Source organism: Streptomyces sp. NPDC057428, assembly GCF_042803195.1.
Taxonomy (GTDB): domain Bacteria; phylum Actinomycetota; class Actinomycetes; order Streptomycetales; family Streptomycetaceae; genus Streptomyces.
The window spans coordinates 112,686-169,217 of sequence record NZ_JBHVCT010000002.1; the positions used below are offsets into that span (position 1 = coordinate 112,686).

A 56,532-nucleotide genomic window follows, 5' to 3' on the forward strand; every position below is an offset into this window, starting at 1 on the left:
GGTCCAGGACGAGGTGCTGGACGCCCTGAAGCGCAGGCTGTCCACGCTGCGGCTCGGCGATCCGCTGGACAAGAACACCGACATCGGCGCGATCAACTCCGCCGAGCAGCTCGCCCGGATCACCGCCCTGGTGGAGACCGGCGAGGCGGAGGGCGCGGAGCGCTGGTCGGCCCCCTGCGACCTCCCGTCGTCGGGTTACTGGTTCGCCCCGACCCTCTTCACCAACGTCACCCAGGCGCACACGGTGGCCCGTGACGAGATCTTCGGCCCGGTGCTGTCCGTCCTCTCGTTCCGGACCCCGGACGAGGCGGTCGCCAAGGCGAACAACAGTCAGTACGGCCTCTCGGCAGGCATCTGGACGGAGAAGGGCTCCCGCATCCTCGCGGTGGCGAACAAGCTCCGCGCGGGCGTCGTCTGGGCCAACACGTTCAACAAGTTCGACCCGACCTCGCCGTTCGGCGGATACAAGGAGTCGGGCTTCGGCCGCGAAGGCGGCCGCCACGGTCTGGAGGCCTACCTCGATGTCTGACGGGCGACTGAGCGTCTTCAAGACCTACAAGCTGTACGTCGGGGGCAAGTTCCCCCGCTCCGAGAGCGGCCGGGTGTACGAGGTGACCGCGAAGAAATCAGCCACTGCCGCAGCGGGCAAGGGCAAGTGGCTGGCCAACGCCCCGCTGTCGTCCCGCAAGGACGCCCGTGACGCGGTCGTCGCCGCGCGCAAGGCGTTCGGCGGCTGGTCGGGCGCGACGGCGTACAACCGCGGCCAGGTCCTCTACCGCGTCGCGGAGATGCTGGAGGGGCGCCGGGACCAGTTCGTGCGCGAGGTCGCGGACGCGGAGGGGCTGTCGAAGTCCAAGGCCGCGGCCGTCGTCGACGCGGCGGTCGACCGCTGGGTCTGGTATGCGGGCTGGACCGACAAGATCGGCCAGATCGTGGGCGGGGCGAACCCGGTGGCGGGCCCGTTCTTCAACCTCTCCACCCCGGAGCCGACGGGCGTGGTGGCGGTCCTGGCGCCGCAGGAGTCGTCCTTCCTCGGCCTGGTCTCGGTGATCGCCCCGGTGATCGCGACCGGCAACACCGCGGTCGTCGTCGCCTCGGCGGACGCACCCCTTCCCGCGCTCTCGCTGGGCGAGGTACTGGCCACCTCCGACCTGCCGGGCGGCGTGGTGAACATCCTGTCGGGGAGGACGGCCGAGCTCGCGGCCCCGCTGGCCTCCCACCAGGACGTCAACGCCATCGACCTCACCGGCGCCGACGCCGAACTGGCGACGGAACTGGAGATCGCGGCCGCGGACAACCTGAAGCGCGTCGTGCGCAACCGTCCACAGGCTGTGGACGGGGCGGACTGGTCGGCCGACCCGGGCACGCACCGCCTGACGGCCTTCCTGGAGACCAAGACGGTCTGGCACCCGACGGGCGCCCTGGGGGCCTCCGGCTCCTCGTACTGAGCCGCCGGACGCGCGTGCGGGGCCGCCCCGAGCGGCCCCGTACGCGCGTCCGCGGTCGATTCAGCCGGTGATCAGACCGGTCACCTCGCCGATCACGGGCAGGTCGCCCAGAGCGGCCCCGCTGGTCAGCGGGTCTGTGACGAGGGCTGTGGTCACCGGCTTGAAGTCGGCGATCTGGGTACCCACCGCGTTGTCCAGCGGATCCACCCCCGTCCCGGCGAGCGGATCCAGCTGCAGGTCCGTGACGGGCTTGACGGCCCCCGCGAGTCCGTAGCCGAGGGCGCTGGTCAGTGCGGGCGACGCCGCCTCGCCGACCGCCCCCAGGGTGCTGTCCGCGGAGTCCGCACCGGTGGCGGGTGTGGCGGGCAGGACGGCGGCCTGGGCCGCCGTGCCTCCCGCACCGAGTGCCGCACCCAGTGCGGTGAGGGTCAGACCGGCGCGCAGCAGTGCGCGGCGGGGGGGCTTGGACAGTGCGTGACGTGCCATGTTTTCCCACCTGATCGGGACGTGTTGAGTAATCATCCGTGCGCGCAGAGTAGTTGAGGTGTGATGCTCGATACCAACAGGACCTCCGGGGGATCCCCTACGCGGGTCAATGCCTCACACTTCTGTTCTGTGAGTTCCCAACCGATCCCCACTCGCGTCGTGCTGCTCGCCGGTCCTTCCGGCTCCGGCAAGTCGTCCCTCGCTGCCCGCAGCGGTCTGCCCGTGCTGCGCCTGGACGACTTCTACAAGGAGGGAAACGACCCGACACTGCCCCGGGTCACCGGTAGTACCGACATCGACTGGGACTCGGCGCTGTCCTGGGACGCGGACGGTGCGGTCGCGGCCGTCGCCGAGCTGTGCCGCACGGGGCGTACGGACGTCCCGCTGTACGACATCGCCACGAGCGCGCGGGTCGGCCGCGAGACGCTCGACATCGAACGCACGCCCCTGTTCGTCGCCGAGGGCATCTTCGCGGCGGACATAGTGGAGCGCTGCCAGGAGCTCGGCATACTGGCCGACGCCCTGTGCCTGCGCGGGCGGCCGTCCACGACGTTCCGCCGGCGTCTGCTGCGGGATCTGCGGGAAGGGCGGAAGTCCGTGCCGTTCCTGCTGCGGCGCGGGTGGCGGCTGATGCGGGCCGAGCGGCACATCGTGGCCCGCCAGGCCGCGCTGGGCGCGTATCCCTGCGCCAAGCAGGAGGCGCTGGGCCGCCTGGCCGCCGCCGCGGCGGGCCGCTGTCTCGCTCCCCGGAGCCGGGTACCGAACTGAGGCCGTGACCGCCCGGACCCGGGCCGTCGTGGCCGTCGCGCGACGAAACAGCGGGGGCGGACAGGACCCCCCGGCCTGTCCGCCCCCGCTGCGTGTCACCCCCGTACCGCCGCTTCCCCCGAAGCGGCGGCGTTCTCCCCCGTTCCCCCGTAGACCTCAGGCCACCAGCTCGCCGAAGGACTCCTCCTCGTCACGGCCGAAGCTGAGGACGTCGTCCTCGCGCAGCCGGCGGAGCGACCGCCAGATGCTCGACTTCACCGTGCCGACACTGATGCCGAGTATGGACGCGATCTCCGGGTCCGTGCGGCCCTCGTAGTAGCGCAGGACCAGCATCGTGCGCTGGAGTTCGGGCAGCCGCGCCAGCGCCTGCCAGAGCACCGCACGCAGTTCCGTGCCCCGCATCGCGTCCGTGTCGCCGACCGTCTCCGGCAGCTCCTCGGTCGGGTACTCGTTCAGCTTTCGCCTGCGCCATGCGCTGATGTGCAGGTTGGTCATGGTCCGGCGGAGGTATCCGCCGACCGCCGCCTTGTCGCTGATCCTGTCCCACGCCCGGTACGTCGAGAAGAGGGCGCTCTGCAGCAGGTCCTCGGCCTCGAACCGGTCGCCGGTCAGGTGGTAGGCGGTCGCGTACAGGGAGGCACGGCGCTCCTGGACGTAGGCGGTGAACGCCACCTCGGCGCTCTCGGCCTGCGCCGGGACCTTCCGCTCCCCCGAGCCCTCCCCGTACGCTTTTCCCCCGTTTTCCCCCGTGGACGCGTCAACCATCGTCAGGTACGACGAGTGCTGACGACCGGCACCCCGGAAACACCCACGCGCTCCGGTGCCGGACTTCTCCGGGCTCCTCCCGACGTCGTGGAGGCGTGTGACAACTGCGCTTGAGGTGGTGCTGTGCAGTGCGTTCATCTGGCGCCCCCCATCGGTGGAGTCCGTTCGTTCCGTGTGCCATTGAGCTTGCCGGGGCAGTTTCATGGCGCTGTCCCCCGACTGTCACAGGGCTGTCACAGGGCGGGCCGGGCACCCGCGCCGGGGATCGAGCCGGGGATCAAGTAGGGGGGATTGTCGAAAGGTGGCAGCACCATGGGCCAGAATGGCCCCCGTGCCTTTCCTGTTGCTGATCGAGGACGACGACGCCATCCGCACGGCCCTCGAACTCTCGCTGTCTCGCCAGGGCCACCGTGTGGCCACCGCGGCGACGGGAGAGGACGGCCTGGAGCTGCTCCGGGAGCAGCGGCCGGACCTGGTCGTGCTGGACGTGATGCTGCCCGGGATCGACGGTTTCGAGGTCTGCCGGCGCATCCGGCGCACCGACCAGCTGCCGATCATTCTGCTGACCGCGCGCAGCGACGACATCGACGTCGTGGTGGGACTGGAGTCCGGCGCGGACGACTACGTGGTGAAACCCGTGCAGGGCCGGGTGCTCGACGCCCGTATCCGTGCGGTTCTGCGGCGCGGCGAGAGGGAGTCGACCGACTCGGCGACGTTCGGGAGTGTCGTCATCGACCGTTCGGCGATGACCGTCACCAAGAACGGGGAGGACCTGCAGCTCACGCCGACCGAGCTGCGTCTCCTGCTCGAACTGAGCCGCAGGCCCGGACAGGCCCTTTCGCGGCAGCAGTTGCTGCGTCTGGTGTGGGAACACGACTACCTCGGTGACTCGCGGCTGGTGGACGCCTGCGTGCAGCGGCTGCGGGCGAAGGTGGAGGACGTGCCCTCCTCGCCGACGCTGATCCGTACCGTGCGCGGCGTCGGCTACCGGCTGGACTCGCCTCAGTGAGCGATCCCGCGAAGCGTTCCGTACTCGCGGGTCTTCGCTGGACCAGCCTGAGGCTGCGGCTGCTGATCGTGTTCGCGCTGGTGGCCCTGACGGCCGCGGTGTCCGCCTCGGGCATCGCGTACTGGCTCAACCGTGAGGCCGTGCTGACGCGCACCCAGGACTCGGCGCTGGGCGACTTCCGCCGCCAGATGCAGAACAAGGCCGCCTCGCTGCCACTGGAGCCTTCGTCGACGGACCTTCGGGACGCCGCCGAGCAGATGGCGAGCAGCGGCCCCGGCTACCAAGTACTGCTGGTCGGCACGCGTGACGGCAAGCCCGTCACCGGGTCGTCCGACATCGACTCGTTCACCAAGGTCGACGTGCCCGCGTCGCTGCAGAAGCAGGTGAACAAGAAGCAGCCGCTGACGTCGAGCAACACCTTTGAGTACCACCTGTTCTGGCAGCGCACGACGATGGGCGGCACGCCCTACCTGGTGGCCGGCACGAAGATCATCGGTGGTGGTCCGGCCGGCTACATGCTGAAGTCGCTCGACCAGGAGCGCGAGGACCTGAGTTCGCTCGCCTGGTCGCTGGGCATCGCCACGGCGCTGGCCCTCGTCGGATCGGCACTCCTCGCCCAGGCGGCCGCGACGACGGTGCTGCGACCGGTGCAGCGGCTCGGCGACGCGGCCCGCAAGCTCGGCGAGGGGAAGCTCGACACCCGTCTCGCGGTCTCCGGAACGGACGAACTCGCTGATCTCTCCCACACGTTCAACAAGGCTGCGAGTTCCCTGGAGAAGAAGGTCGCCGACATGAGCGCGCGGGAGGAGTCGAGCCGCAGGTTCGTCGCCGACATGTCGCACGAGCTGCGAACTCCCCTGACCGCGATCACGGCGGTCGCCGAGGTGCTGGAGGACGAGGCGGACAGTCTCGACCCGATGATCGCCCCGGCCGTGCACCTGGTGGTGAGCGAGACCCGGCGGCTGAACGACCTGGTCGAGAACCTCATGGAGGTCACCCGCTTCGACGCGGGTACGGCCCGCCTCGTCCTGGACACCGTCGACGTCGCGGACCAGGTGACCGCCTGCATCGACGCCCGCGCCTGGCTGGACGCGGTCGACCTGGACGCGGAGCGCGGCATCATGGTGCGGCTCGATCCGCGGCGGCTCGACGTGATCCTGGCGAACCTGATCGGCAACGCCCTCAAGCACGGCGGTTCGCCGGTGCGGGTGTCGGTACGGACCGACGACGACGATCTCGTCATCGAGGTGCGCGACCACGGCCCGGGCATCCCCGAGGAGGTCCTGCCCCACGTGTTCGACCGCTTCTACAAGGCGAGTGCCTCCAGGCCGCGCTCCGAGGGCAGCGGTCTCGGCCTGTCCATCGCGCTGGAGAACGCGCACATCCACGGCGGTGACATCACGGCCTCGAACCTCCCGGACGGTGAGGGCGCGATGTTCGTGCTGCGGCTCCCGCGTGACGCCGAGGGGCTGACCGGCATGCCGGGCGACGACGACCGGGACGAGAAGGGCGACGCGAAGTGACGCGCAGCGAGCGGGCGTACGGTGCACCGCGAAGGGGCCGTCCGAGGGGCGGCCGGCGCCGGGCCGCAGCAGCACTGGCCGTCGTCGCGGCGTGCGCGGCACTGGCCTCGGGCTGCGGGATCCGGAGCACCTCGGTGCCGGTCGACGCGGGCGCGGCGCCGTCGCGGATGCCGTGCCGTACCGCTGCGTCCGATGCCACCCTGCCCCCTCCGCCGGGGAGCGTCTCGGTGAGGATCCACCTCATCTGCGCCTCTCAGCTCGCGACGGTGGAGCGCACGGCCGAACTCGACGAGTCACGGTCCGACCGGCTCATGGTCGCCCAGGCGCTGCTGGACGAGCTGGAGCGCGAGCCTTCGGCCGACGAGCGGCGGGCCGGCTTCTCCAGCGACGTACCGGTGGGGCTGCGGGCCGCCGATGCCCGCCAGGGTGACCCGAAGGGCACTCTGCGCCTCAGCGAGCAGCCGGAGGACCTCCCCGCGGAGGCACTCGCCCAGGTGGTCTGCACGTTCACGGAGAGCGACGGCATCGGCTCGAACGGCTCGGTGCTGCTCGGAGGGCCGGGGAACTACGCCCCGCGGGGCTATCTGTGCACGTCGGAGACGAAGGCCCGCCCCGCGGAGGTGCCCACGCTGGGTGCGGTAGAGCTTCCTTGAGGCCTCTCCGCCCGTGGTGCCCGGCCGGTCGTGGTACCCGTCACAGAGCCTTCCCCGACGGGGGCGGAACCGATCCTGCCGATCGTGGCGTCTCGGTGTACGTGCGTCACAGTTCGGACGGCCGGGCCGTCATCCGCTTCCGCGCGGCGGGGGTAGTCCTCCTCCTCGCGCACCTCCTGTTCGTCGGCTGGCTGACACTGCGCCCGCTGGACGTGCCCTGGGTGACGGCGGCGAACCTGCAGCCGTTCGACGGGATCAAGGCGGATCTGGCCATGGGCCCGGCGGAGGCCGCACGCCGCATCGGCAAGGGACTGCTGCTGCTGGCGCCGCTGGGCGTGCTGCTGCCGATGGCGGGCGGCCGGCTGCTGGTGTCCCCCTGGGCCTCGCTGGCCCGTACCGTCGCCGCCGGTGCCCTGATCTCGATGGCGATCGAGCTGGGGCAGACGGGAGTGCCCGGTCAGGTCGTCGACGTCGACTCACTGCTGCTGAACACCGTCGGGGTCGCGCTGGCCCATCTGCTGGTCGTCCCGCTGTGCCGGGCCCGGCTGCGCCGGGGCAACCGGGCGGGCGCCGGCGACCTCTCCCGGATGGGGAACGGCACCCGGACGTTCCGGAGCGAGGCTCCTCAGGGATCGACCCCGACGATTACCGGGGTCGGGGTCGCCCCGTAGAGCGACGCCCTGCACCCCTTCGCGGAGTCACTATGGAGGTACCGGGAGCGCGACGGTGCAGCTCCCCGAACGGTTGACGAAGGAGCCCACCATGGCCGCACTTGTCCGCCCCGTTGAAGGACGCATGATCGGTGGAGTGTGCGCAGCGCTGGCACGGCGCTTCGGCACCTCCGCGGGGACGATGCGTGTCATCTTCCTGGTCTCGTGCCTGCTCCCCGGGCCTCAGTTCCTGCTCTACCTGGCCCTGTGGGTACTGCTCCCGTCGGAGAAGTCCCCGGCCGCGACAGCGTGGTGACCTGCGGGACCACGGGGAAAGGACATGTGGGGCGCACACCCTGACCCGGGTGTGCGCCCCACATGCGTGTACGGCTGGTTCAGCGGCCGATCGGCAGGACGCCGGTCAGGCCGCCGGCGGGCAGACCGCCGAGCAGGTTCGTGCCGGGGGCAGACAGGTTCTTGCCGCTGCCGCGCTGCTGCTGCTGGTCGAGAAGTCCGCCGGCCGCCTTCTGCACGGCGGGCAGGGCGTCGGTCACGGAGTCGAGCGCGATGCCGGCGGGCAGCGCACCGGCCGCGGCGTCGAGGGGCACGGCGACGGCGGAGGCGCTGCCCGCACCGGCGGCCGCGAAAGCGGCACCGAGAGCGGCGACACCGAGGGTCCTGACAGCAGACTTCTTCATGTGGAATTCATCCTTGGGAAGGGGATGTGAGCGGCTCTGCAAGGTAGTCAGCCCGGTACCCCTACCGCAAACATGCCGGAACACGGAAAACGGCCGGGACCCGATTCTCCCGGCCGTTCCCCTTTTGCCTCGGTCAGCCGGCGAAGGACGAAGAACCGCTGGTGACAGCCGTCTGCTGGAAGAGCCATTCGGACTTCAGCTCCGCGTAACCAGGCTTCACGACGTCGTTGATCATCGCCAGACGTTCATCGAAAGGAATGAACGCTGATTTCATCGCATTGACTGTGAACCACTGCATGTCGTCGAGCGTGTATCCGAATGTCTCGATCAGTCGCTCGAATTCCTGACTCATGCTCGTACCGCTCATCAGCCGGTTGTCCGTATTCACGGTGGCACGGAAATGCAGCTTCCGCAGCAGTCCGATCGGGTGCTCGGCGTACGAGGCGGCCGCGCCCGTCTGCAGGTTCGAGGTCGGGCAGAGCTCCAGCGGGATGCGCTTGTCTCGCACGTAGGAGGCGAGGCGCCCCAGGGTCACGCTGCCGTCGTCGGCGATCTCGATGTCGTCGATGATCCGCACACCGTGGCCGAGCCGGTCCGCGCCGCACCACTGCAGGGCCTGCCAGATGGACGGCAGCCCGAAGGCCTCGCCCGCGTGGATGGTGAAGTGGTTGTTCTCGCGCTTGAGGTACTCGAACGCGTCCAGGTGCCGGGTGGGCGGGAAGCCCGCCTCGGCGCCGGCGATGTCGAAGCCGACGACACCCAGGTCGCGGTAGCGGTTGGCGAGTTCGGCGATCTCCAGTGCGCGCGCGGCGTGCCGCATGGCGGTGAGCAGCGCGCCCACGCGGATGCGGTGGCCGCTCTCGCGGGCCCTGCGCTCGCCCTCGCGGAAGCCGTCGTTGACCGCCTCGACGACCTCTTCCAGGGTCAGGCCCGCCGTGAGGTGCTGCTCGGGGGCGTACCGCACCTCGGCGTAGACGACTCCGTCCTCCGCGAGGTCCTCCGCACACTCCGCGGCCACCCGGAACAGTGCGTCACGGGTCTGCATGACGGCACAGGTGTGTGCGAAGGTCTCCAGGTAGCGCTCCAGCGAACCTGAGTCGGCCGCCTCGCGGAACCAGACACCCAGCTTGTCGGGCTCGGTCTCGGGGAGTGCGTCGTAACTCTGGGCCAGCGCCAGTTCGATGATCGTGCCGGGGCGGAGGCCGCCGTCGAGATGGTCGTGGAGCAGCACCTTGGGCGCGCGGCGGATCTGTTCGGGGCCGGGGACATTCCGGGTCTGGCTCGTCATTCGGGCACTCTAACGCCTACGCGCGTAGATTTCCGAGTGCCGATGCGTAACAGTGACCGCGGGGCCGGGTCGGATACACCCGCCCTTCTGACACTGTTCTGTCATGGCACAGCGCGCGCTTCCCCTGCCCTCCGCCAGGCTGGGACGGGCCGTTCACACGGCCGGAGCAACACCCGAGGTCAGCGGAGTGGTCCTGCTGCTCCCCGACGGCGAGACCGAATCCCGGCGTCGCCCTTCCCCGCTGTCGTACGCGGCCCAGCTGCCGCTGGCCCGGACCCTGGCCGGGGCGGGGCGGGAGGACGGACTCACGGTGCACGTCGTGCGCTACCGCAGCCGCGGCTGGAACGCCGGGGCCGATCCGGTGGCCGACGCACAGTGGGCGGCGGACGAGGTCGTACGCCGCTACGGCGACGTCCCCGTCTGCCTCGCCGGGCACGGGACGGGCGGCCGGGCCGCCCTGCGGGCCGCGGGGCACACCGCGGTCAACTCCGTGCTGGCGATGGCACCCTGGCTCCCGGACGGCCCCGGGAACGGGCCCGAGCCGGTCAGGCACCTGGCGGGACGCCGGGTGCTGATCGTGCACGGCACGAACGACGCCCGGTCGGATCCCGAGCTCTCCTACCGGCTGGCCGAGCGGGCCAAGAAGGCCAACCGGGACACCTGTCGGTTCGAGGTCCACTCGGACGGACACGCCCTGCGCCAGCACCGGTCGGAGGTGATGGCCCTGGCCGCGGACTTCGTACGGGGTTCGCTGTTCGCCCGGTCGTACGCCCGCCCGGTCGCCGACGCCTTCGCCGCTCCCCCGCCGCTGGGCCTGCGGATGCCGCTCGCGGCGGGGTTCGGGCGGTCGTCACGGCAGTGAGGGCGCCGCCGCGCCGGATCAGTCCGGCAGCAGGCTCCCCCGGCGCGACAGCAGGAACTGTTTGAAGGCGGCCACCGGCGGCGTGTCGGGGTGTCCGTCCAGCCAGGCGACCCCGATCTCCCGGGCCGCGCGCGGCGAGGTCACCGTCAGCTCGGCCACTCCGGGCCTGGCGACGGCGGGTGGTGGGAGCAGGGCGACGCCGAGCCCGGCCGCGACCAGTCCGCGCAGGGTCTCGGCCTCCTCACCCTCGAAGGCGATCCGCGGGGTGAAACCGGCCTCGGCGCAGAGGTCGTCGGTGATCCGCCGCAGCCCGTAACCGGGTTCGAGGGTGACGAACGCTTCGTCGGCCGCCTCGGCGAGGCGGACCCGGCGGCGGCTCGCGAGCCGGTGGTCGTCGGGGACCACGAGGCGCAGCCGCTGCTCGTCCAGGCGCCAGGTGACGAGGTCCGGCTCGTCCGGGACCGGTGAGGTCAGGCAGAGGTCCAGTCCGCCCGTGCGGAGCCGTTCGATCATCGCCTCGCCGTAGTTCTGCACCAGCTGGAAGCGGACCCGGGGGTGGTCGGCGCGGAAGGCCCGGAGCAGGGCGGGAACGGTCTCGGAACCCATCGTGTGCAGGAAACCGAAGGCGACCTTGCCCGCCGTGGGGTCGGCGTCGGCACGCACCGAGTCGGCCGCCTTCTCCACCTCCGCCAGGGCGCGTTCGGCGGATCCGAGGAAGGTGCGGCCGGCGGGGGTGAGGGAGACGGTGCGGCCGCTCCGGGCGAACAGGGCGACGCCCAGGTCCTCCTCGAGCCGCACGATGGCGCGCGACAGCGTCGACTGGGGGACGCCGAGCTCCTGCGCGGCGCGCGTGACGTGCTCGTGCCGGGCCACCGCCTCGAAGTACGCCAGGCGGGGCGCGAGCACGGCGCGGATGTCTTCTTCGTAACTGCCCGGTGACAGCCGAGGCTGTGAGCTGTATTGATGCGCCATGGGAACGATTATGAGGGTTTCATGCATTGGACGCATGAAACCTCGCGCTCTACGTTCGACGCATGCCTCCTGCCAGTACCGGGGCGTCCGCCATCGTGCTGGATGCCGCCGTTCCGTCTTCCGCCGCCTCCTCACCGACCTCGCCGGACCGCCTCGCACCCGGTGGTCCCGGCTACCGGCGCATGAGCTTCGCCCTCTTCGTGGCGGGGATAGCGACTTTCGCCCTCCTCTACTCCACCCAGGCCCTGCTGCCCGCCGTGTCGGCGTCCTTCCACGCCACGGCCGAGCAGGCGAGCTGGACGGTCTCCGCGGCCACTGGCGGGCTGGCCCTGTGCGTCCTCCCGCTGAGCGCACTGTCCGAGCGCTTCGGGCGGCGGCAGATGATGACGGGTTCGCTGGCGGTCGCCGTGGTGATCGGGCTCCTCGTGCCCTTCGCCCCGTCGCTCGGCTGGCTGATCGCGCTGCGCGCGGTCCAAGGCGCGGCCCTGGCGGGACTGCCCGCGTCCGCGATGGCGTACCTGGCCGAGGAGGTACGGCCCAAGGCACTGGTGGGGGCGATCGGGCTCTTCGTCGCGGGCAACAGCATCGGTGGCATGAGCGGCCGCGTGCTCTCCGGCTGGCTCACCCAGCTGTGGGGCTGGCGCGTGGCGGTCGGCGCGATCGGGCTGCTCGCCCTGGCCTGCGCCGTGGCCTTCCACTTCATGGTCCCCGCCGCCCGGCACTTCACCCCGGCCACGCTCAACCCGAGGGCCCTGGCGAAGACCGTCGGCGGCCACCTCGCCAACCCCCTGCTGCGACGGCTGTACGCGATCGGCGCGCTGTTCATGACGGTGTTCGGCGCGGTCTACACCGTGATCGGCTACCGGCTCACCGACGAGCCCTTCAGTCTTCCGCAGGGCGTCGTCGGGTCGATCTTCCTGGTCTACGTCGTCGGTACGCTCTCCTCCGCCGGCGCCGGCAGGCTGGTCGCCCGTCTGGGCCGCCGGGGCGCGCTCTACCTCGCCCTGTCCACGACGGCCGGGGGTCTGCTGCTCACCCTCGCCGACCAGCTCGCCGCCGTCCTGGCCGGGCTCGTCCTGATCACGGCCGGCTTCTTCGCCGGGCACGCGGTCGCCTCGTCGTCGGTGAGCCGTACGGCGACCACCGGCCGCGCGCAGGCCTCGGCGATCTACCAGTCCGTGTACTACCTCGGCTCCAGCGTGGGAGGCGCGCTCGGCGCCGTCGCCTTCCACGCCGGTGGCTGGGCCGGCACGGTCGCGCTGGGCGTCTTGGCGCTCCTCGGCGTCCTGTCGATCACCGTGTACGGCACCCGGGCGGCGCGGAGCGAGCGTCTCCGGACCGAAAACGTGGCACCTATGCACAACTGAGACCTTCCGGCCACAACCGCAGCACCCTGGCGTACGTCCAACAAGTGGAGTCACTTACCGCGGACGGCGCGAAGGGGAGCAGGCGTACATGGGAATCATGGGGAAGACGGGCGGCATACGGGCACGGCGCGGAGCCGTCCTGTCGGTCGCGGGCCTGGTGGCCGCACCGGCCCTGGTCCTGGGCACCGGGACGGCCGCGCAGGCGGCGTCCTGCTCGGCAGGGGCCGGTCCGTACCAGAAGCAGGTCGAGAAGTATCTGAAGCGGCCCGTCGACGGGCGGCAGTCCACGGCGGACTGCACCGCCATCCGGTCGTTCCAGGCGTCGAAGGGAATCACCCCGGCGGCCGGCTACGCGGGGCCGGTCACCTGGCGCACGATGAAGACGATCACCGCGCAGAAGGCGGCGGGGAAGAACCCCAACGCGGCGAAGAACTGCCCCACCAACAAGGGCCGGATCGCCTGCGTCGACCTGACCAGGCAGCTGAGCTGGATCCAGGACGGGTCCAAGCTGAAGTTCGGTCCCGTGCCGGTGCGGACGGGCCGTAACGGTGCGGAGACGCGGACCGGCTCGAAGAAGATCTACTGGCGCAACATCGACCACTGGTCCACGCTCTACGACGTCAGCATGCCGTACGCCCAGTTCTTCGACGGCGGCCAGGCGTTCCACTCGGTCACCAAGTCCATGTACAACAACCCGGGCTCGGCGGGCTGCGTCAACATGCGCCCGGCGGACGCGAAGGCGTACTGGAACCTGCTGAAGAACGGCGACGACGTCTTCGTCTACGGACGCAAGCCCGGCACCTGAGCAGCGCTTTCCTCGCTTCCCGCCCCTGTTGCCAGTGCCCTGCGGTAGCTTCCACAGTGCTGGGTGATCGGCGTCACAGCGCAACAGGGGTGGAGCGATGAGTGATCTGACGGCGACGGCAGACGTGGACAGCCGTCTGGAGGGACACCGGGTCGAACTGACCGGCTACTGCTACCGGATGCTCGGTTCGGCCTTCGAGGCGGAGGACGCCGTCCAGGACACGCTGGTGCGTGCCTGGCGGAACTTCGACAGGTTCGAGGGCCGTTCCTCGTTGCGCTCCTGGCTGTACCGGATCGCGACGAACGTCTGCCTGGACATGCTGAAGGCCGGCAACAAGCGGGCCAGACCGGTGGATCTGACCGGACCCACCCCTCTCGCCCAGGCGGCGCTCAATCCCCTTCCCGAGAACACCTGGCTGGAGCCGATGCCCGACGGGCGCATCCTCCCGTCGGTGGCCGACCCGGCCGAGGCCGCCGTGGCCCGCGAGTCGGTGCGCCTCGCGTTCGTCGCGGCGCTCCAGCACCTGCCGCCCAAGCAGCGCGCGGTGCTGATCCTCCGAGAGGTGCTGGCCTGGAAGGCGAGCGAGGTCGCGGAGCTGCTCGACACCTCGGTCGCCTCGGTCAACAGCGCTCTGCAGCGGGCCCGGGCGACCCTGTCGGACACGGAGGGCACCGTGCCCGACACGGCGAACCCGCTGGACGAGGAGCAGCGCAAGCTCCTCGACCGCTACGTGGCGGCGTTCGAGGGGTACGACATGGCGGCGCTGACGGCCCTGCTCCACGAGGACGCTGTGATGACCATGCCGCCGTTCGACCTGTGGCTGCGGGGGCATGAGGACATCGCGGGTTTCATGCTCAGCATCGGCGCGAGCTGCGCGGGTTCCCGCCTGGTGGCGACCGAGGCAAACGGGGCCCCGGCCTTCGCGCACTACAAGCCGGATCCGGAGGGACCGGGGTTCGTGCCGTGGGCCGTGCAGGTCATCGACATCTCGGACGGTGCCATCACCGGGATGCACTGCTTCCTGGACACCCCGCGCTGGTTCCCGCTGTTCGGGCTCCCCGATCGCCTGGACGCGGATCAGGCTTGAGGCTCACGCGGCCTGTGGTGATCGGGTCACTCCTCGTCGGGCCTCAGGTGTGCCACCACGTCGGCCAGCCCGACCAGGTCGAGCAGCACCCCGAGTTCGGCGGAGGCGTGGCGCAGGCGCAGCCGGGCTCGTCCGGTCCGGCGGGCGACGAGCCCCAGCCGGGCTATCGCCTCCACCAGCGCGAGATCCGCGTGCGTCACCCCTCCGACATCACAGTCGACCACCGCGGCGTCGGGACGGCCGGTCAGCAGGGCCTCCAGCTCGGCGCACAGTCCCGGCACGTCGGCGCGGGTGACGCGGCCGGTGACGACGAGGGCGTTCGGGGGCATGGCATCCACACCACAGAGACCGGCGGGATGCCGGAAACTCATCGGCGGGCAGGCTCGCGCCTCAACTGACCGGGAGGATCCCCGTGTCCAGATCCAGCTTGAACGGCTCGGGAAGGGTGAGTTTCCCCCCGTACTCGACCACGTCGAGGACGCGGTAGGTGCCGTTGTCGGGATCACCGTAGAGCGTGGCGGTCGGGCGGCCCGAGTGCCAGGGATCGAGCAGCAGGAAGAGTTCGACGCCGGCTTTCGCGTATCCGTGCGCCTTCTTGACGCGGTCGTGGTTGGCGTTGGCCTGCGAGGTGATCTCGACAACCAGCAGGGCCTCCTCCGCCGGCACGCGACTCCCCGGCCCGGTCGCCACCGCGCGCGGCACGACGAGGAGGTCGGGGATGTAGACGCCCGCGCGTCCTGGCACCGAGACCCCGAGCGTCTGGTAGATCTCCCATTCCTCGGGGATGACGGCGTACAGCCTGCGCTGCAGCAGTGCTGCGGTGGTGTTGTGGTCCTTGGACGGCGGTGGCGACACGGTGACGATCCCCTCGATGATCTCCACCTTGCAGCCCTCGGGTGCGTCCGTCTCCTCCCAGATCCGGACGAGGTCGTCCCAGTCCTGGCCGTGGCCCGGCCCGGGATCGACGGTGAGTGCGCCCATGGCGGTCTCCTCTTATCGGTGCGTCACCGAGTCCAGCATGCCGAACGGGACCGGTGGTGGTCCACCGGTCCCGTTCACCCGAAAGGGAAAGCCACAGGTCAGGCGATACGTTCCCGCACCACCGGCGTGGCGGTGAAGGGGGTGCCGGCCGGTGCGATGTCGTACGAGCCGGGCAGTGCCTTGAGGGCGTACTCGAACTTCTCGGGGGTGTCCGTGTGCAGGGTCATCAGCGGCTGGCCCTCGGTGACGGTGTCACCGGGCTTGGCGTGCATCTCGACGCCCGCGCCCGCCTGCACCGGGTCCTCCTTGCGCGCGCGGCCCGCACCGAGGCGCCAGGCGGCGACACCGACGTCGTAGGCGTCCAGCCGCGTCAGCACGCCCGAGGACGGGGCGCTGATCACATGCTGCTCGCGCGCGACCGGGAGTTCGGCGTCCGGGTCGCCGCCCTGGGCGGAGATCATGCGGCGCCACACGTCCATGGCGGAGCCGTCCGCGAGCGCCTTCTCGGGGTCGGCGTCCTTGAGCCCGGCCGCGTCGAGCATCTCGCGGGCGAGCGCCAGGGTCAGGTCGATGACGTCCCTGGGACCGCCGCCGGCCAGGACCTCGACGGACTCACGGACCTCCAGGGCGTTGCCGGCGGTGAGACCGAGCGGGGTCGCCATGTCCGTGAGCAGGGCCACGGTGCGTACGCCGCTGTCGGTGCCCAGCGCGACCATGGTGGAGGCCAGTTCGCGGGCGTCCTCGATCGTCTTCATGAAGGCGCCGGAGCCGACCTTGACGTCCAGGACGAGGGCGCCGGTGCCTTCGGCGATCTTCTTGGACATGATCGAGCTGGCGATGAGCGGGATCGCCTCGACGGTGCCGGTGACGTCGCGCAGCGCGTACAGCTTCTTGTCGGCGGGGGCGAGGCCGTCGCCCGCCGCGCAGATCACCGCGCCGGTGGTGTCCAGGACGTCGAGCATCTCGGCGTTGGTGATGTGGGCGCGCCAGCCGGGGATGGACTCCAGCTTGTCGAGCGTGCCGCCGGTGTGGCCGAGACCCCGGCCGCTGAGCTGGGGCACGGCCGCGCCGCAGGCGGCGACCAGCGGGGCCAGGGGCAGGGTGATCTTGTCGCCGACGCCGCCCGTGGAGTGCTTGTCGGTGGTGGGGCGTGAGAGCGCCCCGAAGTCCATGCGCTCGCCGGAGGCGATCATCGCGGCGGTCCAGCGGGCGATCTCGGTGCGGTTCATGCCGTTGAGCAGGATCGCCATGGCCAGCGCGGACATCTGCTCGTCGGCGACCTCGCCGCGCGTGTACGCGTCGATGACCCAGTCGATCTGCTCGGGGCTGAGCTCGCCCCGGTCCCGCTTGGTGCGGATGACGGAGATGGCGTCCATGGGAGGGGAGTCCTTCCGGCCGGAGGGGTAGGCGCGAGTCCCGTTGACTCTACGCGCATAGAGAGGAAACGTTCCGCCGCTCCGCTCCCCCGGCGGGCCGGTGCGGCGGGGCCGATCCGGCACGCCGGAGGAACGGAACGGTGTGGGGCACTACCCCAGGTGCTGCGGCCCGAACGCCTGCGGCAGCATCTCGTCGAGCGTACGGAACCCGTCGGGGGTCTCCAGGACCAGCTCGGGGCCGCCGAACTCGTACAGCAGCTGACGGCACCGCCCGCACGGCACGAGCACCGCGCCGGCACCGTCCACACAGGTGAAGTGGGTCAGCCGGCCGCCGCCCGTGGCGGCGAGCTGCGACACCAGGCCGCACTCGGCGCACAGGCTGATGCCGTACGAGGCGTTCTCGACGTTGCACCCCGTGATCATGCGGCCGTCGTCCACGAGGGCCGCCACGCCGACCGGATAGTGCGAGTACGGGGCGTACGCCCGGGACATGGCGTCCCGGGCGGCCTCGCGCAGCACTTCCCAGTCGACCGGAGCGTGGGCGGTCACTTGCCCTCGCCCTTGCGGTACGGCACGCCGTCCGCCTTGGGCGGTCGCAGCCGCTGCGCCGACAGGGCGAGCACCAGGAGCGTGGTGACGTACGGAGCGGCGTCGACGAACTGGCTCGGGACCTGGTCCGTCAGTGCGTACCAGGTGAACAGCAGACCCGAGACGACCGCCGAGATCAGCGCGGGCAGGTACTTCTTCCGGTACAGCTGCCAGAACACGACGATCACCAGCAGGATGGCCAGGAGCAGCAGCATCGCGTGGACGTTCTCGGCGCCGCCTCGCAGCTTGAGGCTGTCGGTGAAGCCGAACAGCCCGGCGCCCAGGGCCATGCCGCCCGGCATCCAGTTACCGAAGATCATGGCGGCGAGACCGATGTAGCCGCGGCCGCCGGTCTGGCCCTCCTGGTAGATGCTGGTGGCGACGAGGGAGAGGAAGGCGCCGCCGAGTCCGGCCAGACCGCCCGAGATCGTCACGGCGACGTACTTGTACTTGTAGACGTTGACGCCGAGGGTCTCGGCCGCGACCGGGCTCTCGCCGCAGGAGCGGAGCCGCAGACCGAAGGCCGTGCGCCACAGCACGAACCACGTGATGGGGATGAGCAGCAGGGCGACGACGGTCAGCAGCGACAGGCCGGTGACCAGGCCGCCGATGACGCCGGCGAGGTCGGAGACGAAGAACCAGTGGTGTTGCTGCAGGTCCTGCATCCAGTCCGACAGGCCTGGAATGGTGATCTTGTCGATCTCCTCCAGTCGCGGTGACTGCTTGGAGGAACCGCCCGGCTCCTCTGCGAAGGTGAAGTTCGACAGGTAGCGGGTGACACCGACGGCGAGGATGTTGACGGCCACACCGGAGACGATGTGGTTCACTCCGAACGTGACGGTGATGACGGCGTGCAGCAGGCCGCCGAGCGCGCCGCCGAGGATGCCGAACAGGACACCGACCCAGGGGCCCCACTGGTAACCGGCCCAGGCGCCGAACCAGGTGCCGAGGATCATCATGCCCTCGAGACCGATGTTGACGACGCCGGCCCGCTCGGCCCACAGGCCGCCGAGTCCGGCAAGACCGATCGGGACGGCGAGTTCCAGCGCGCCGCTCACCTGGCCCACGGACGTCACGTCGTCCGCACCGCTGATGAGGCGGACCAGCGAGACGAGGGCCAGCCCACCGGCGATGATCAGCAGGACGACGGGCAGGGAGAGCTTGCGTCGGCCGCCGCCCCGCAGGGGGGCGACGCGTGCGGCGATGGCTTCGGCGCTCACAGGGCCGCCTCCTTCTCGGTGGTGAGAGCGTGGCCGGCGGCGAGTTCCTCGCCGACCTTCTGCTGCTGGCGACGCGTCCCGTAGCGCCGGACGAGTTCATAACTGACCACGACCGAGATCACGATCAGGCCCTGGATGATCGTGGCGATCTCCTTCTCGAAACCGAACTGGTCGAGCGGGGACGACGCCTTGTCCAGGAACGCGATCAGCAGTGCGCTGAGGGCGATGCCCACCGGGTGGTTACGGCCGAGCAGGGCGATGGTGATGCCGGTGAATCCGAGGCCGACGGGGAAGTCGAGGCTGTAGGTGTGCGTGTCACCCAGCAGCGTCGGCATGCCGACGAGGCCGGCGATCGCACCGGAGATCAGCATCGAGGTCAGGATCATCTTCTTGGCGTCGACACCGGACGCCTGGGCGGCACTCTCGCTCGCGCCGGTGGCACGCAGGTCGAAGCCGAACCGGGTGCGGTTCAGGACGAGCCAGTAGACGAGACCGCAGCCCGCGGCGACGAAGGTGAAGCCGTAGATCTCACCGGCGTCGGCGCCCAGGGACACACCCGGGAACCAGCCGGCCTCCGGGATGTCGCCCGTGGTGAGGTTGTTGGAGCCCGCGGCCTGTTCGCCGAAGTTCTTCGGCAGGATCAGCCAGGCGATCAGCGCGGTCGAGATCGAGTTGAGCATGATCGTCGCGACGACCTCGCTCACTCCGCGTGTGACCTTGAGGATGCCCGCGATACCGGCCCAGAACGCGCCGACCAGCATGGCCACGATCACGATGAGGGCAATCTGGAACGGCCCGGGAAGGCTGACGCTCGCGCCGACCAGCGCGGCCATCATCGCCGCGAGACGGTACTGCCCGTCGACACCGATGTTGAAGAGGTTCATCCGGAAGCCGACCGCGACCGCGAGGGCGGCGAGGTAGTACGTACCGGCCTGGTTGATGATCAGGACCTGCACGTCACTGTACGAGACCTGCTCGAACAGCAGGCGGTACAGCTCGAACGGGTCGCGGTTGGAGATGAGCAGCACGAGGGTGCTCAGCACGAACGCGACGACCAGGGCGAGCGCCGGGCCGGCGAAGCCCAGGATCAGCCGGTCCTTGTCGAATTTCTTCATCGGGCCTCGTCCTCCGGTGCTGCCTCGAGGTGACCGGCTGCGGCGCCGGTCATGGCCGAGCCCAGTTCCTCGGGTGTGATGGTCGCGGGGTCTGCGTCCGCGACGAGCTGTCCGCGGTACATGACGCGCAGGGTGTCGGAGAGCCCGATGAGCTCGTCCAGGTCCGCCGAGATGAGCAGGACGGCGAGTCCTTCGCGGCGCGCCGCGCGGATCTGCTCCCAGATCTGAGCCTGGGCGCCGACGTCCACGCCTCGGGTCGGGTGAGCGGCGATCAGCAGCTTCGGGGCGTGGCTCATCTCGCGGCCGACGATCAGCTTCTGCTGGTTACCGCCGGAGAGGGAGGCGGCCGTGACCTCGATGCCCGGGGTCCGGACGTCGTACTCGCGCACGATCCGCTCGGTGTCCGTGCGGGCGGCCTTCGGGTCGAGCAGCCAGCCCTTGCTGTTGGGCTTCTCGGTGACGTGGCCGAGGATGCGGTTCTCCCACAGCGGGGCGTCCAGCAGGACTCCGTGCCGGTGGCGGTCCTCGGGGATGTAGCCGATGCCGCCCTCGCGCCGCTTGCGCGTGGGGGCGTGGGAGATGTCGTCCGCGTCGAGCGTGATGACCCCGCCGTCCGGGGCACGCATGCCCATGAGCGCCTCGATCAGCTCGGTCTGGCCGTTGCCCTCGACGCCGGCGATGCCGAGGACCTCACCCTTGTGGATGGTGAAGCCGACATCTGTCAGGACGTCGCGCACGACGCCGTCCGGGTCCGTCTCGCTGAGGGAGAGGCCCCGGACGTGCAGCATCGGTACGTCCGTCACCGTGGACTCGCGGGTTTCCGGCGATGGGAGCTCGCTGCCGACCATCAGCTCGGCGAGCTGCTTGGTCGTGGTGTTCGCGGGGTCGGCCGTGCCCACCGTCGTGCCCCGCCGGATCACCGTGATCTCGTCGGCGACGGAGAGGACCTCTCCGAGCTTGTGCGAGATGAAGATGACGGTGAGGCCTTCGGCCTTCAGCTCGCGGAGGTTCGCGAAGAGCGCGTCCACCTCCTGCGGGACCAGCACCGCGGTCGGCTCGTCGAGGATGAGGATGCGGGCACCGCGGTAGAGGACCTTGAGGATCTCCACGCGCTGCCGGTCGGCGACACCGAGGTTCTCGACGAGCACGTCGGGCCTGACCCCGAGCCCGTACGCGTCGGAGATCTCCTTGATCTTCTTGCGCGCGGCGGATCCGATGCCGTGCAGCTTCTCGCCGCCGAGGACGACGTTCTCCAGGACGGTGAAGTTGTCGGCGAGCATGAAGTGCTGGTGGACCATGCCGATGCCACGCGCGATGGCGTCACCGGGGTTGCTGAACGAGACCTGCTCGCCGTCCACCGCGATGGTGCCCTCGTCCGGCTTCTGCATGCCGTAGAGGATCTTCATCAGGGTGGACTTCCCGGCGCCGTTCTCACCGACGAGGGCGTGGACCGTGCCCTTGCGTACGGTGATGCCGATGTCGTGGTTGGCCACGACGCCGGGGAAGCGCTTGGTGATGCCGTGCAGTTCTACGGCAGGGGGACTGCTGGACGCGTTGATGACGCACTCTCCTTGACCGGACAGGAGCGGGAGCACAGGGGCAGGGGGCGGGGTGAAGTTATCGCGCCTGAGACCTGTCTACACGCGTAGCGCTGCCGAATCGTAAAGCGAAGGCACACGGCACTGCCCGAACACGGGGTTCGGGGCCTGTGCGAGCAGGGCACTGCGACGGGCACAACTTCTTCGAGGAGCACCCCGTGGGCCCGGAGCGAAGGTACGCGCTCCGGGCCCACGGGAAACCAGTGTGACGACCGGGGTCGTTACGGGGTGGTCTTGACGGTGATCTTGCCGTCGATGATTTCCTTCTTCGCCTTGTCCACGGCCGCTATGACGTCGGTCATCTTGGTGAAGGCCGGGTTGGACATGGCCAGGCCGACGCCGTCCTTGTCGAGGCCGTAGCGGACCTCACCGGACTGGGGCTTGCCGTCCTTGACGGACTTGATCAGGTTGAAGACGGAGTCCTCGACGTCCTTGGTGACGGAGGTCAGGATCGACTCCTTGTAGACCGCGAGGCCTTCCTGGCTGTACTGGTCGGAGTCGACGCCGATGTTCCACTTGCCGGCCTTGGAGACGGCCTCGATGGCACCGGAACCGGCCAGACCGGCCGCCGAGTAGACCACGTCGGCGCCCTTGTCGATCTGGCCCTGGGCAGCGGCCTTGCCGAGGTCGGGCTTGGAGAAGCCCGAGAAGTCCGGCGGCTGGGTCAGGTACTGCGGGAGCACGTTGACCGAGGAGTCGGTGTCCTTGACGCCCTGGATGAAGCCGGCCTCGAACTTCTTGATCAGCGGGGTCTCGACACCACCGATGAAGCCGACCTTCTTGGTCTTCGTGACCTTCGCGGCGGCGACACCCGCGAGGTAGGAGCCCTGCTCCTCGTTGAAGACGATGTTGGCGATGTTGTCGCCGGTGACCGAGGCGTCGTCGATGATGCCGAAGGTGATCTTCGGGAACTTCGGCGCTACCTTCTTGATCGCCGGGGCGTAGGCGAACCCGACACCGATCACCGGGTTGTTGCCGGCGCGGGCCAGCGAGGTGAGGCGCTGGACCTTGTCCGCGTCCGACTCACCCTCGGAGGGCTCGGCCTCGGTGCCCTTGACGCCGAGGTCCTCCTGGGCCTTGACGAGACCGGCGTACGCGGCGTCGTTGAACGACTGGTCGCCGCGGCCACCGATGTCGTACGCGAGTGCCGTCTTTTTGTCCTTGGAGTCGGACGCGCTGTCCGACGACGAGTCGCCACACGCACTGACGCTGAGCGCAAGTGCCGCGGACATAACGCCCACGGTGGCAATCCTGGTGATCCGGCGCAAGGGAAGGCTCCTTCAAACCTGACCGAAGCGCCTCTTCCGGCGCTGGTTTCGCCGCGATCGTAACGCGCGTAGATGTCAGATAATGACCTGTACGGAAGCCGTTATCGGATCGTCGCGAACAGGAGGTGTCCTGGACGGTCACGAGCCGTTGCGGTCGAGCAACGCAGCGGCGGTGAAAAGCTCCACCCCGACCGTGATCGCTTCCTCGTCCACATCGAAGTTTCCGCGGTGCAGGTCCAGACCGCGCGTGTCCCCCGGTGTGCGCACTCCCAGCCTGGCCATGGCCCCGGGGACCCGCTCCAGGTACCAGGAGAAGTCCTCCCCGCCCAAGCTCTGTTCGGTGTCCTCGATCGCATACGACCCGCGGCGGATCGTCATCGCGGCGTCGAGCAGGCCGATGGACTCCGCGTCGTTCACCACGGGCGGGACACCGCGGATGTAGTTGATCACCGTCTTGGCCCGATGCATTCCGGCCACCTCGTCGACCGCGGCGTGCACCATGTCGGGGGCCTGCCGCCAGGTGTCCAGATCGAGGCAGCGCACCGTGCCGGACAGCTCGGCGTGCTGCGGGATGACGTTGGGGGCGTGACCCGTCTCCAGGCGGCCCCACGTGAGGGCGAGCCCGGACCTGGCGTCGACCCGCCGGGCGAGCAGCGCCGGCACGTCGGTGGCCACCCTGGCCGCCGCGGTGACCAGGTCGGTGGTCAGGTGCGGCCGGGCGGTGTGCCCGCCGGGACCGTCGAGGGTGACCTCCAGACGGTCGCAGGCGGAGGTGATCGGCCCGATCCGCAGCCCGACCTTCCCCACGTCGACCTTCGGGTCGCAGTGCACGGCGAGGATCCGCCCGACCCCGTCGAGCACCCCGGCCTCGATGGCGTCCGCCGCGCCGCCGGGCAGTACCTCCTCGGCGGGCTGGAAGAGCAGCCGCACCGGGTGGGGCAGAAGCCCCTGGCGGTCGAGGGCGGTGAGCACGAGTCCGGCGCCGAGGACGGTCGTGGTGTGCACGTCGTGCCCGCAGGCGTGTGCGCGGTCGGGCACGGTGGACCGGTAGGAGACGCCCGCCTTGGTGTCCGGGATCGGCAGCGCGTCGATGTCCCCGCGCAGCGCCAGCATCGGTGTCACGCCGTCCCACTCGCCCACGTCGCAGACGAGCCCCGTCCCCGACGCCAGCACCCTGGGTGCGAGCCCGGCGCGCTCCAGCCGCGCCTTGACGGCCGCCGTGGTGCGGAACTCCTGGTTGCCGAGCTCGGGGTGCATGTGGAGGTCTCGCCGGAAGGCGATCAGCTCGGCGCGGAGCTCGTCGGGCAGGGAGCCGGGCAGGGCGGCTTCCCCTTTCGGCTGGGCATCGGCCTGGGGCTCGCGCGTCTTCAACTGGTTCACCCAGTCAAGGGTAGGCCCCCTGGGCACTCAACTGGCTGGAGATGACCAAAAGTTAAGCCGCTCAGGGGAACAAAAGAGGCGGCGGGGGGTGTGATGGAGCAGGACGATGGGTAAACTCGCCCGTTTTTCCACCGGAGTGCGAGTGGGGCGCGAGACGGAGTCTCGTCTCACCCTCGGCGCGGGGCGTGGTTCCCGGGGCGTGCCGGGCCAGGGCTCCACCGCGTACACCCGAACGGGTGAGCCGACACGCCCCGGAGGCGTGGAGCGGGGGCCGCCGCGGTGCCCCCTTGAGCGCGTCGCGCCCGGGTGCCACGGGGCCGGCCTCCACTTCCGGGGCGGCGGGGAGTAGCCGTCTCTCCGCAACAGTCTGCCGGGCGGGCGCGCGCGACGGCGGCGGGCGCGCGACGGCGGTCGTGATGGCCGCTCGGTTGGCGCGACCGGCCACCCGGTGCCGACGGCCTCCGTCCTCGCTCAGCCCTCCGCCACCGCGGTGACCCGCCAGGGCGCCAGCCGCTGCACGTCCCGGGCGGTCTCCGTGACCCCGCTCAGGAAACCCTGCGCGCGGGGGGAGGCCGTGTCGCGCAGCCACTCCGGCGCTATGTCGCACACCGCGACCTTCACGCCCGTGCCGACGAGGGCGAGCGGCAGCGTGTGCACCACCGTGGAGGGGAAGCTCAGCACGGTGTGGCCGATGGGGCCGCGGCGGGCGATGAGCTCCAGCGGGAGGTCGGGGCGGACGATCTCCAGACCGGTGGCGGCCTCCAGGGCATGCAGTTTGTCGGCGGACTCGCGGCGGTGCGCGAAGTAGCGGGTGGCGCCATGGGTACGGGCCAGCGTGCTCACCGCCTCCTCGTACGGGACGGGGTCGACGACGCCCGTCTCGACCAGGGAGGTGCCGACCAGGTCGGCACCCTTGGTGATGCGGGGCGGGCCGAAGCGCTCCCGTGTCCAGGCGAAGGTGTTCGCCGTGACCTCGATGCCGTCGGGCGCATCGACCGGCATGGCGGTGAACACCTCGACGGTGCGGGTGGCCGACGGGGTGAAGCTGCGGCGGGCCGCGGAGGTGACCGGGGCGAGCAGCAGTTCGCGCGGGCCCCCGCTCCCCCTGCGGTGCCAGCGCACCAGGCGCTCACCGCGCGCCAGCTGGGCGACGAACTCCATGGTGGCCGTGCCGTCGTCGACCACCGTGATCCGGCGGGTGCGGACCAGGCTGAGGAGCAGTTGCACGTACCGGGAGAACGGGTCCCCGATGACGATGCGGTCGGCCTTGCGGATCAGACCGGTCAGCGCCCGCAGGGCCTTGAGAGGCGCGCCGGTCTCCCCGCGCGCCTCCTGCCAGCGGACGGTGATGCCCTCGTCGCGGGCCAGCTCCGCCATCCTGCGCAGCTGTCCGCGCGACATCGGGTCGACCGGGGGGAGGACGACGACCGTGGTGGCGTCGGATCCTCCCCGGGTGTGGGTCCACTCCAGGACGTTCAGGAGCTGGACCGGGCTCTCGACGAAGGCGAGGTTCACCGGTCGGCCCGTCAGACCGCGACCGGCTCGGCGGCCGGCGCGCTCTCGTTCTCGGAGACGACGCCCGCGACCCGGCGGAGCTTCTTCATCGGGCCGAGCTCCGACTCGTACACCTTCTTGACGCCGTCACCGAGGGATGCCTCGATGGTGCGGATGTCGCGGACGAGGCGCGTGAGGCCCTGCGGCTCGACGGAGGCGGCCTGGTCGGAGCCCCACATCGCGCGGTCCAGGGTGATGTGGCGCTCGACGAAGGTGGCGCCGAGCGCGACGGCGGCGAGGGTCGTCTGGAGGCCGGTCTCGTGACCGCTGTAACCGATCGGCACGTTCGGGTACTCCTGCTGCAGGGTGTTGATGACCCGCAGGTTGAGCTCCTCGGCCTTCGCCGGGTACGTCGACGTGGCGTGGCAGAGCAGGATGTTGTCGCTGCCGAGGACCTCGACCGCGTGACGGATCTGCTTCGGCGTCGACATGCCGGTGGAGAGGATGACGGTGCGGCCGGTGGCGCGCAGCGCCCGCAGCAGCTCGTCGTCCGTCAGGGAGGCGGACGCGACCTTGTGGGCCGGGACGTCGAACTTCTCCAGGAAGGCGACGGCCTCTGTGTCCCACGGGGAGGCGAACCAGTCGATGCCGCGCTTGGCGCAGTGCTCGGCGATGGCGGTGTACTCGGCCTCGCCGAACTCGACGCGGTGGCGGTAGTCGATGTAGGTCATCCGGCCCCAGGGGGTGTCGCGCTCGATGTCCCACTGGTCGCGGGGGGTGCAGATCTCGGGCGTGCGCTTCTGGAACTTGACGGCGTCACAGCCGGCTTCGGCGGCCACGTCGATCAGCGCGAGGGCGTTGTCGAGGTCGCCGTTGTGGTTGATGCCGATCTCGCCCGTGATGTAGACGGGGTGGCCGGGGCCGGCGGTACGGGTGCCGAACGTGCGCAGCCGGGAGGCGTTCGTCATGGTGGTGATTCCTTACGTGGTGGGGGCGTTGGGAGATTCGGTCATGAGGGTGGGGCCGAGGAGCCAGGCCGCGATCTCGCGTATGGCCCCGAAACCACCGGGGTTGGTGGTCACGGCGCGCGCGGCGGCGCGCACCGAGTCGTGGGCGCTCGCCACGGCGACGGGCCAGCCCGCCAGTCCGAAGCAGGCCAGGTCGTTGACGTCGTTGCCGACGTAGAGCACGCGGTCGGGAGCGATGGACTGCTCCTCGCACCACTGCTTGAGTGCCAGGTCCTTGCGGTCGATGCCGTGCAGGACGGGGACCTGGAGCTTGCGGGCACGGGCGGCGACGACCGGGTTCTGTTCCGTGGACAGGATCAGGACCGGCAGGCCGGACCTGCGCAGCGCGGCGATGCCGAGGCCGTCGCCGCGGTGCACGGCGACGGTCTCGCGGCCGTCGGAGTCGACGAGGACACGGTCGTCGGTCTGCGTGCCGTCGAAGTCGAGGACGACGGCGTCGACATCCGTCCGGGTGGGCAGCGGCGAGGGGTCCAGGAGCGGCGCGAGGACGCGGGCGCGGGCCAGGTCGTGCGGGTCGTCGATCTCCAGGACCCGCGCCGGGTCGGTCGGTACGAGCACGGTGTGGCCGAAGAAGCGGTGCCGGTGGGTACGGAAGCCGGCGGCGTCCATGGCGTACGCGGCGCCGGTCTCCAGGTGGTCCTGGGGGCGGTCCTGGCGCCGGGGGCGTACGGCCTTGTCGTGGTTCACACCGTAGGTGCCGTCCTCGACCGCGCTGCCGTCACGCCACACGAAACCGTGGAAGGGGGCGACCGTGAGGGCGGTGTCCGCGCCGTCGCGGGCGACCGCCGTTGCGACGCCGTCGATGTCCGCACGGGTGACGAAGGGGCTCGTGCACTGGACCAGGAGCACCACGTCGGCCGTCCGGCCGTGGCCCATCGCCTCGTACGCGTCCAGGGCGTGCAGGACCGCCGCCTCGCTGGTCGCGGTGTCCCCCGAGATGGCAGCGGGACGCTGCACGCAGTGGAGCCGGGGAGCCTCACCCAGCGCCTCGGCGGCGGACCGGGCGGCTTCGGCGATGGCCGGGTCGTCGGTGGTGACGACGACGTCCGTGACCTCGGGAGAGGCGAGGCAGGCGCGGACGGCCCGGGCGACGAGCGGCACGCCGCCCACCTGGGCGAGGTTCTTGGCCGGCACGCCCTTGGATCCGCCGCGGGCGGGGATCACGGCGAGCACGGTGGGGGGCGGGGTCATGGAGGCTCCTGAGTCGGTGGTCACAGCTCGCCCATCCGCCGGATCACGGGGGCGACCCGCTGGACGCCGTGGCGGTAGGCACCTCGGGCCGCGTTGCGTACGGTTTCGCGCACGGCGCCCCGGACCCGTCCGGTCTCCTTCGGAGCGACGGCACCGGGCAGCGGGTGGCCGTCCGGACCGAGGTGGTGGCGGGCGAGGATGCCGGGGAGGTAACCGGGGGCGGTGGCGGGCGTGTAGTAGGGCGTGAGGCGGGGGAGCGGGCCGGCCGCGAGCAGTTCACCGACCCGGGCGCGGGCGGTGTCGTAGGCCGTCGCGTACGTGCCGTCGGCTGCGACACCCTGGCCCGCGAGCCACTCCTCGTCGGGCTCAGGGCCGAGGCCGCCGTCGAGGTGGTCCCAGGACGTGATCAGTCCGGAGCCGATGAAGTGGTGGTTGCCGAGTGCCTCGCGCACACCCAGGTCGGAGAGGATCGCCGTCGGGATACGCCGGTGCAGGGATTCCAGGGCGGCCGTCGAGGACACGGTGACCAGCAGGTCGGTGCGGTCCAGGACCTCGCCCATGTGTCCGTACACGAGGCTGAAGTTGGGCGGCAGCCCGCCGGGGATCCGCTCCGCGAGGCGCTGGTAGGGCAGCTCCTCGATGTGCGTGGTGTGTTCGCCCGGCTTGGAACGCAGCTTCAGCAGTACGTCGCGGCCGGGGTGCAGCCGTGCGTGCTCGACGAGCCGGCGCAGCAGGTAGGTGCGCTCGGCGCGGGACGCGGGCACGGAGGGCTGGGCGGCGAACACGACGGTGCGGCGGCCCTCCCGCGTCCGGTGCGGCTCACCGCCGAGGAACGGCAGGGCCGCCTCGGTGACGGACGACGCGTCGGCGCCGACCCCCTCGTAGACGGCACGGAAGCGCGCCGCGTCGTGGCGGGAGTTGGCGAGCACGACGTCGGCTCCGTGACGCAGCAGGAGCCCGTCGGCGAGCTTCTCGTAGACGACACCGACGTAGCCCGTGACGACGACCGGCCTGCGGGGCAGGTCCAGTGCGGCCAGACCGTGCAGCATCGCCTGCACGGCGCCGCCGACGAGGGCCAGGACCACGACGTCGTACGCCTCGTCCCGGACGGTGTGCAGGAACTCGACGGCCGTCACCTCACGCACCCGCGCCGCGTCGACCCCGACCTCGCCCACCTCGGCGAGCTGACGGGGCGTCGGGGTGGCCCGGCCACGCAGCAGCAGCCCGCTGATCTCCACGGGGCGTACCGCCGCACCGGACTCCGGGGCCCCGGTCAGGCGGCGCGCGGTGAGCGCACCCCACTTCCACCGGGTGTCGGAGTCCGCGAGTACGGCGACCCGCAGAGCCGGGATCGCGGCTGTTGCTCTGTCGGCCTGATCAGCCGAATTCCTGGAACGTGGAGGCACGTCCTAGAAGCTAGAAAGGCATTTCGATGTGGAGCCCAACGCAGACGCAACAGATGGTTAACAGCCCACCGACGCTTGGATATCCGGCTCTTCGCAGGGGGTTCCGCTCGCTGTACGGCAGTCGGAGCCGGGCAGGTTTACAGATCCGACACGGTCCGTTCATGTCCCGTCCTTTCCGGGGACAAGCCGCATGACAAGCCCGCACCTAGCCTGATCGACGTGGTTAAGCTCTCCGTCATCGTGCCGTTCTACAACGTGCAGACATACGCGCCCGACACCCTCAGAAGCCTGCGTGCGAACGCCCGCAAGGATTTCGAATTCATCCTCGTCGACGACTGTTCGACCGACGGGACGGCCGGAATCCTGAATCGCGCGCGGGGCGAAATCCCTGGGGCGGTCGTCATCAGGCACGAACAGAACGGCGGACTCGCGACCGCGCGCAACACCGGTCTGGACGCCGCGAGCGGTGAGTTCATCACCTTCCTGGACGGCGACGACTGGCTCGCCCCCGGCTACTACGCCGACCTGCTCGCCCGTACCGAGGCGCTGGGCTGCGACTTCGTCCGTACCGACCATGTCCAGGCCGACGGCAGGACACGCACGGTACAACGCGTCCCGCACGGCCGCAGGGGCGAGGTCATGGACCCGCGGGACACGATCCTGCCCGCCGGCCGCACCACCTCGGTCGACTATCCGTACGCCTGGGCGGGTCTCTACCACCGCCGGCTCCTGGACCGCGGGCTGCTGCACTTCACGGACGGTCTGCGCACCGCCGAGGACCGGCCGTGGATCTGGCGGCTGCACCGCGAGGCGGATTCCTTCGCGGTGCTGGGGCTTCTCGGCATTTTCTACCGGCGTGGCGTCGCCTCGTCACTGACCCAGATCGGCGACGTACGCCAGCTCGATTTCATTCGCTCATTCGACCAAGTCGTACGGGAAACAGCGACCGACCGTGACGCGCAGGCACTCCTGCCGAAGGCGGTCCGTACCTACTGCGCGATCATTTCGCATCACATGAGTTCGATGGAGAGGTTCGAACCCTCTGTGGCCCGTGCCCTGAAATCGATGAGCGCCGGAGCCCTCAGGCGGATGCCGCAGGACGTGCTGGACGACGCCCTCGACTCGATGGACCTGCAGCGCGCGACCCTGCTGCGCCGGCTGCGCCGCCGGCCCGCCGCCGCGAAGGAGGTGGCGGCCGCATGAGCAGCAGCCGGACCCGTACGACACAGATCTTCTTCGCCTCCACCCTCTACGGCACGGCCACGCTCGCCGCCGCCATGGACGCGGGCGTCTTCGCGGACGCCGACCGCCGCATCCTGCTCGTCTCCAACAACGCGGCGATCCCGGAGACGACGCCCGCCGTCGACGCGATGTCCGGGTTCGACGCGCTGCGCGGCAGGTTCGACGACATCGTGTCCTGGAACACGACCATCGCCCCCCACCATCCGAGCGGCTGGGCCCCGCGCCCCGACGACGTACCGCTGTGGGAACGGCATCTGCGGCTCGCCTGGGGACTCGGCGAGGACGACATCGAGATCGCCGTCGAGTCGATCCAGGTCAACCCGGCGATGGCGATCGCCGAGATCTTCACCGGCGCACCGATCGATGTGTACGCGGACGGCCTGATGAGCTACGGACCGACCAGGAACAAGATCGACCCGCTGATCGGCACCCGGGTGCGGCGGTTGCTCCACCTCGACCTCGTGCCGGGGCTCAAGCCTTTGCTGCTCACCGAGTTCGGCGTGACGTCGCAGATCGTGCCGACCGAGGCGTTCCTCAAGGTACTCGGCGAACTGGGCGACGCCCACCCTGTCGCGGCGAGCCTGCCGTCCGTGGAAGCGCCCGCGCTGCTGCTGGGCCAGTACCTCTCCGCGCTCGGCCTGATCAGCGTGGCGGAGGAGGAGGAACTGCACCTGCGGATGATGCGCGGCGCGGTCGGACTCGGCCACACCCGCCTGGTGTTCAAGCCGCATCCGACGGCCCCGGCCCGGTGGTCACAGGCCATGGAGTCGGAGGCTGCGAAACTCGGCGCCGAGCTGACCGTGCTGGACTCGGGGCTGCTGACCGCGCCGGTACTCGCCGAGGTGCTGTACCAGCGGATGCGGCCGGCGCTGGTCGTCGGCTGCTTCTCGACCGCGCTGCTCACGGCGTCCGCGTTCTACGGACTGCCGGTGGCACGGGTCGGTACGGAGACGTTGCTGGAGCGACTGTCCCCGTTCGAGAACAGCAACCGGGTCCCGGTCACGCTGGTGGACGCGGTGGTGCCGGACCTCGGCGACCTTGGAACGGCCACGCGACCGGTTGCGGTGGCGCCGGCCGAGTTGAACGAACTGATCGCCGCGGTCGGCTTCACGATGCAGCCGAAGATCTATCCGCAGCTGCGCCCGGCCGCGGAGCGGTATCTCTCCGCCCATCTCACAGCCACGACCTGGCGCTACTTCAAGCGCAGGCGGCTGACGTCGCTGGGGCTGCCCGGCGGTGTGCCCTCGCAGTTCGCGTTCCTGCCGCGGAACGCCGCGGTGCGCAGGGTCGCGCGGCGGGCGAGGTCGTTGCGGAGAGCGGCGCGACGGTAGTCGGCCGCACGGCCACCGGGGCCCGGCCGGTCGGCCGGGGCCACTGCCGTCGAGCGCCGGCGGACTTCGAGCCCGCCCGGCGATCGGCGGAGAGACGAAGGGGGCGGGATGCCCGGTCGGCATCCCGCCCCCTTCGCCGTGTCGTCAGACTCGCGCGCCTCCCTGGATCACCCGGAGGTCCGCCGCGTTCGCCTCGGTGACCTTCCAGAGTTCCTGCTGCCGCCCGTGCACATCGGCCACCGTCGCCGCATGGTCGTCCAGCAGCCCGGCCGCCCGCTCCACGAGCCGTGCCCCGAGGTGCCGGTCATGGACGGAGATGCCCCACTCGGGCCGCTCGATGTCGGACAGGAAGTACGCCATCTTCGGGTGCGAGATCAGGCTGATGATCGGCGTACCGCAGCCGAACGGGATCATGCCCGCGTGCCCGCGCATACCGATGACCAGCTTGGTCCGGGCGTACGTGGACCGGATCTCGTCGTTCTCGAAGTCGTACATCGGGATCACCGGCAGCGAGATGCCGTGCTCGCGACGCAGGTCGAACGCGATGCGCTCGTCGTCCAGCGAGTGGGCCACGCACCGCACATCGGCGCGCTTGCCGAGCTCCTTCACCGCGGTGGCCATCTCGGCGAGGAAGTGCGCGTAGTCGTGACCGAAGCGGAGCCCGGAGCGGTCGTACGCGGCGTTGACCAGCACGGTGTTCTCGCGCTGCACGGGGTCGGTCCAGCCGTCCACCAGCTGCCGGGTCACCGTGGTCGGGCAGGGCTGGAAGCGGACCTTGTCGTGCAGCGACGCCGGCAGCAGCTCGCGGACCTTCTCGATCGAGCCGTGGTTGCGCAGCCCGAAGAAGGAGGCGCGCTCCACCAGTTTCCGCAGCGAGGAGAGGAACCTGTCCCGGCCGTGGCCGTACGCCTGCCCGTCGAAGGCGTTGAACCCGACCGCGTACACCATGACGGGTACGTCGATCCGCTCCAGCAGTTCGTCGGCGACGTTCCACTGCCAGCCGCTGTTGCCGTTCGGCGCGGTGTCCGGGATGAAGAGGCCACCGCCGCCGATGACCAGTCCACGGCGGGCGTTGACCCGTTCCAGTGCGGCCTCGTCGAAGAGCCGGTGGGCGTGGACGGAGTGCCAGCGGGCCGGGCCGGTGTCGCGGCCGAAGGCCAGCCGGACACTCTCCGGGAGCAGCTTGTCCCCGGCGTTGCCCTGTCGGTCCATGTAGAAGGCGACGTGCGCCAGCTGCTCGGCGGCCGGTCCCTCGGCGGGGGCCTCGACGTCCTTGGTGCGCTTGTACATCAGCCGGCTCGCCCGGTGGGTCGGGTCGACGCCGAGCCCTTCGAGGGCGTACTGCTCGGCGGTGGCGTCGTCGCCGTGGATCCAGGCGATCTGGGCGAGCCGGGAGAAGGCGGTCGCGGCCCGGTTGGGGGCGGCGCTGGCCAGCAGGAGCTGGGCGCGGGCCTCCTCGTAGCGCGAGACGCTCATCAGCGCGTGACCGAGCACCTCGTGCGGCCAGGCCTCGTCGACGGGGATCCGGACCCCGCCCAGCAGGTCGGCCGCCTCCTGGTACTCACCTGCGCCGATGTGGGCGGCGGCGACCCGGCGGGCAGTGTCGGGGTCGGCGGTGCACCGGACGTGCGCGGTGCCGTAGTGCACCAGCAGGTCGTGGTGCTTCGCACCGGGCAGCGCCAGGTACGCGGCGTGGAACTCGGCGTCGGACAGCTGGAATTCGCGCCAGCGGTCCTCGGCCTGGCCGTAGCCGGCCTCGCCGCCCTGCCAGGGCTTGTGCCGACCGGTGAAGTGCAGGATCGCGGTGGTGTCGGGCACCGGGAGGTCGCCGGAGAGCCGCCGCTTGACGAAGTTGTAGCGGGCGTCGAGCTGCACGAAGTCACCGTCGAGCACGGCGTTCAGGATGCCCTGGTCGTGCTTGTCGAGTTCGTACGTGCCCTTGCGGCCGACCTCATCGATCTTCGCGCAGAACTCGTCGCTCAGATACTCGCGCTGGATGACCAGCAGCCCGCTGTTGAGCTTGTGCTGCCCGTAGAAGAACTGAGGAACGGCGGCAAGACCGTCGCGCAGGGTCAGCAGGTCACCCAGATCGCCCAGGACCACCATGTCGGTGTCCAGGGTGATCACGGTGTCGTAGTCGCGCACCCGGAAAACGTCGAGGATGAAGTACGCCTTGCGCACCAGGTAGTTGTCCTGGTCACCCTTGGCGTACGTGTCGTAGTGCGCGGCGTCGACCCGGCGGAAGTCGACGCGCGGGTGCAGCGCCCGGATCTGTGCGACGGAGGCGGGTCGCAGCCCGTCGTGCAGGACGATGAAGTCCTCGCAGACCGCCGGGTTGGACAGGGCGAGGCTGCGCAGCAGGGCGAGGAAGCCGGGCAGATAGTTCTCGTCCACGAAGCTCGCGAAGGCGACGCGGCGCTTGCCGGTGAGTGCGTTCACGGGGGCGGGGGCCTGGGGTACGAGCGCGTCGCTCGTAGTGGGCGTCGTCGTCATCGCAGTCGGATCCTCATATCGGTGACGCTCTGGGCGCGTTCCATGACCCACGCCTTTTCGCTGGTGTACTCGTGCACGGAGGTGATGGGCATCTTCATCGCCGCGGGCAGCCGGTAGGCGCCGCTCTCGTAGAAGTCGAAGCCGATCAGGTCGAGCTGCGTGCTGACGTCCAGGTGGTCCAGCAGCCACAGCATGTTGTAGCCGCTGGTGGGGATGGCGGGCCAGACGTCCGCGCCGACCTTGCCGATGTTGCGCAGCGGCCAGCGCAGCGATTCGTCGCCGAGGTACTGCTGGGCTCCCGGCACCAGCCGGTTGCGCAGCGAGTACTTCCAGTCGCCGGAGGTGCCGCCGAAGACCAGCCGGGTGTGGACCTGTCGGTCCCAGTTGAATCCGTGCTTGTGGATGGTGGCGTGGATGTCGGTGCGCTCGCCGGTCGCGGACGGGTTGATCTTGTACGAGTTGAAGCGGACGACCAGGTCGTACTCGTCGATCTCGGCGCCCATCGAACCGGTGCCGACACGCTGCGAGTTGGCAATCAGGCAAATCGACTTGCCCGCGATGTGGTTACGGAACTCGCCGAGAGTGGTCCACTCGACGCCGCCGAAGGTGGGGTCGGCGATCGGGCCGCGCATCCGGGTCCGGCGCTGCTCGGCGTAGAGCGCGATGAGGTCCGTGAGAAGGGCGAGATCGCCGGTGCCCGCGTGGCCACGGGGCCTGCCCCCGCTGCCCGCCGCGCCACTGACCTCCAGCGCGAGGCCGAGGTACTGGGCCAGGGCCTCCTGGATCTCCGGCACAGGCGCGCCGGCCCGGTCCTGGGTCAGAAGTGCGCCGATCAGCCGGGGTCGTGCCGCGTTCCAGTCTCCCCGCCTGTGCAGCGCCAGCCCCTCGGCCCAGGACTCGGTGACGGACCGGCCTGCGAAGGCCGCGGCCTCGGGGCAGTCGCGCTCCAGCTTCCGCAGCAGCTCGCTCCGGCGCTCGGCGCCCACCCGCAGCCCGGCCGTCTTCGCCGCGACCCCGAAGCCGTCCTCGTCGGTGAGGTCGAGGTAGCGCTCGTACGCCTCGACTGCGGCGGCCTCCGCGCCCCTCGCCTCCAGCGTCCGGGCCCGCAGCCGCCAGCCCGCCCGGGAGCGGTTGCGCTGGGTGAGCACGGTGTCCGTGATGAGGATCGCGAGCTTCAGCTCGTCCTCGTAACCGCAGTCCAGCGCCTTGTTGCCGACCGCGAGCAGCGGGTCGAGCAGCGCGTCGCCGAGCACCAGGGCGGAGCCCGAACCGCCCTTGGCGGTACGCCGCAGCAGCGGGATCGGGGAGGCCGCGGAGGACGTCTGCTCCATGGTGGCGTGGGTGGCCAGCAGATTCCGCAGGGCCTCCGCGAGCGCCGTACGTCGCCGGTCGAGCCCGGCGACCAGCTTCCCGCTGTGCGCGGCGCAGGCGCGCAGGCAGGTCTCCAGTTCCGTCGGCCGGACGGTAGCGAGGTGGGACGTACCGCCTTCGGGCGGGAGCGAGTCCTCCGCGTCACGCTGCCGTGGCCAACGGGTGCGGGCTTTCGTCATGGCGCTCCAAGCGTCTGATGCCCGTGGGGGGGGAAGGGGGGCATACGGAGGGGTGCAGTCGTTCGGTAACCGTTTGAGGTTCCGTAGCACGCTAAGAAACCTGAACGACCGCAAGATGAAATCGCCCTGTCAGCACAGGAAACTGCTCCCCTCTCGTCCGTTTCGGGACCTCGGAGCGCCCTAACCTGACCCTTCGCCACTGTGGGAAGGGAAGGCCGTGACCATCACTCCGGAGAATCCGGGCAGGACCCTCGAGCGGGTACTCGCCGCCCCTGCGCCGGTGCCGGCGCCACCACGTCCGTCGTCGTCGCCACCCCGGGACCGCCGGCCGGCGCGCGCCAGACCCCGGCTGCGCGCTCTGGACGGGCTGCGGCTGGTCGCCGCGCTGATGGTCGCCGCCTACCACTACGGCGGCCGGGGCGGCGACATCACCAAGGCGTGGGGGACCTCCGCCGCTTCCCTGTTCCCCACCGCCCACACCTGGTTCGCCTACGGCTGCCTCGGGGTGCAGATCTTCTTCGTCATCAGCGGCTTCGTGATCTGCATGAGCGGCTGGGGCCGCTCACTGGCCTCGTTCTTCGCCTCCCGGGCAGCCAGGCTGCTGCCCGCGTACTGGGCGGCGGTCCTGCTGGTGACACTGGTCTTCGCCCTCCCCGCGGTGGCGTACAAGGCGGTCTCCCCCAGTGATGCGCTGGTGAACCTGACACTGCTGCAGCAGCCACTGGGCGTGGACCGGGTGCTCGGTGTGTGCTGGACGCTGTGGGCGGAGATCCGCTTCTACGCCCTGTTCGCCGTGTGCGTGGTGCTGCCGGGGGCCGGCAGGCGACGGATCGTACTGTTCTGCGCCGCGTGGACGCTGGCCGCGGCGCTCGGTAAGGCATCCGGCGAGCCTCTGGCCGAGGTGGTCCTGATGCCCGAGTACGCCCCCTTCTTCACCGGCGGCATCGGGCTCTACCTGGTCCACCGCAACCGGCGGGACGCCACGGCCTGGGGCATCGTCGGAGTCAGCTGGCTGCTCGGCCAGCACTACGCGGTGGCCACGCTGTGGCACCCGGCGGGCCCGCACGACTTCTCGTACCGCTCGTCGCTGGTCATCATCGCGATCGTGACCGCCGGCTTCGCCGCGGTCGCCGCGATCGCGCTCGGCGCTCTCGCCCGCTTCGACCGCCCTTGGCTGACGGTCGCGGGAGCGCTGACGTACCCCTTCTATCTCGTCCATGAACATCTGGGGTGGGTGGCAGTGAGCACGTTGCACCGGCGGCTCGGCATCCCTGCGGGGGTGACGGCGTTGCTCACAGTGGCGCTGATGCTGGCGCTGGCGTGGCTGCTGCACCGGTACGTGGAGCTGTGGTGCACCCCGCTGCTGCGCAGATCCCTGACGGGCGGGGCAAGGCCGGGCACCGTCACGGACCTCGGCAGGTCACACCCCGGTGAACGAGAGCTTCGCCGCGAACCCGAGGAACAGCAGACCCGCGGCCGTGGTGGCGCCTGCTGACAGCCTCTTGCGACGGCGGAAGACGGAGGCCAGGCGGGTACCGGTGTCGCACGGGGGTGCGACACTCCGTCCGGGCGGTCCGCGATGCGGTTGATCAGTCCTCGTCCGCCGTCAGACAGGCGCTCGGCTCAGAACGCGTCCGTCGGTACGTACGCCCCCCAGATCTCCCGCAGGGCGTCGCAGACCTCGCCCACCGTCGCCCGCGCCCGCAGCGCGTCCTTCATCGGGTACAGCACATTGGCCGTGCCCTCCGCCGCCCTCTTCAGCTCCGCGAGCGCGGCGTCCACCGCCTCCTGGTCGCGTTCGGCCCGGAGCTTCGCCAGACGGGCCGCCTGCTGGGCCTCGATCGCCGGGTCGACGCGGAGGGGTTCGTACGGCTCCTCCTCGTCCAGCCGGAAGCGGTTGACCCCGACGACGACACGCTCGCCGCTGTCCGTCTCCTGCGCGATGCGGTAGGCGCTGCGTTCGATCTCGCCCTTCTGGAAGCCGCGTTCGATGGCGCCGACCGCGCCGCCCATGTCCTCGACCCTGAGCATCAGTTCCAGGGCGGCGGCCTCCACATCGTCGGTCATCCTCTCGACGACGTAACTGCCGGCGAACGGGTCGACCGTGGCCGTCACGTCCGTCTCGTACGCCAGGACCTGCTGGGTGCGCAGCGCGAGGCGGGCCGACTTGTCGGTCGGCAGCGCGATCGCCTCGTCGAAGGAGTTGGTGTGCAGCGACTGAGTGCCGCCGAGAACGGCGCCCAGGCCCTGTACGGCGACCCGGACCAGGTTGACCTCGGGCTGCTGCGCGGTGAGCTGGACGCCCGCGGTCTGGGTGTGGAAGCGCAGCATCAGGGACTTGGGGTCCTTCGCGCCGAACTCCTCCCTCATCACCCGCGCCCAGATCCGGCGTGCGGCACGGAACTTGGCGACCTCCTCCAGGATCGTCGTACGGGCGACGAAGAAGAAGGACAGCCGGGGGGCGAAGTCGTCCACGTCCATGCCCGCGGCGACGGCGGTACGCACGTACTCGATGCCGTCCGCGAGCGTGAACGCGATCTCCTGCGCGGGCGAGGCACCCGCTTCGGCCATGTGGTAGCCGGAGATCGAGATGGTGTTCCACCTGGGGATCTCGGCCCGGCAGTACTTGAAGATGTCGGCGATCAGCCGCAGCGACGGCTTCGGCGGGAAGATGTACGTGCCGCGGGCGATGTACTCCTTGAGCACGTCGTTCTGGATGGTCCCGGTCAGCCGGTCGGCGGGCACCCCCTGCTCCTCGGCGACCAGTTGGTAGAGCAGGAGGAGGAGCGACGCGGGGGCGTTGATGGTCATCGACGTGGAGACCTCGCCCAGCGGGATCCCGTCGAAGAGGACGCGCATGTCGTCGACCGAGTCGATCGCGACCCCGACCTTCCCGACCTCGCCGGAGGCGATGGGGGCGTCCGAGTCGTGCCCCATCTGGGTGGGCAGGTCGAACGCGACGGACAGGCCCGCCGTGCCGTTGGCGATCAGCTGCTTGTAACGGGCGTTGGACTCCGTGGCGGTGCCGAAGCCCGCGTACTGCCGCATGGTCCACGGCCGGCCCGTGTACATGGTGGGGTAGACACCGCGTGTGAAGGGGTACGCCCCGGGTTCGCCCAGCTTCTCGTCGGCCTGCCAGCCGTCGAGGGCCTCCGGCCCGTACACCGGCTCGATGGGCAGTCCTGACTCGGACTCACGCGTCATGTGCTGTGCCTCCCGCTCAAGCTACTTATCGGTAATAAATCTCGCGACGGACTTTAGCGGCGGTGCCCCTGCCTGTCGGGAGCCCTCCGCTGGGACCTTGCTCACAGCACGCTCCCGAGCCCCGGGGCCGGCCTCTTCCATCATGCGCAGGATTCGGCAACCGGGCAGCGCGGGAATCCGTCTCATGAGACATCCGCGCCACGCGGGTGGCAGCGCGACGGTCGGGGGACCCATGATGAGACGCGTACGGGACGGCAGCCGGACCGGCAGGGCGCGCGCGGCGGCCGCGGCCGCCGTCGGTGTGGTGCTGCTGGCCGCCCTGACGACAGGATGCAAGGCCACACCCACCGGCCCCGCCGCCCCGCCCGGGGCGGCCGCGTCGGCCCCGGACGACGCCAAGCCGAGCGGAAGCGCGGGCGTCCCGTCTCCGTCCGCTACCCCGCCGGCGTCGCCGAGCGCCCGCCCCTCGCCGCGGCCACGGACGCTGATGTCCGTCGGCGACCGGAGCAGGCGCGTACGGGAACTCCAGGCGCGGCTACGGCAGATCGGCCACTTCGACCGCAGCCCCACCGGGTACTACGGCACGGCGACGGCCGCGTCGGTGCGTTCCTTCCAGGGCAAACGGGAGCTCCCCCGCACGGGCAGGACCGACACGGTGACGTGGCGGCGGCTGCTGGCGATGACCAGGAAGCCGACGGCGAAGGAGCTGGATCCGCCGGCCGTCAAGCCGGTCGCCCGCCCCGACGCCCGCTGCATGACGGGCCGGGTGCTGTGCATCAGCAAGAACAGCCGCACGCTGTCCTGGATGATCGACGGCCGGGTCGTCTCGGCGATGGACGTGCGGTTCGGCTCCCAGTACACGCCCACCCGTGAGGGAACCTTCTCGGTGTACTGGAAGTCCCGCCACCACGTCTCGACGCTCTACGACACCCCCATGCCGTACGCGATGTTCTTCAGCGGCGGCCAGGCGGTGCACTACTCGTCTGACTTCGCGGCCCGCGGCTACAGCGGCGCGTCGCACGGATGCGTGAACGTGCGGGACGAGGGGAAGATCGCGTCGCTGTTCGCCCAGGTGAAGAACGGCGACAAGGTCGTCGTCTACTGGTAGCGACGCGGGACGCGGAGATCGGGGGCGCGGGCGGGACCGGGGGAACGTGCCCCGCCCGCGCCGGGTGCGCCGAGCCGAAGGTACGGGGGGAACCCCGGCTCATTGCGCGGCCGATGACCAGTCGGCACTCAGTACTGCGCCGTAGCGCCGAAGAACGTTACAGCCGACGCGTTCATGCAGGTCAGAGGCGCACCCAGAGGCAGGTCAGCGGCGCACCGACAGGGTGGACGGCGAGCTCGGGAACGTCGTCGGCCGCGCCCACCCGCCGGGCGTGCCCCACGTGTGGAAGGTGACGGGCGGGAGGGAACCTCCACCGCTGTTCCCGCCGTCGTCCTTGCCGTGGTCCTTGCCGTCGCCCCTGCCCTCGTCGGCATTCCCGCCGTTCCGGCCGTCCGCCGCGAGGACGCGGTCGCAGAAGCGGTCCAGGTTCTCCTCGCCGTCGGCCAGCGCGACGAGACGGCGCTCCTGTTCCTCGCTCAGGGCGTCGGCACGGTACTCACGGCACGCCCGGACGGACTTCGCGAACACCCCGCCCGCTGAGCCGCCGGGCACGTCTCGCCCGTCCGTGCCGTCCCGCGCGCCGTGGTCGCCGGTGCCCCTGTCCCGGGTCCCGCCCTCCGGCGCGGGCGATCCGTCGCCGCCCGTCGCGCTCGGCGGTTCGCCGTCGGCCGGCTCCTCCTCGGCACCTCCGGTCTCCTTCGGACGCGGCGGAGGGCTGGGCGCCTTCGGCGTCCCGGACGGCGGGGCCACGGAACGCTCCGGCTCGGGTGCCTCGCCCCCCATCTCCTCGGGGGACGCGGCGCCTGATACGGATGCGGCGGGAACCGGTGAGCCGTGGCTGCCGAACGGCGTGGGAAACATGCCCGCGCCCCCGGCGACGGCCACCCCGCCGAGCGCGCACCCCACGAGCGAGACGGCCAGGCCGAAGCGCACCGTGCGGCCCCAGCGCGGACGCCGGGGTGCCGTGGACTCCGCCCGGATCCGTACGGCGGGCAGGGCGCCGCGGTTTCCGGCGATCGGGGCGGAATGTGCCGTACCGGCCCGCTTCCAGCTGCCGGAGGCCTCGCGGAAGGCCGCCGTCGCCACCGCCTCACCGGGCAGTTCGCCCCTGGCCGGGGCCGGGGTCCGCACTGCACGGAGCGCGGCCTCCAACTGTGCCAGCCCGGTCGTGGTGTGATCGTCGACGGACTCGACGGACGCACCGCGGAGCAGTTTCTCCGCAGCGTCCGAGTCAAGCCACTCGTGCTGCTCGTCGGCCATCACATGTCCCTCTGCGTCCACGGACGCGAATGCATCACACCTGCGGACGCCGCCGCACCCTTGCGGGCGGGGCGCTGTGCGGGTACGGCGCCCAGTCCCGGGCCTGCCACCGGGATCTCGTCCTCCTGGCCGCAGTCGCCGCCCACCAGTTCCGCGAGCCTCTTCAGACCGCGGTGGGCCGCGGTGCGCACCGCGCCGGGACGCTTCCCCAGTGTCATGGCCGCGCTCTTGGCGTCCAGGCCTATCACCACGCGCAGCACGACCGCCTCGGCCTGGTCCTGCGGCAGCTGCGCGATGAGGGACATGGCGCGGCCGGTGCCCAGGGACTCCAGTGCCTCCCCCGCCGTGTCGGACTCGGCGGCCTCACCGGCCAGTTCGCTCGCGTCGCCGCCGATCGCGGGGCGCCTGCCGCGCATCCGGATGTGGTCCAGCGAGCGGTTGCGCGCTATCCGGGCCGCCCATCCGCGGAACCGGTCGGCGTCGCCGCTGAACCGGTCGAGATCACGCGCTATCTGCAGCCAGGACTCGGATGCCACGTCCTCGGCGTCCGGTTCACCGACCAGCGTCCGTATGTAGCCGAGCAGCCGCGGGTGCACGGCGCGGTACACAGTACGGAAGGCGTCCTCGTCCCCGTCCTGTGCCGCGAGCACCGCGGCGGTCAGCTCCGCGTCGTCCCCCAGCACTCCCTCAACCCGCCCTGCTGATCCGAATCGCAGCTGGTCACCACTGCCGCGCAGCCCTGCGCGAGTCAGCACGCTACGTGGTCGGACGGTGCCCCGTCCATGACTTGTACAACCTGCAACTGTCTCCTGAGGTACTGCGGTGTGACAGAAAACGCACCCTTGGCGCTGAGTTGAGTACGGGGCCGCACTGCGGCTCCGTGGAAGACGACCGGGGCCTCTCCTGTGGGGGGTGGCGGCCCCGGTCGTCGTTCCGTCACCTCGGGCGCTGCGGCCGGCCGCACAGGCGGCCGGAGTCGTCGCTTTCCCGGCCGGTCAGGACTCGTCCTTCGCCACCGGCGCCACGATCCGGGTCGACGGTGGCCTAATGCCCCGACCCTGTCCCGAGGGCGCGGCCACGGGCCCGTCTCGACATCACCGCGCGCAGTACCCGCCGCCCTTCGGCCGAGAGGTCCAGCACCCGCCGCAGGCCCGTTCCACCGCCCGCTGTTCCCGGGGTCTCGGCGAGCACCTCCAGGATCTCGGTCTGGCGCAGCACTTCGCCGGTGACGAGCGGCCCGCCGCCGGCCGACCCGCCCGAGCGGTACAGCTCCAGCGCGTCGGCGTCACCGGCCGGGAAGTCGAACTCCCGGTGGATGTCGAGGGCCAGGAGCGAGCATGCGTCCGCCCAGGCCCGCAGCGGCCCGGCCGCGAACTCCCTCGGCGCGGCACCGAGCATCGCGCGCACCCGGGCCGCCGTCTCCCCGCCACCCTCGAAAGCGGCACGCTCCAGCGCCGCGTGTACGGCGTCGAGACGCTCCGCCCACTCCCTGCCGGTCTCGCAGCTCACCCAGAGCGGGCGCAGCGGTTCGGGATCGCTCCCGTCGTCCGGCGGCGTGAGACAGCGGTCCAGACAGGCGAGTGCACTCGCCGCCAGGCCCCGCTCGTCGGCACGGGCGATCTGCTCCATCAGAGTCATGGACGCCTCCCCTCGTTTCTCGGCGGCCCGGCCACTCAGTGACGAGGGCTGTGCTGCCTGTTACCGCGTACAGCGCCGGATGGCCGAAAAGCGTCACTCAGCCGGAACACCGAACACGTCAGGCCTCGGCCTGGAGGCTCTCGATGCCCAGACAGTCCAGAAATGCGAAGAAAAGTTCATCGCCGGACCGTTCCGGCTGCTCGATGCGCAGCAGTTCGAGCAGCGGCCCCTCGCGCACACCGCGGCCGGATTCAGCCGCCCAGCGCACCGCTCGTTCCGCCGCGTCCTCGGGCGGCAGGAAGAGATCCTCCAGCGCCGTGCCGTCCAGGCCGAGGTGCACGGCCATCGGCGCCCGGCCCAGGCAGGCGTACCACGATCCGCTGTGCGGCGCCGCGGCCTCCACGGCCACGCAGACGCTGTCCATGACGAAGCCGAGCAGCACCGGAGCCCGCGCGGCGTCGGCGAGCGCGGTCATGTTCCCCAGCGCCGGCTGACCCGGGTGACACCACACCTGCCAGCCGTCGGCGCGGAACTCCCGCAGCGTCAGCAGGCCACGCGCGTCCCTCAACGCCGGGTGGTCCGGGAGCGGTTCACCGCTGCGGCCCACCAGGTACACACCCCAGAAACCCACGTCGCGCTCCCCCCGCGGTCCGGCCTGCCATTCTGCCCGCCGGACACGCGGTGGGAGCGCGAAACGAGCCGACTCAGGCCTGTGGCACCCCGGCCGGCGCCGGGGCGGACAGCGGGTACATCCCGCGGGCCGCACGCTCGCCCTGCATCCGGGTCAGCTTGCGTACGAAGACGATCGCCATGACGGCCGCGGCGATGTCGAGCACGTCGGCGGCCATGATCAGGGTCACGGCGTCCGAGAGGTCGTCGACGTATTCGGTCGCGCTGTAGTTCTTCGACGCGCCCCAGCCGGCGAGCACCGACACCAGGTACAGCGTCCACCAGAGATTGAGAGGCGCGTTCGAGACCTTTCGCCAACTGCCGTCCGTGTTGGTCTGCGCGCTCGCGGTCCAGATGCCGCCGGCGACCCGTCGCGGGAGCCACATGTTGGCGATGGGGACGAACCAGGCACCGATCGCCCAGCCCGGCCGCATGGGCTGGAGGCCCGCGTCGAACACCTCGGCGTTGAGCCGCACCCGGCGGAACCAGATGATGAAGACGATGGCGGTGGCCAGCAGCGCGAGTCCTTGTACCGCAGCGGCCCGCTGGTAGAGGAGCTCGGAGTGGGTGGCCGAGACGAACTCGTACCGCGCCCCGTCGCCGATGTTCGCGTACTCGCCCCGGAGGTTCAGCTCCGCCGCGAGGGCGAACACGTCGACCGCGATGACCACCCCCAGCAGCACGACGACGGCTTTCGCGAGCCCGGCCGGCGAGCGCAGCCGGTGAAGTCCCTCCGACATCGGGGCGGGAGAGGGCTTCATCAGCCCGTTCGGCGGCGCGGGACGAACCGTCGCGCAGACGGAGCACCGCCCGTCCGCGGATGCGGCCGGTCTCGTACCGCAGGTCGTGCACAGCATGGAAGGACCCCCCAGGGTTCCGGTTCTCGGACATGGCCGCGCATCCCCCCAAGGCGCGCGGCCAGCGGAACCTAACCCTTCTCAACCGCGATGTCCACGGAGTTGGGGATCAGTTCACCGAGTCGACCTCGTCGGCCAGCGACTTGAAGTCGGCCCAGGTCAGCTCGGGCGTGCCCGGATCCCACAGCTTCTGGGAGACGGCGTTGAGCGGCATCCGGATGCCTGCGGCGACCTGCTCCTGCGTCTGCGCGTTCGGGAAGTCGCTCCAGACGGCGAACCGGCCGCCGAGGATCTGCTTCGAGTAGCGCTCGGCCACCGGCTCGGTGCCACGCAGGACGAAGGGGGTCCACTGCTCGTAGATCCGCTTGCCCGTGGGGTACACGAAGTCGTTGGGCTCGCCGAGTACGTAGTAGAGGAACTCGTCGTTGAGGTTGACGACCTTGCGGCCCTCGGCCAGGTAGTCCTGGGGCGGCCTGGCGCCGATTTCCTTGCCCGTCCAGTACTCGACCTCGATGCCCTTGTCCGCGGTGACGCTCCCGCCGCTGAAGAAGCCGTCGTTCCATGCCTTGGGGATCTTCTGCGCCTTGCGGATGACGGCGGCGCGGTCGTTGAGCCAGCCCTCGGCCAGGTCCTGGACGGTGGCGTCGGCGCCGTACTTCTCGCGTGCTGCCGCGGCGAGTTGAGGATAGGAGGCCTGCGGGCTGCTCACCGTGAGGGCCTGGTACTCGTCCGCTCCGACGTGGAACCAGGCGCCGGGGAGGAGTTCGGCGTACTCGTTCAGCAGGTCGTCGACGATCTGCGCCGACTCCGGCTCGGAGATGTCGATGGCGCCCTGCCGTGCCACGCCCTGCGTGTTGCGCAGCTGGAGGTCGGGGTGCGCGCGCAGGACGGCGCCGAGGTGTCCGGGAGAGTCGATCTCACCGACCACGGTGATGTGCAGGCTCTGCGCGAGCTTCACTATCCGGCGCACCTCGGCCTTGCTCAGGTGCTCGTCGGACACGACCTCGGGGTGGGTGTCGGACTCGATCCGGAAGGCCTGGTCGTCGGACAAGTGCAGTCCGAGCTGGTTGAGCTTGAGGTCGGCCATCTCGCGCAGCCGGTCCTCTATCCAGTCCGCGGAGTAGTATTTGCGCGCTATGTCGAGGTTGAACCCGCGCTGGGGACGGTCCGGGGTGTCGCGCACGACGCCCTCGGGCACGGTGCCGTCGGCGTTCAGCGACTGCTTGAGGGTGCGGGTCCCGTAGAAGACACCCGCCTGCCCGGGGCCGCTGATGGTGACCCGGCCGCCCGCCGTCTTCATGGTGTACGACTCCGGGTCGCCCTTGCCTGCGGAGAGCGCCAGTTCGACGTCACCTTCACGGGGGGACTTCTCACCCCGGTAGCTGATCTTCAGCTCCTTGGCGAGCAGCTTCGCCTCGTCCGCGAGTTCGGGGTCGGCCACGACGACGGTGCTGTTGCCGGCCGGCTTCCAGCCCGGCCCGCGCGCGGGGGTGTGCTCGCGCACCGCGGGTATCGTCCGCGGCGTCGTGGAGAGCGGATAGCTCCGGGACGGGGAGGGCGAGGTACGGGCCGAGGCTGCGCCACCGTTCCGGGTCCCGGAGCCGGAGTCGTCGGGCCAGACGACCAAGGTGAGCGTGACGGCGGCGGCGACGGCTACGGCCGCGCCGGCCACCAGGGTTCCGCGTGAGGGCGACATCGGTCAGAATCCTCCGGATCGGGGGCAAAAGAGATCAAAGACAACGAGAAAGCCGGACAATCCATCCGCTAATTCGTCCATCAGGCGTTCCGAAACTCTCCCGTGTGGGTGAATTTCTCGCACCCTTCGGTTGCTGGTCGCCTGGTCTCGATAGCGTTGCGGCACATACATCCCAGTCCTCACTTCCACGCTCTGAGCAACCTCGTCGCACCCAGGCCCGTCTGCAGGGTCACAGATGCCTTTCGTCCGAGGAGTCCCGCTGTCCAGGTCCAGCGAGTCCCACGCCGGCCTGCCGAAACAACCTCAGCAGACCGGGCGGGCAGCCGTACCCGTCCAGGGCCAGGGCCCCGCCCCGACCCTGCGTGAGGCACCGGCGGAGGCCCTTGTTCCGGAATCAGTCTCGGGGAGCGCTCGCAAGAATGCCTACTCGAACGGGATCCGTCACTTCAACGCCTGGCCGCGCGAGCTCGCCGAGGCCGCCCTGCTGGAGTGCTGCGGCAGCCGCCGCTGGGCCCTGCGGATGGCCGCCCACCGGCCCTACCCCGACCTGGACACCCTGCTCGCCGCCTCCGACGAGGCGGGGTACGACCTCGCACCCTCCGACATCGCCGAAGCGCTCGCGGTGGAGAGCGCACCCTGCCTGCACCACGCCGCGCCCCGCGCAGCCCACCTGGCGCTGCGCGCCGCGCACGCCGCCTACGAGAGCCGCTTCGGCCACGTCTTCGTGATCTGCCTCGACGGGCTCCGGCCCTCCCAGCACGTCGACCAGGTGCTGGCCTCCATCCGCACCCGACTGGCCCACGAACCGGACGAGGAGCGCGCCCTGACCGCGGAGGAGATGCGACGACTCGCCCGGGGCCGCATCATCGAGCTGGTGACGGAGGCCGGGCGACAGGCCGGCCAGGTGCCCCCGGTGTCATATGACCCCCGGTAGGCCGTCCGTGCCTGTTTGATTGCCACTTTGATCACACCGACGGGCCCCGCCGCCATGGAACCGACAAAGCGTCGCTACGATGGCCGGGGCCGGTGGACCGTACCCGGCCGGGTCAGACCGACAGTCAAGCCGGCCGACCCCAATCCCCGCTCCCGGAGGGTTCTTCCGTGCCGGCTGGAACGCTGTACCGCGGCCGGGAAGGCATGTGGTCCTGGGTGGCTCATCGAGTCACCGGTGTCCTCATTTTCTTCTTCCTGTTCGTACACGTCCTGGACACCGCTCTCGTGCGTGTCTCCCCCGAGGCGTACGACGAGGTCGTGGCCACCTACAAGACCCCGCTCGTCGCGCTGCTCGAGTACGGCCTGGTGGCCGCCATCCTGTTCCACGCGCTGAACGGTCTCCGTATCGTCGCCGTGGACTTCTGGGCCAAGGGCCCGCGCTACCAGAAGCAGATGCTCTGGACCGTCCTCGGTATCTGGATCGTGCTGATGGCCGGGGCCCTTTACCCCGTCCTCGGCCACGCCGTACGTGAAGTCTTCGGGAGCTGAGGCCAATGTCCACCGAGACTCCTTCGTCGGCGATCGGCGACGTCGAGGCCGTGAGCCTGTTCGACGTCGACAACCCGGCCCCGGTGATCGAGCCCCCGCGCCAGCGCACGGGCAAGACACCCAAGGGATCGCGCACCAACTTCGAGATGTACGCCTGGCTCTTCATGCGCCTGTCGGGCATCGTGCTGGTCGTCCTGGTCATCGGCCACCTGCTGATCCAGCTGGTGCTCGACGGTGGCGTGTCCAAGATCGGTTTCGCGTTCGTCGCGGGCCGCTGGGCCTCGCCGTTCTGGCAGCTCTGGGACCTGGCGATGCTGTGGCTCGCCATGCTCCACGGCGCCAACGGCCTCCGTACGGTCATCAACGACTACGCCGAACGGGACAACACCCGCTTCTGGCTGAAGATGCTCCTGTACACCGCAACGGTGTTCACCGTCCTGCTGGGCACGCTGGTGATCTTCACCTTCGACCCGAACATCCGCTAGGCGCCGGGACAGAGGGACCAGAGGAAACCATGCAGATCCACAAGTACGACACAGTCATCGTCGGCGCCGGCGGCGCCGGCATGCGCGCGGCCATCGAGTCGACCAAGCGCAGCCGCACCGCCGTCCTGACGAAGCTCTACCCCACCCGCTCCCACACGGGTGCCGCGCAGGGCGGCATGGCCGCCGCGCTGGCGAACGTGGAGGAGGACAACTGGGAGTGGCACACCTTCGACACGATCAAGGGCGGCGACTACCTGGTCGACCAGGACGCCGCCGAGATCCTGGCGAAGGAGGCCATCGACGCCGTCCTCGACCTGGAGAAGATGGGCCTGCCGTTCAACCGGACGCCCGAGGGCCGCATCGACCAGCGCCGCTTCGGCGGTCACACCCGTAGCCACGGCGAGGCCCCGGTCCGCCGGTCGTGTTACGCCTCGGACCGCACCGGTCACATGATCCTCCAGACGCTGTACCAGAACTGCGTCAAGGAGGGCGTGGAGTTCTTCAACGAGTTCTACGTCCTGGACCTCCTGCTCCAGGACGTGGACGGGGTCAAGAAGTCCGCGGGCGTCGTCGCCTACGAGCTGGCGACCGGCGAGATCCACGTCTTCCAGGCGAAGTCGGTCATCTTCGCCTCCGGCGGCACCGGCAAGTTCTTCAAGGTGACCTCCAACGCCCACACCCTGACCGGTGACGGCCAGGCCGCCGCGTACCGCCGTGGTCTGCCGCTGGAGGACATGGAGTTCTTCCAGTTCCACCCGACGGGCATCTGGCGCATGGGCATCCTGCTGACGGAGGGCGCCCGCGGTGAGGGCGGCATCCTCCGCAACAAGGACGGCGAGCGCTTCATGGAGAAGTACGCGCCGGTCATGAAGGACCTCGCGTCCCGTGACGTCGTGTCCCGCTCCATCTACACGGAGATCCGTGAGGGCCGCGGCTGCGGCCCCGAGGGTGACCACGTCTACCTCGACCTCACGCACCTCCCGCCGGAGCAGCTGGACGCGAAGCTCCCGGACATCACCGAGTTCGCGCGTACCTACCTCGGCATCGAGCCCTACACGGACCCGATCCCGATCCAGCCGACCGCGCACTACGCCATGGGCGGCATCCCGACCAACGTCGAGGGCGAGGTGCTGGCCGACAACACCACCGTCGTCCCGGGCCTGTACGCCGCCGGCGAGGTCGCATGTGTCTCCGTGCACGGTGCCAACCGCCTCGGCACCAACTCGCTGCTCGACATCAACGTCTTCGGACGCCGGTCGGGCATCGCGGCCGCCGAGTACTCCGCGAAGAACGACTTCGTCGAGCTTCCCGAGAACCCGGCGAAGCTGGTGGAGGAGCAGCTCGAGCGGCTGCGCAACTCGACGGGCACCGAGCGCGTCGCCGTACTCCGCACGGAACTGCAGGAGTGCATGGACGCCAACGTGATGGTGTTCCGCACCGAGCAGACCATCAAGACGGCGGTCGACAAGATCGCCGAGCTGCGGGCGCGCTATCTCAACGTGTCCATCCAGGACAAGGGCAAGCGGTTCAACACCGACCTCCTGGAGGCCGTCGAGCTGGGCAACCTCCTCGACCTGGCCGAGGTCATGGCGGCCTCGGCGCTGGCCCGCAAGGAGTCCCGCGGTGGTCACTACCGCGAGGACTTCCCGAACCGCGACGACGTCAACTTCATGCGCCACACCATGGCGTACCGCGAGGTCGCGGACGACGGCTCCGAGTCGATCAGGCTCGACTACAAGCCGGTCGTCACGACCCGCTACCAGCCGATGGAGCGTAAGTACTGATGGCTACTCCGACCCTGGAAAAGAGCGACAAGGCCGAGGCCGGCTTCGGCGACTCGCCCTACATCACCGCCACGTTCCGGATCCGCCGGTTCAACCCGGAGGTCTCCGACGAGGTCCAGTGGCAGGACTTCCAGATCTCGATCGACCCGAAGGAGCGTGTCCTCGACGCCCTTCACAAGATCAAGTGGGAGCTGGACGGTTCCCTGACCTTCCGCCGCTCCTGCGCGCACGGCATCTGCGGGTCCGACGCGATGCGGATCAACGGCAAGAACAGACTCGCCTGCAAGACGCTGATCAAGGACATCAACCCGGACAAGCCGATCACGGTCGAGGCCATAAAGGGCCTCACGGTCCTCAAGGACCTTGTGGTCGACATGGACCCGTTCTTCCAGGCGTACCGCGACGTCATGCCCTTCCTCGTCACCAAGGGCAACGAGCCGACGCGTGAGCGTCTGCAGTCCGCCGAGGACCGTGAGCGCTTCGACGACACCACCAAGTGCATCCTGTGCGCCGCGTGCACGTCCTCGTGCCCGGTGTTCTGGAACGACGGCCAGTACTTCGGCCCGGCGGCCATCGTCAACGCGCACCGCTTCATCTTCGACTCGCGTGACGAGGCCGGGGAGCAGCGCCTGGAGATCCTCAACGACCGTGACGGTGTGTGGCGTTGCCGCACGACGTTCAACTGCACGGACGCCTGCCCGCGTGGCATCGAGGTCACCAAGGCGATCCAGGAAGTGAAGCGCGCCCTGATCACGCGTCGCTTCTGACCCTCGCGTCACCTCCCGAGACCCCGTTCCCCGCGCCGCACGTGCGGGGAACGGGGTCTCTTGGTACGTGGGGGCGGGCCGGGACGGTACGGTCGTGCGGAGCCTGACCGGCTCACCTCTCCCGGCGCAGCACAGCACGGGAGCAGATGCCTTGAGGGAGAACGGGGAACGCTGTGAGCGATCCGAATCCGTACGCGGACGACTCATACAAGTGGGGCCCGCCGCAGCCACCGGGCAACCCGCCCACGATGCCGGACGGCCAGGGTTACGGCTATCCGGCGCCGGGCGCCACCCCGGCGTACGGCTACCCGCAGCCGCTGCCGGATTCCGCGGCTCAGCCCGGCCCCGGGTACGGCTGTCCGGGACCGGGCGGCCAGCCGACGCAGCCCGGCTTCAACCTGCCGGTGCAGTACGGCGGGACCGGCGGGGTGCCCATGCTCTCGTTCGGTGACATCACGGTGATGAACGACGGGATCGTGACGCCGTCCGGCACCATGCCGCTGAAGGGCGCGGTGTGGACGGCGACGGACATGTCGCGCACGGAGGAGAAGATCCCCACCGTCGGCATCGTGCTGGCGATCGTCTTCGCGCTGTTCTGCCTGATCGGTCTGCTGTTCCTCCTGATGAAGGAAAAGCACACGACCGGCTTCATCCAGGTCACCGTCACCAGCGCCGGCCGCCACCACTCGACGATGATCCCGGCAACGGGGCCCGAGACCTTCCAGATGGTCATGTCGCAGGTCAACACGGCGCGTTCGATGAGCGCCTGAGATCCGGTCCCTCGCACCGGGCCGCCACCCAGATCGCCCGTCAGCTGCCGCGGCCACGGACCACGCCTGGTTTCACGCCGGGGACCGCACCACCGGTCCCCGGCTCTCCGGTTCCCGATCCGACGGCTGGGCACCTCCCGAAGGGTCCGTGCTCACCGCGGCGAGGTTCAGGTCCGTCACCTCGGAGCGGTGTGGCTCTGCCGGGCCGGGCTGCCGGATTCCGCGGGCGGATCTCCCGGATAGCCTTGGGCCTGTGGTGAAGGAAGAGGACAACGTGGCTGACGCGAACGCGGCGAGGCCGTCCGGCAGGGCCTCCAAGGCCCCCAAGAGCGAGCAGACCCGCACGCTGATCCTTGAGACCGCGCTCCGGCTCTTCGAGCAGCGCGGATACGACAAGACCACGATGCGGGCCATCGCGCAGGAGGCCGGCGTCTCCGTGGGGAACGCCTACTACTACTTCTCCTCGAAGGAACACCTCGTCCAGGGCTTCTACGACCGGATCGCCGCCGAGCACGCGGTCGCCGTCCAGCCGGTCCTGGAGGGTGACACCGATCTCGCCGTCCGCATCCGTGGGGTACTGCTCGGCTGGCTGGACGTGGCAGAGCAGTACCACCGCTTCGCGGGCCAGTTCTTCAAGAACGCCGCCGACCCCGAGAGCCCGCTCTCACCGTTCTCGGAGGATTCCGTCGCCGCCCGCGAGGCCGCGATCTCCATCCACAGGCGCTGCCTGGCCGGGTCGGACATCAAGCGTGACCCCGAACTGGACGAGCTGCTCCCGCAGTTGATGTGGCTGATGCAGATGGGGATGGTGCTTTTCTGGGTCTACGACCGTACCGAGAACACGGAGCGCAGCCGACGGCTGGTGGAGCGCACGGCGCCACTCGCCGCACGGGCGATCGCACTCTCCCGTTTCCGGGTGCTGCGACCGCTCGTGCGGCAGGTTCACGACGTGCTGGTCGAGTTCATGCCCGGGGCCCGGGACGTCAGATCCAGCTGAGTTCCCAGAGGCGCCAGATCCCGGTACCGTCCGAGAGGTACTGGGAGCCCGACACGTCCGGCGTGGCGACGACGTAGTCCTTCTTCTGCCACAGCGGGATGAGCGGCACGTCCTCGCCGACCAGCTGCTGCAGATCCTTGAAGTCGGACGACGTGCGGCCGCGGTCGCTGTACTGCTGCGTGGCCGTGATCAGCCTGTTCATCTTCGCGCTGTCGTAGCCGTTGTGGAGGCTGTTGTCGCGGCCGACGAGCGGCTGGCTGAAGGTGTCGGAGTCGGGGAAGTCGGGGAGCCAGCCGACCGTGTAGGCGTCGTAGTCGCCCGCCGCGTAACCCTTCTGGAAGGCCTGCCACTCCACGGCCTTCTCGGTTACCTTGAACAGTCCGTCCTTCTCCATCTGGCGGACCAGCTCGGCGCTCTCCGCCTTGTTCGCGTCGTCGTCGCGGTGGGCGAACGTGATGTGCAGCGGCATCTGCACCCCCGCCTGCTGCATGAGGGCCTTGGCCCGCTTCGGATCGGGCTGCGGGTAGGCGTCGAAGAAGGGGGTGCTGTGCCCGATGTAGCCCTGGGGGATCAGCGAGTAGAGCGGCTCGACGGTGCTGTGGTAGACGTCGCTGACCAGCGGGCCGCGGTCGATGATCCACGCCAGCGCTTGGCGGACCCGCTTGTCCGAGAGCGGCGAGTCGGCGCGGACGTTGAAGACCAGGTTGCGGATCTCGGCGCTGTCCGCCTCGGTCACGCGCTGATCGGTGGCACCCGGGTCGAGCTCGGCGAGCTTGTCGGCGGGCAGCTGACGGTGCGTGACATCGACCTCGCCGGCCTGCCAGGCGGCCTGGAGCTGGTCGGATCCCTCGAAGTAGCGGATGTCGACAGCCACCCCGGTCTTCTTCAGCGCGCCCTTGTAGGCCGGGTTGGGCACCAGCTTGGCCTGCACCCCGGGCTCGTACGCCTTCAGGATGTACGGCCCCGAGCCGTCGACCTGGTTGCCGGTGCGGAGCTTGTCCTTCGGGTAGGCGCTGGGGTCCACGATGGACCCGGCACCCGTCGCGAGCTTCTGCGGGAAGGTCGCGTCACGGGTCGACAGGTTGAAGGTGACGGTCCGCCCCTCGGTCACGACCGAGGCGAGATTGGGGAAGAGGACCGAAGGACCGACGTCCGTCTTGATCTTGAGCATGCGGTCGAAGGAGTACTTCACGTCCGCGGCGGTGATCTTGCGGCCGTTGGAGAACGTCAGGTCGTCCCGCATCGTGCACTGGTAGGTCTGGAGCTTCTGCCCGACGAACCCGCAGCTCTCCGCCGCGTCCGGCTCCGGCACGATCGCACCGGACTTGAAGGTCAGCAGCGACTGGTACAAGTTGCTGTAGATGGCCCAGGAACCCGCGTCGTAGGCCCCGGCCGGGTCGAGCGAGGTCACCTCGTCGGTCGTGCCGACCTTGATGGGATCCTCGTTCACCTCGTCCGAGGGGAGCAGTCTCCAGCCTCCGAATCCGACGATGGCCAGTACCGCGATTGTCGCGAGAATCCGTATCCGGATCGACCGCATGTGTCGTGCTCTCCCTTACCAGCCCAACTCGGCTCATGTGCGGGAATCGCGCACATCGCCGCATGTTCGCCCTCACCCAATCACACGATATTCACATCGGGAAGTCGAAGGACGATGCCGGCCGTGACTTGTTCGCCAAAAGTGCTGTTCTCACGACGTTTTCATCGCTGGATGTGACCTCTGTGCGTGCTTTCCGTGCCCGGGGAGGGCATCGTCGGCGCTCGGGCCTGGCGGGAGGCCGGGCGTGGGCGCTCAGGCCTGGCGGGAGGCCAGCTCCACCACGGTGATGTCGGACGGCGCCCCGACACGCACCGGTGGACCCCACGCACCCGCGCCCCGCGAGACGTACAACTGTGTGTCACCGTAACGTTCGAGGCCTGCGACCGTGGGGTTGGCGAGCTCGGCCACGAGGTTGCCGGGCCAGAGCTGACCCCCGTGGGTGTGGCCTGAGAGCTGCAGCCCCACCCCGTACTCGACGGCGTGGTCGATGACGACGGGCTGGTGCGCGAGGAGGACGGAGGCGCGGCTGCGGTCCCGGTCACCGAGGGCACGGGCGAAGTCGGGTCCCTGCCCCTCGCTCTCACCGGCGATGTCGTTGACCCCCGCGAGGTCGAAGCCGCCGATCTCGACGCGGGCGTTCTCCAGCGGGTGCAGGCCCAGTTCGCGGACGTGATCGACCCACTGGGCCGCACCGGAGAAGTATTCGTGGTTGCCGGTCACGAAGTAGCTGCCGTGACGGGCTTCGAGATCGGCGAGCGGTTCGGCGGCGGAGGCCAGGTCCGCGACCGAGCCGTCGACGAGGTCCCCGACGACCGCGACGAGATCCGGGCCGGTGGCGTTGATCGTGTCGACGATGCGCCGGGTGTGTGAGCGGCCCAGGACCGGGCCGATGTGGATGTCGCTGACCACGGCGATCCTGAAGCCGTGTGCGGAGCGAGGGAGTCCGGCCAGCGGCACGGTGACGCGCTTGACCCGGGGGCCGCGCAGGACCCCGTAGGTGCCGTATCCGACCGTGCCCAGGCCGGCGAGGGCCGCTGCCCCGCCGACGGCGCGGGCGACGAACAGCCTGCGGGAGGGATCGGCCGCCTTCGGGGCGGCCGGGATGTCGTGGGCTTCCAGGGACACGGTGACGTCCGTCGCAGCCGGGGCCTCATGGGCTTCGCCTGACCTGGCCGGTGCGGCCTCGGGCCCGGCGGCATCCGTGAGGGTGACATCCACCGGGCGCGCGCCGACGGCTGCCTCTGCGGAGGGGCTCGTCGTCCCGGCGGACCCCGGGGCAGCTTCGGCGGTCCCGTCCCGTCGTGCGAGGACACGGCGCAGAACGGGGCGCACGGCCTCTCCCGCCAGCAGGGCAAGCGTGAGGTAGAGCAGGGCGGCCAGCCACAGGAAGCCAGGCCAGGCCAGCACCTGCTGCACCGCGAAGGGCAGTCCGGTCCGGCTCGAGACGAGGGCGCCGACGGAGAGCAGCGGCAGTACGAACGCCGCGACGGTACCGGCGCGGCGCGCGAGGCCGCCCGGTGTCGTCGTGTCACCGATCAGCCGGTGCCACACGTAGCGGTGCACCAGGACGAGCAGGGCGAGAACCGCGACCGCCACGAGCACGAAGACCACAACCACGAACGCTCCCCCGCTGAAATCCCGTCCTGGCGCCGGTGAGCGCCCGGCCCGTCATCTGCCTGCGTGACGCAAAGCCCTGACACCACGGAACCCGATGACTCCGACGGCCGTCCCCAGAAGAAACGAGGTGATGGCGAGCAGGAGATGGACCCAGAAGTAGGCGGTCGGTCCACCCGCGTCGTCGAACGCGAGCCCGCTGCCGTCCTTCCACAGGTTCTTTGCAAAGGTGATCCAGATGAACCAGCTCCACACCCCGAACACGAGCAGGAACCAGGAGACGGGGCGGCTGAGCTTCATACGATCAGTATCGCCGCCGCGCTCCGGCCCGGTCGCCCGGGGTGGGCTGTCCAAGCGGAATGCACGGCGGGTCAGGGCACCCAGGTCCCGATCCCCAGCAACGCCATGTACGTTTCCGACCGTGCCTGCTCTGAAAATGACCGTAATGACGGTCCTCTCTGCCGCGTTGCTGTCCGTATGTGTCGCCGGTCCTGCAGGGGCGGCCGACAAGGACAAGACCGACGACAAACAGCCGAAGCCGACCGGTCCCATGTCCACCGTGGGTGGCGAGCGGCTGGGCGAGGTGGGCACCCAGGTCCAGCTGGGCCCCGGCGCCCCGGTCCTGCCGAAGAAGCTCACCGGACGGTCGTGGATCGTCGCGAACGCCGAGAACGGGCAGGTACTCGCCTCGCACAACGCCCATTGGCGGCTGCCGCCCGCCTCGACGCTGAAGATGCTCTTCGCCGACACGGTCCTGCCCGCCCTGCAGCCGAAGTCCCTGACCCACATGGTGACCGAGGAGGAACTGGCCGGGATCGGCGAGGGCAGCAGTCTGGTCGGCGTGAAGGAGGACCAGGCGTACACGGTGCACGACCTGTGGCTCGGCGTGTTCCTGCGTTCGGGCAACGACGCGGTGCACGTGCTGTCGGCGATGTACGGCGGCGTGCCCGCCACGGTCGCCGCGATGCAGCGGCACGCCGAGGAACTGCAGGCTCTCGACACCCGGGTGGTCTCCCCCG

At 70.2% G+C, this 56,532-nt stretch carries 54 protein-coding genes (2 of these 54 running past the window's edge); 24 read left to right on the top strand and 30 right to left on the bottom strand.

Features of this window, described 5'->3' with window-relative positions; genetic code table 11:
• Both ACFU5K_RS01425 and ACFU5K_RS01430 read left to right on the top strand, forming a co-directional pair.
• Positions 1-529 carry the 3' portion of an aldehyde dehydrogenase family protein gene (locus ACFU5K_RS01425; protein WP_384055273.1) on the top strand. It extends 908 nt beyond the left edge of the window, so 529 of the gene's 1,437 nt are visible here — the last part of the coding sequence; its start codon lies beyond the left edge, outside the window; it ends in the stop codon at positions 527-529.
• A complete protein-coding gene (locus tag ACFU5K_RS01430; RefSeq protein ID WP_384055270.1) occupies positions 522-1,448 on the top strand; it encodes an aldehyde dehydrogenase family protein in 927 nt (308 codons plus the stop codon). The genes ACFU5K_RS01425 and ACFU5K_RS01430 overlap by 8 nt, the downstream gene beginning before the upstream one ends.
• Before the next feature lie 60 nt (positions 1,449-1,508).
• Here ACFU5K_RS01430 and ACFU5K_RS01435 read toward each other — a convergent pair whose 3' ends face one another.
• Entirely contained in the window at positions 1,509-1,934 is a 426-nt protein-coding gene (locus ACFU5K_RS01435; protein ID WP_384055267.1) for a hypothetical protein, read from the bottom strand.
• A 63-nt stretch (positions 1,935-1,997) separates the two neighbouring features.
• Here ACFU5K_RS01435 and ACFU5K_RS01440 point away from each other — a divergent pair, with 63 nt between their 5' ends.
• Positions 1,998-2,702: a uridine kinase gene (locus tag ACFU5K_RS01440; protein ID WP_384055264.1), complete on the top strand. Its 705-nt coding sequence runs from the start codon at positions 1,998-2,000 to the stop codon at positions 2,700-2,702.
• Between the two features lie 156 nt (positions 2,703-2,858).
• Here the strand turns inward: ACFU5K_RS01440 and ACFU5K_RS01445 are convergent, their stop codons facing one another.
• Entirely contained in the window at positions 2,859-3,605 is a 747-nt protein-coding gene (locus ACFU5K_RS01445) for a SigE family RNA polymerase sigma factor (protein ID WP_384055261.1), read from the bottom strand.
• A 193-nt stretch (positions 3,606-3,798) separates the two neighbouring features.
• Here ACFU5K_RS01445 and afsQ1 point away from each other — a divergent pair, with 193 nt between their 5' ends.
• The 5 genes from afsQ1 to ACFU5K_RS01470 all read left to right on the top strand — a co-directional run bounded on the left by afsQ1 (position 3,799) and on the right by ACFU5K_RS01470 (position 7,618).
• Positions 3,799-4,476: a two-component system response regulator AfsQ1 gene (gene afsQ1, locus ACFU5K_RS01450; RefSeq protein ID WP_015578482.1), complete on the top strand. Its 678-nt coding sequence runs from the start codon at positions 3,799-3,801 to the stop codon at positions 4,474-4,476.
• The gene (locus tag ACFU5K_RS01455; protein ID WP_384055259.1) at positions 4,473-5,999 is read left to right on the top strand and encodes an ATP-binding protein; all 1,527 of its coding nucleotides are present in this window, start codon (positions 4,473-4,475) and stop codon (positions 5,997-5,999) included. Before afsQ1 ends, ACFU5K_RS01455 begins: the two co-directional genes overlap by 4 nt.
• Positions 5,996-6,652 carry a hypothetical protein gene (locus tag ACFU5K_RS01460; protein ID WP_384055256.1) on the top strand — a complete coding sequence of 219 codons (657 nt, stop codon included), beginning with the start codon at positions 5,996-5,998 and terminating at the stop codon, positions 6,650-6,652. Before ACFU5K_RS01455 ends, ACFU5K_RS01460 begins: the two co-directional genes overlap by 4 nt.
• A gap of 95 nt (positions 6,653-6,747) precedes the next feature.
• Positions 6,748-7,323: a VanZ family protein gene (locus tag ACFU5K_RS01465; protein ID WP_384055253.1), complete on the top strand. Its 576-nt coding sequence runs from the start codon at positions 6,748-6,750 to the stop codon at positions 7,321-7,323.
• Between the two features lie 91 nt (positions 7,324-7,414).
• Positions 7,415-7,618, top strand: a complete 204-nt coding sequence (locus ACFU5K_RS01470) for a PspC domain-containing protein (protein WP_384055250.1) — start codon at positions 7,415-7,417, stop codon at positions 7,616-7,618.
• A gap of 79 nt (positions 7,619-7,697) precedes the next feature.
• On the opposite strand, the gene ACFU5K_RS01475 is transcribed toward ACFU5K_RS01470, so the two are convergent.
• Together ACFU5K_RS01475 and ACFU5K_RS01480 are read right to left on the bottom strand one after the other, a co-directional pair.
• Positions 7,698-8,000 carry a hypothetical protein gene (locus tag ACFU5K_RS01475; RefSeq protein ID WP_384055247.1) on the bottom strand — a complete coding sequence of 101 codons (303 nt, stop codon included), beginning with the start codon at positions 7,998-8,000 and terminating at the stop codon, positions 7,698-7,700.
• 133 nt (positions 8,001-8,133) lie between these two features.
• Positions 8,134-9,288: an adenosine deaminase gene (locus tag ACFU5K_RS01480; protein WP_384055245.1), complete on the bottom strand. Its 1,155-nt coding sequence runs from the start codon at positions 9,286-9,288 to the stop codon at positions 8,134-8,136.
• Between the two features lie 103 nt (positions 9,289-9,391).
• Between ACFU5K_RS01480 and ACFU5K_RS01485 the strand changes: the two genes are divergently transcribed.
• Positions 9,392-10,150, top strand: coding sequence for an alpha/beta hydrolase (locus ACFU5K_RS01485; RefSeq protein ID WP_384055242.1), 759 nt, complete (start codon positions 9,392-9,394; stop codon positions 10,148-10,150).
• Positions 10,151-10,168: 18 nt separating this feature from the next.
• On the opposite strand, the gene ACFU5K_RS01490 is transcribed toward ACFU5K_RS01485, so the two are convergent.
• Complete coding sequence (locus ACFU5K_RS01490; RefSeq protein ID WP_384055239.1) at positions 10,169-11,122, bottom strand: LysR family transcriptional regulator; 954 nt, start codon at positions 11,120-11,122, stop codon at positions 10,169-10,171.
• Between the two features lie 62 nt (positions 11,123-11,184).
• On the opposite strand from ACFU5K_RS01490, the gene ACFU5K_RS01495 reads away from it, so the two are divergent.
• The 3 genes from ACFU5K_RS01495 to ACFU5K_RS01505 all read left to right on the top strand — a co-directional run bounded on the left by ACFU5K_RS01495 (position 11,185) and on the right by ACFU5K_RS01505 (position 14,381).
• A complete protein-coding gene (locus ACFU5K_RS01495) occupies positions 11,185-12,489 on the top strand; it encodes an MFS transporter (RefSeq protein ID WP_384055236.1) in 1,305 nt (434 codons plus the stop codon).
• An 88-nt stretch (positions 12,490-12,577) separates the two neighbouring features.
• Positions 12,578-13,294 carry a L,D-transpeptidase family protein gene (locus ACFU5K_RS01500; RefSeq protein WP_384055233.1) on the top strand — a complete coding sequence of 239 codons (717 nt, stop codon included), beginning with the start codon at positions 12,578-12,580 and terminating at the stop codon, positions 13,292-13,294.
• A gap of 97 nt (positions 13,295-13,391) precedes the next feature.
• Entirely contained in the window at positions 13,392-14,381 is a 990-nt protein-coding gene (locus ACFU5K_RS01505) for a sigma-70 family RNA polymerase sigma factor (RefSeq protein ID WP_384055231.1), read from the top strand.
• A 26-nt stretch (positions 14,382-14,407) separates the two neighbouring features.
• On the opposite strand, the gene ACFU5K_RS01510 is transcribed toward ACFU5K_RS01505, so the two are convergent.
• The 13 genes from ACFU5K_RS01510 to ACFU5K_RS01570 form a co-directional block, all read right to left on the bottom strand.
• The gene (locus ACFU5K_RS01510) at positions 14,408-14,710 is read right to left on the bottom strand and encodes an STAS domain-containing protein (protein ID WP_384055228.1); all 303 of its coding nucleotides are present in this window, start codon (positions 14,708-14,710) and stop codon (positions 14,408-14,410) included.
• 61 nt (positions 14,711-14,771) lie between these two features.
• A complete protein-coding gene (locus ACFU5K_RS01515) occupies positions 14,772-15,362 on the bottom strand; it encodes a Uma2 family endonuclease (protein WP_384055225.1) in 591 nt (196 codons plus the stop codon).
• A gap of 98 nt (positions 15,363-15,460) precedes the next feature.
• The gene (locus ACFU5K_RS01520; protein WP_384055223.1) at positions 15,461-16,738 is read right to left on the bottom strand and encodes a thymidine phosphorylase; all 1,278 of its coding nucleotides are present in this window, start codon (positions 16,736-16,738) and stop codon (positions 15,461-15,463) included.
• Between the two features lie 150 nt (positions 16,739-16,888).
• Positions 16,889-17,230 carry a cytidine deaminase gene (locus tag ACFU5K_RS01525; protein WP_384055331.1) on the bottom strand — a complete coding sequence of 114 codons (342 nt, stop codon included), beginning with the start codon at positions 17,228-17,230 and terminating at the stop codon, positions 16,889-16,891.
• Between the two features lie 53 nt (positions 17,231-17,283).
• Positions 17,284-18,546, bottom strand: a complete 1,263-nt coding sequence (locus tag ACFU5K_RS01530; RefSeq protein ID WP_384055220.1) for an ABC transporter permease — start codon at positions 18,544-18,546, stop codon at positions 17,284-17,286.
• The gene (locus ACFU5K_RS01535) at positions 18,543-19,661 is read right to left on the bottom strand and encodes an ABC transporter permease (RefSeq protein ID WP_384055218.1); all 1,119 of its coding nucleotides are present in this window, start codon (positions 19,659-19,661) and stop codon (positions 18,543-18,545) included. Before ACFU5K_RS01535 ends, ACFU5K_RS01530 begins: the two co-directional genes overlap by 4 nt.
• A complete protein-coding gene (locus ACFU5K_RS01540) occupies positions 19,658-21,244 on the bottom strand; it encodes an ABC transporter ATP-binding protein (RefSeq protein ID WP_384055328.1) in 1,587 nt (528 codons plus the stop codon). The genes ACFU5K_RS01535 and ACFU5K_RS01540 overlap by 4 nt, the downstream gene beginning before the upstream one ends.
• A 236-nt stretch (positions 21,245-21,480) precedes the next feature.
• Positions 21,481-22,527: a BMP family protein gene (locus ACFU5K_RS01545; protein ID WP_384055215.1), complete on the bottom strand. Its 1,047-nt coding sequence runs from the start codon at positions 22,525-22,527 to the stop codon at positions 21,481-21,483.
• A gap of 138 nt (positions 22,528-22,665) precedes the next feature.
• Positions 22,666-23,907 (bottom strand): amidohydrolase, encoded by a 1,242-nt coding sequence (locus ACFU5K_RS01550; protein WP_384055212.1) that lies wholly within the window; start codon positions 23,905-23,907, stop codon positions 22,666-22,668.
• Positions 23,908-24,378: 471 nt separating this feature from the next.
• The gene (locus ACFU5K_RS01555) at positions 24,379-25,422 is read right to left on the bottom strand and encodes a hypothetical protein (protein ID WP_384055210.1); all 1,044 of its coding nucleotides are present in this window, start codon (positions 25,420-25,422) and stop codon (positions 24,379-24,381) included.
• A gap of 11 nt (positions 25,423-25,433) precedes the next feature.
• Positions 25,434-26,369 carry an N-acetylneuraminate synthase family protein gene (locus ACFU5K_RS01560; RefSeq protein ID WP_384055207.1) on the bottom strand — a complete coding sequence of 312 codons (936 nt, stop codon included), beginning with the start codon at positions 26,367-26,369 and terminating at the stop codon, positions 25,434-25,436.
• 12 nt (positions 26,370-26,381) lie between these two features.
• Positions 26,382-27,620: a cytidylyltransferase domain-containing protein gene (locus tag ACFU5K_RS01565; RefSeq protein WP_384055204.1), complete on the bottom strand. Its 1,239-nt coding sequence runs from the start codon at positions 27,618-27,620 to the stop codon at positions 26,382-26,384.
• Between the two features lie 20 nt (positions 27,621-27,640).
• Positions 27,641-29,026, bottom strand: coding sequence for a DUF6716 putative glycosyltransferase (locus ACFU5K_RS01570; RefSeq protein ID WP_384055201.1), 1,386 nt, complete (start codon positions 29,024-29,026; stop codon positions 27,641-27,643).
• Between the two features lie 219 nt (positions 29,027-29,245).
• Between ACFU5K_RS01570 and ACFU5K_RS01575 the strand changes: the two genes are divergently transcribed.
• Entirely contained in the window at positions 29,246-30,229 is a 984-nt protein-coding gene (locus tag ACFU5K_RS01575) for a glycosyltransferase family 2 protein (protein ID WP_384055198.1), read from the top strand.
• Positions 30,226-31,599 (top strand): polysialyltransferase family glycosyltransferase, encoded by a 1,374-nt coding sequence (locus ACFU5K_RS01580; RefSeq protein ID WP_384055195.1) that lies wholly within the window; start codon positions 30,226-30,228, stop codon positions 31,597-31,599. Before ACFU5K_RS01575 ends, ACFU5K_RS01580 begins: the two co-directional genes overlap by 4 nt.
• Positions 31,600-31,743: 144 nt before the next feature.
• Here ACFU5K_RS01580 and ACFU5K_RS01585 read toward each other — a convergent pair whose 3' ends face one another.
• Both ACFU5K_RS01585 and ACFU5K_RS01590 read right to left on the bottom strand, forming a co-directional pair.
• Positions 31,744-34,092: a glycosyltransferase gene (locus ACFU5K_RS01585; protein ID WP_384055192.1), complete on the bottom strand. Its 2,349-nt coding sequence runs from the start codon at positions 34,090-34,092 to the stop codon at positions 31,744-31,746.
• On the bottom strand, positions 34,089-35,642 hold the full coding sequence (locus ACFU5K_RS01590; RefSeq protein ID WP_384055189.1) for a hypothetical protein: 1,554 nt from the start codon (positions 35,640-35,642) through the stop codon (positions 34,089-34,091). Before ACFU5K_RS01590 ends, ACFU5K_RS01585 begins: the two co-directional genes overlap by 4 nt.
• A 217-nt stretch (positions 35,643-35,859) precedes the next feature.
• Between ACFU5K_RS01590 and ACFU5K_RS01595 the strand changes: the two genes are divergently transcribed.
• Entirely contained in the window at positions 35,860-37,137 is a 1,278-nt protein-coding gene (locus ACFU5K_RS01595; protein ID WP_384055187.1) for an acyltransferase family protein, read from the top strand.
• A gap of 128 nt (positions 37,138-37,265) precedes the next feature.
• Here ACFU5K_RS01595 and ACFU5K_RS01600 read toward each other — a convergent pair whose 3' ends face one another.
• Positions 37,266-38,846, bottom strand: a complete 1,581-nt coding sequence (locus ACFU5K_RS01600) for a methylmalonyl-CoA mutase (protein WP_384055184.1) — start codon at positions 38,844-38,846, stop codon at positions 37,266-37,268.
• A 235-nt stretch (positions 38,847-39,081) separates the two neighbouring features.
• Here ACFU5K_RS01600 and ACFU5K_RS01605 point away from each other — a divergent pair, with 235 nt between their 5' ends.
• Positions 39,082-39,954, top strand: a complete 873-nt coding sequence (locus ACFU5K_RS01605) for a L,D-transpeptidase family protein (protein WP_384055326.1) — start codon at positions 39,082-39,084, stop codon at positions 39,952-39,954.
• Positions 39,955-40,158: 204 nt separating this feature from the next.
• Here ACFU5K_RS01605 and ACFU5K_RS01610 read toward each other — a convergent pair whose 3' ends face one another.
• From ACFU5K_RS01610 to ACFU5K_RS01635, 6 genes are all read right to left on the bottom strand, one after another.
• The gene (locus ACFU5K_RS01610) at positions 40,159-41,235 is read right to left on the bottom strand and encodes a hypothetical protein (RefSeq protein ID WP_384055181.1); all 1,077 of its coding nucleotides are present in this window, start codon (positions 41,233-41,235) and stop codon (positions 40,159-40,161) included.
• The gene (locus ACFU5K_RS01615; RefSeq protein WP_384055323.1) at positions 41,214-41,897 is read right to left on the bottom strand and encodes an RNA polymerase sigma factor; all 684 of its coding nucleotides are present in this window, start codon (positions 41,895-41,897) and stop codon (positions 41,214-41,216) included. Before ACFU5K_RS01615 ends, ACFU5K_RS01610 begins: the two co-directional genes overlap by 22 nt.
• Before the next feature lie 361 nt (positions 41,898-42,258).
• On the bottom strand, positions 42,259-42,852 hold the full coding sequence (locus ACFU5K_RS01620) for a hypothetical protein (protein ID WP_384055178.1): 594 nt from the start codon (positions 42,850-42,852) through the stop codon (positions 42,259-42,261).
• A 118-nt stretch (positions 42,853-42,970) separates the two neighbouring features.
• Positions 42,971-43,483, bottom strand: a complete 513-nt coding sequence (locus ACFU5K_RS01625) for a hypothetical protein (protein WP_384055175.1) — start codon at positions 43,481-43,483, stop codon at positions 42,971-42,973.
• A gap of 73 nt (positions 43,484-43,556) precedes the next feature.
• Entirely contained in the window at positions 43,557-44,261 is a 705-nt protein-coding gene (locus ACFU5K_RS01630; RefSeq protein WP_384055172.1) for a DUF4328 domain-containing protein, read from the bottom strand.
• Between the two features lie 226 nt (positions 44,262-44,487).
• Positions 44,488-46,074, bottom strand: a complete 1,587-nt coding sequence (locus ACFU5K_RS01635; RefSeq protein WP_384055170.1) for a family 20 glycosylhydrolase — start codon at positions 46,072-46,074, stop codon at positions 44,488-44,490.
• A 235-nt stretch (positions 46,075-46,309) separates the two neighbouring features.
• Between ACFU5K_RS01635 and ACFU5K_RS01640 the strand changes: the two genes are divergently transcribed.
• The 7 genes from ACFU5K_RS01640 (at position 46,310) to ACFU5K_RS01670 (ending at position 52,359) form a co-directional block, all read left to right on the top strand.
• Complete coding sequence (locus tag ACFU5K_RS01640) at positions 46,310-47,008, top strand: 2-oxo-4-hydroxy-4-carboxy-5-ureidoimidazoline decarboxylase (RefSeq protein WP_384055167.1); 699 nt, start codon at positions 46,310-46,312, stop codon at positions 47,006-47,008.
• Between the two features lie 167 nt (positions 47,009-47,175).
• Entirely contained in the window at positions 47,176-47,556 is a 381-nt protein-coding gene (sdhC, locus tag ACFU5K_RS01645) for a succinate dehydrogenase, cytochrome b556 subunit (protein ID WP_384055164.1), read from the top strand.
• Between the two features lie 5 nt (positions 47,557-47,561).
• Positions 47,562-48,041: a succinate dehydrogenase hydrophobic membrane anchor subunit gene (locus ACFU5K_RS01650; RefSeq protein ID WP_384055161.1), complete on the top strand. Its 480-nt coding sequence runs from the start codon at positions 47,562-47,564 to the stop codon at positions 48,039-48,041.
• A 29-nt stretch (positions 48,042-48,070) separates the two neighbouring features.
• Positions 48,071-49,825: a succinate dehydrogenase flavoprotein subunit gene (sdhA, locus tag ACFU5K_RS01655; protein WP_384055158.1), complete on the top strand. Its 1,755-nt coding sequence runs from the start codon at positions 48,071-48,073 to the stop codon at positions 49,823-49,825.
• Positions 49,825-50,592: a succinate dehydrogenase iron-sulfur subunit gene (locus ACFU5K_RS01660; protein ID WP_384055155.1), complete on the top strand. Its 768-nt coding sequence runs from the start codon at positions 49,825-49,827 to the stop codon at positions 50,590-50,592. Before sdhA ends, ACFU5K_RS01660 begins: the two co-directional genes overlap by 1 nt.
• Positions 50,593-50,765: 173 nt before the next feature.
• Positions 50,766-51,362 (top strand): hypothetical protein, encoded by a 597-nt coding sequence (locus ACFU5K_RS01665; protein ID WP_384055152.1) that lies wholly within the window; start codon positions 50,766-50,768, stop codon positions 51,360-51,362.
• Between the two features lie 253 nt (positions 51,363-51,615).
• Entirely contained in the window at positions 51,616-52,359 is a 744-nt protein-coding gene (locus tag ACFU5K_RS01670) for a TetR family transcriptional regulator (protein WP_384055149.1), read from the top strand.
• Here ACFU5K_RS01670 and ACFU5K_RS01675 read toward each other — a convergent pair.
• The 3 genes from ACFU5K_RS01675 to ACFU5K_RS01685 form a co-directional block, all read right to left on the bottom strand.
• Positions 52,346-53,899, bottom strand: coding sequence for an ABC transporter substrate-binding protein (locus ACFU5K_RS01675; protein WP_384055146.1), 1,554 nt, complete (start codon positions 53,897-53,899; stop codon positions 52,346-52,348). The genes ACFU5K_RS01670 and ACFU5K_RS01675 overlap by 14 nt on opposite strands.
• 252 nt (positions 53,900-54,151) lie before the next feature.
• The gene (locus ACFU5K_RS01680) at positions 54,152-55,516 is read right to left on the bottom strand and encodes a metallophosphoesterase (RefSeq protein ID WP_384055143.1); all 1,365 of its coding nucleotides are present in this window, start codon (positions 55,514-55,516) and stop codon (positions 54,152-54,154) included.
• 51 nt (positions 55,517-55,567) lie between these two features.
• Entirely contained in the window at positions 55,568-55,813 is a 246-nt protein-coding gene (locus tag ACFU5K_RS01685; protein ID WP_384055141.1) for an SCO4848 family membrane protein, read from the bottom strand.
• A gap of 121 nt (positions 55,814-55,934) precedes the next feature.
• Between ACFU5K_RS01685 and ACFU5K_RS01690 the strand changes: the two genes are divergently transcribed.
• Positions 55,935-56,532, top strand: partial view of a D-alanyl-D-alanine carboxypeptidase family protein gene (locus ACFU5K_RS01690; RefSeq protein ID WP_384055138.1) — the start only. Its footprint extends 650 nt past the window's final position; only the first 598 of its 1,248 coding nucleotides appear in the window; its start codon is at positions 55,935-55,937; its stop codon lies off the right edge, out of view.

Coding starts and splice junctions, on each gene's coding strand:
- ACFU5K_RS01430 (WP_384055270.1), top strand. CDS start 522: ATGTCTGACGGGCGACTGAGCGTCTTCAAGACCTACAAGCTGTACGTC.
- ACFU5K_RS01435 (WP_384055267.1), bottom strand. CDS start 1,934: ATGGCACGTCACGCACTGTCCAAGCCCCCCCGCCGCGCACTGCTGCGC.
- ACFU5K_RS01440 (WP_384055264.1), top strand. CDS start 1,998: ATGCTCGATACCAACAGGACCTCCGGGGGATCCCCTACGCGGGTCAAT.
- ACFU5K_RS01445 (WP_384055261.1), bottom strand. CDS start 3,605: ATGAACGCACTGCACAGCACCACCTCAAGCGCAGTTGTCACACGCCTC.
- ACFU5K_RS01470 (WP_384055250.1), top strand. CDS start 7,415: ATGGCCGCACTTGTCCGCCCCGTTGAAGGACGCATGATCGGTGGAGTG.
- ACFU5K_RS01475 (WP_384055247.1), bottom strand. CDS start 8,000: ATGAAGAAGTCTGCTGTCAGGACCCTCGGTGTCGCCGCTCTCGGTGCC.
- ACFU5K_RS01480 (WP_384055245.1), bottom strand. CDS start 9,288: ATGACGAGCCAGACCCGGAATGTCCCCGGCCCCGAACAGATCCGCCGC.
- ACFU5K_RS01485 (WP_384055242.1), top strand. CDS start 9,392: ATGGCACAGCGCGCGCTTCCCCTGCCCTCCGCCAGGCTGGGACGGGCC.
- ACFU5K_RS01490 (WP_384055239.1), bottom strand. CDS start 11,122: ATGGCGCATCAATACAGCTCACAGCCTCGGCTGTCACCGGGCAGTTAC.
- ACFU5K_RS01495 (WP_384055236.1), top strand. CDS start 11,185: ATGCCTCCTGCCAGTACCGGGGCGTCCGCCATCGTGCTGGATGCCGCC.
- ACFU5K_RS01500 (WP_384055233.1), top strand. CDS start 12,578: ATGGGAATCATGGGGAAGACGGGCGGCATACGGGCACGGCGCGGAGCC.
- ACFU5K_RS01505 (WP_384055231.1), top strand. CDS start 13,392: ATGAGTGATCTGACGGCGACGGCAGACGTGGACAGCCGTCTGGAGGGA.
- ACFU5K_RS01510 (WP_384055228.1), bottom strand. CDS start 14,710: ATGCCCCCGAACGCCCTCGTCGTCACCGGCCGCGTCACCCGCGCCGAC.
- ACFU5K_RS01515 (WP_384055225.1), bottom strand. CDS start 15,362: ATGGGCGCACTCACCGTCGATCCCGGGCCGGGCCACGGCCAGGACTGG.
- ACFU5K_RS01520 (WP_384055223.1), bottom strand. CDS start 16,738: ATGGACGCCATCTCCGTCATCCGCACCAAGCGGGACCGGGGCGAGCTC.
- ACFU5K_RS01525 (WP_384055331.1), bottom strand. CDS start 17,230: ATGTCCCGGGCGTACGCCCCGTACTCGCACTATCCGGTCGGCGTGGCG.
- ACFU5K_RS01535 (WP_384055218.1), bottom strand. CDS start 19,661: ATGAAGAAATTCGACAAGGACCGGCTGATCCTGGGCTTCGCCGGCCCG.
- ACFU5K_RS01560 (WP_384055207.1), bottom strand. CDS start 26,369: ATGACGAACGCCTCCCGGCTGCGCACGTTCGGCACCCGTACCGCCGGC.
- ACFU5K_RS01565 (WP_384055204.1), bottom strand. CDS start 27,620: ATGACCCCGCCCCCCACCGTGCTCGCCGTGATCCCCGCCCGCGGCGGA.
- ACFU5K_RS01580 (WP_384055195.1), top strand. CDS start 30,226: ATGAGCAGCAGCCGGACCCGTACGACACAGATCTTCTTCGCCTCCACC.
- ACFU5K_RS01585 (WP_384055192.1), bottom strand. CDS start 34,092: ATGACGACGACGCCCACTACGAGCGACGCGCTCGTACCCCAGGCCCCC.
- ACFU5K_RS01590 (WP_384055189.1), bottom strand. CDS start 35,642: ATGACGAAAGCCCGCACCCGTTGGCCACGGCAGCGTGACGCGGAGGAC.
- ACFU5K_RS01600 (WP_384055184.1), bottom strand. CDS start 38,846: ATGACGCGTGAGTCCGAGTCAGGACTGCCCATCGAGCCGGTGTACGGG.
- ACFU5K_RS01605 (WP_384055326.1), top strand. CDS start 39,082: ATGAGACGCGTACGGGACGGCAGCCGGACCGGCAGGGCGCGCGCGGCG.
- ACFU5K_RS01620 (WP_384055178.1), bottom strand. CDS start 42,852: ATGACTCTGATGGAGCAGATCGCCCGTGCCGACGAGCGGGGCCTGGCG.
- ACFU5K_RS01630 (WP_384055172.1), bottom strand. CDS start 44,261: ATGTCGGAGGGACTTCACCGGCTGCGCTCGCCGGCCGGGCTCGCGAAA.
- ACFU5K_RS01635 (WP_384055170.1), bottom strand. CDS start 46,074: ATGTCGCCCTCACGCGGAACCCTGGTGGCCGGCGCGGCCGTAGCCGTC.
- ACFU5K_RS01640 (WP_384055167.1), top strand. CDS start 46,310: ATGCCTTTCGTCCGAGGAGTCCCGCTGTCCAGGTCCAGCGAGTCCCAC.
- ACFU5K_RS01650 (WP_384055161.1), top strand. CDS start 47,562: ATGTCCACCGAGACTCCTTCGTCGGCGATCGGCGACGTCGAGGCCGTG.
- sdhA (WP_384055158.1), top strand. CDS start 48,071: ATGCAGATCCACAAGTACGACACAGTCATCGTCGGCGCCGGCGGCGCC.
- ACFU5K_RS01660 (WP_384055155.1), top strand. CDS start 49,825: ATGGCTACTCCGACCCTGGAAAAGAGCGACAAGGCCGAGGCCGGCTTC.
- ACFU5K_RS01675 (WP_384055146.1), bottom strand. CDS start 53,899: ATGCGGTCGATCCGGATACGGATTCTCGCGACAATCGCGGTACTGGCC.
- ACFU5K_RS01685 (WP_384055141.1), bottom strand. CDS start 55,813: ATGAAGCTCAGCCGCCCCGTCTCCTGGTTCCTGCTCGTGTTCGGGGTG.